Annotated in this window: 33 protein-coding genes; 13 read left to right on the top strand and 20 right to left on the bottom strand. The window is 43.6% G+C overall.

Going from position 1 to position 42287, the window contains the following annotated elements; all coding sequences use genetic code 11:
- The first annotated feature begins 410 nt into the window (after window positions 1-410).
- The 8 genes from mazG to ACO1R6_RS18645 all read left to right on the top strand — a co-directional run bounded on the left by mazG (window position 411) and on the right by ACO1R6_RS18645 (window position 7714).
- Window positions 411-1223: a nucleoside triphosphate pyrophosphohydrolase gene (mazG, locus tag ACO1R6_RS18680; RefSeq protein ID WP_486266583.1), complete on the top strand. Its 813-nt coding sequence runs from the start codon at window positions 411-413 to the stop codon at window positions 1221-1223.
- Between the two features lie 496 nt (window positions 1224-1719).
- Window positions 1720-2610: a MotA/TolQ/ExbB proton channel family protein gene (locus tag ACO1R6_RS18675; protein ID WP_486266582.1), complete on the top strand. Its 891-nt coding sequence runs from the start codon at window positions 1720-1722 to the stop codon at window positions 2608-2610.
- A 32-nt stretch (window positions 2611-2642) separates the two neighbouring features.
- On the top strand, window positions 2643-3248 hold the full coding sequence (locus ACO1R6_RS18670) for an ExbD/TolR family protein (RefSeq protein ID WP_486266581.1): 606 nt from the start codon (window positions 2643-2645) through the stop codon (window positions 3246-3248).
- 11 nt (window positions 3249-3259) lie between these two features.
- A complete protein-coding gene (locus tag ACO1R6_RS18665; protein WP_486266580.1) occupies window positions 3260-3790 on the top strand; it encodes an ExbD/TolR family protein in 531 nt (176 codons plus the stop codon).
- Window positions 3791-3792: 2 nt separating this feature from the next.
- Complete coding sequence (locus ACO1R6_RS18660; RefSeq protein WP_486266579.1) at window positions 3793-4608, top strand: energy transducer TonB; 816 nt, start codon at window positions 3793-3795, stop codon at window positions 4606-4608.
- Between the two features lie 135 nt (window positions 4609-4743).
- On the top strand, window positions 4744-4995 hold the full coding sequence (locus ACO1R6_RS18655; protein WP_486266578.1) for a hypothetical protein: 252 nt from the start codon (window positions 4744-4746) through the stop codon (window positions 4993-4995).
- Window positions 4996-5143: 148 nt separating this feature from the next.
- Window positions 5144-6073 carry a PstS family phosphate ABC transporter substrate-binding protein gene (locus ACO1R6_RS18650; protein ID WP_486266577.1) on the top strand — a complete coding sequence of 310 codons (930 nt, stop codon included), beginning with the start codon at window positions 5144-5146 and terminating at the stop codon, window positions 6071-6073.
- A 39-nt stretch (window positions 6074-6112) separates the two neighbouring features.
- The gene (locus ACO1R6_RS18645; protein ID WP_486266576.1) at window positions 6113-7714 is read left to right on the top strand and encodes a tetratricopeptide repeat protein; all 1602 of its coding nucleotides are present in this window, start codon (window positions 6113-6115) and stop codon (window positions 7712-7714) included.
- Window positions 7715-7772: 58 nt separating this feature from the next.
- On the opposite strand, the gene ACO1R6_RS18640 is transcribed toward ACO1R6_RS18645, so the two are convergent.
- The 17 genes from ACO1R6_RS18640 to ACO1R6_RS18560 all read right to left on the bottom strand — a co-directional run bounded on the left by ACO1R6_RS18640 (window position 7773) and on the right by ACO1R6_RS18560 (window position 32198).
- Window positions 7773-8804, bottom strand: coding sequence for an RluA family pseudouridine synthase (locus ACO1R6_RS18640; protein WP_486266574.1), 1032 nt, complete (start codon window positions 8802-8804; stop codon window positions 7773-7775).
- A 446-nt stretch (window positions 8805-9250) separates the two neighbouring features.
- Window positions 9251-9910: an OmpH/Skp family outer membrane protein gene (locus tag ACO1R6_RS18635; protein WP_486266573.1), complete on the bottom strand. Its 660-nt coding sequence runs from the start codon at window positions 9908-9910 to the stop codon at window positions 9251-9253.
- 23 nt (window positions 9911-9933) lie between these two features.
- Entirely contained in the window at window positions 9934-10629 is a 696-nt protein-coding gene (locus tag ACO1R6_RS18630; protein ID WP_486266572.1) for an OmpH/Skp family outer membrane protein, read from the bottom strand.
- A 127-nt stretch (window positions 10630-10756) separates the two neighbouring features.
- Window positions 10757-13264: an outer membrane protein assembly factor BamA gene (gene bamA / locus ACO1R6_RS18625; RefSeq protein ID WP_486266571.1), complete on the bottom strand. Its 2508-nt coding sequence runs from the start codon at window positions 13262-13264 to the stop codon at window positions 10757-10759.
- Window positions 13265-13270: 6 nt separating this feature from the next.
- Window positions 13271-14014 (bottom strand): undecaprenyl pyrophosphate synthase, encoded by a 744-nt coding sequence (gene uppS / locus ACO1R6_RS18620; RefSeq protein ID WP_486266570.1) that lies wholly within the window; start codon window positions 14012-14014, stop codon window positions 13271-13273.
- 160 nt (window positions 14015-14174) lie between these two features.
- Window positions 14175-14945 (bottom strand): type IX secretion system protein PorG, encoded by a 771-nt coding sequence (porG, locus tag ACO1R6_RS18615; protein ID WP_486266569.1) that lies wholly within the window; start codon window positions 14943-14945, stop codon window positions 14175-14177.
- A 55-nt stretch (window positions 14946-15000) separates the two neighbouring features.
- Complete coding sequence (locus ACO1R6_RS18610) at window positions 15001-15966, bottom strand: DUF6089 family protein (protein ID WP_486266568.1); 966 nt, start codon at window positions 15964-15966, stop codon at window positions 15001-15003.
- A gap of 118 nt (window positions 15967-16084) precedes the next feature.
- A complete protein-coding gene (locus ACO1R6_RS18605; protein WP_486266567.1) occupies window positions 16085-16966 on the bottom strand; it encodes an NAD kinase in 882 nt (293 codons plus the stop codon).
- A 164-nt stretch (window positions 16967-17130) separates the two neighbouring features.
- Complete coding sequence (locus tag ACO1R6_RS18600; RefSeq protein WP_486266566.1) at window positions 17131-17796, bottom strand: CBS domain-containing protein; 666 nt, start codon at window positions 17794-17796, stop codon at window positions 17131-17133.
- 237 nt (window positions 17797-18033) lie between these two features.
- The gene (locus ACO1R6_RS18595; protein ID WP_486266565.1) at window positions 18034-18825 is read right to left on the bottom strand and encodes an alpha/beta fold hydrolase; all 792 of its coding nucleotides are present in this window, start codon (window positions 18823-18825) and stop codon (window positions 18034-18036) included.
- A gap of 39 nt (window positions 18826-18864) precedes the next feature.
- Window positions 18865-19437 carry an anthranilate synthase component II gene (locus tag ACO1R6_RS18590; protein ID WP_486266564.1) on the bottom strand — a complete coding sequence of 191 codons (573 nt, stop codon included), beginning with the start codon at window positions 19435-19437 and terminating at the stop codon, window positions 18865-18867.
- A gap of 230 nt (window positions 19438-19667) precedes the next feature.
- The gene (locus tag ACO1R6_RS18585) at window positions 19668-20186 is read right to left on the bottom strand and encodes a CvpA family protein (RefSeq protein ID WP_486266563.1); all 519 of its coding nucleotides are present in this window, start codon (window positions 20184-20186) and stop codon (window positions 19668-19670) included.
- A gap of 4 nt (window positions 20187-20190) precedes the next feature.
- On the bottom strand, window positions 20191-20652 hold the full coding sequence (locus tag ACO1R6_RS18580; RefSeq protein ID WP_486266562.1) for a GatB/YqeY domain-containing protein: 462 nt from the start codon (window positions 20650-20652) through the stop codon (window positions 20191-20193).
- Window positions 20653-20942: 290 nt separating this feature from the next.
- Entirely contained in the window at window positions 20943-27188 is a 6246-nt protein-coding gene (locus tag ACO1R6_RS18575; protein ID WP_486266561.1) for a T9SS type A sorting domain-containing protein, read from the bottom strand.
- 225 nt (window positions 27189-27413) lie between these two features.
- Complete coding sequence (locus tag ACO1R6_RS18570; RefSeq protein ID WP_486266560.1) at window positions 27414-28880, bottom strand: tetratricopeptide repeat protein; 1467 nt, start codon at window positions 28878-28880, stop codon at window positions 27414-27416.
- Between the two features lie 981 nt (window positions 28881-29861).
- On the bottom strand, window positions 29862-30164 hold the full coding sequence (locus tag ACO1R6_RS18565) for a VOC family protein (RefSeq protein ID WP_486266559.1): 303 nt from the start codon (window positions 30162-30164) through the stop codon (window positions 29862-29864).
- Between the two features lie 126 nt (window positions 30165-30290).
- Window positions 30291-32198 (bottom strand): tetratricopeptide repeat protein, encoded by a 1908-nt coding sequence (locus ACO1R6_RS18560; protein ID WP_486266558.1) that lies wholly within the window; start codon window positions 32196-32198, stop codon window positions 30291-30293.
- 561 nt (window positions 32199-32759) lie between these two features.
- Between ACO1R6_RS18560 and ACO1R6_RS18555 the strand changes: the two genes are divergently transcribed.
- The 5 genes from ACO1R6_RS18555 to ACO1R6_RS18535 all read left to right on the top strand — a co-directional run bounded on the left by ACO1R6_RS18555 (window position 32760) and on the right by ACO1R6_RS18535 (window position 37503).
- A complete protein-coding gene (locus tag ACO1R6_RS18555) occupies window positions 32760-33473 on the top strand; it encodes a pyridoxine 5'-phosphate synthase (protein ID WP_486266557.1) in 714 nt (237 codons plus the stop codon).
- A 389-nt stretch (window positions 33474-33862) separates the two neighbouring features.
- Window positions 33863-34450, top strand: coding sequence for a PH domain-containing protein (locus ACO1R6_RS18550; RefSeq protein WP_486266555.1), 588 nt, complete (start codon window positions 33863-33865; stop codon window positions 34448-34450).
- 9 nt (window positions 34451-34459) lie between these two features.
- Window positions 34460-35224: an alpha/beta fold hydrolase gene (locus ACO1R6_RS18545; RefSeq protein ID WP_486266554.1), complete on the top strand. Its 765-nt coding sequence runs from the start codon at window positions 34460-34462 to the stop codon at window positions 35222-35224.
- Between the two features lie 81 nt (window positions 35225-35305).
- A complete protein-coding gene (locus ACO1R6_RS18540) occupies window positions 35306-36724 on the top strand; it encodes an aldehyde dehydrogenase (RefSeq protein WP_486266552.1) in 1419 nt (472 codons plus the stop codon).
- 62 nt (window positions 36725-36786) lie between these two features.
- Window positions 36787-37503 (top strand): SAM-dependent methyltransferase, encoded by a 717-nt coding sequence (locus ACO1R6_RS18535; RefSeq protein WP_486266551.1) that lies wholly within the window; start codon window positions 36787-36789, stop codon window positions 37501-37503.
- A gap of 359 nt (window positions 37504-37862) precedes the next feature.
- Here the strand turns inward: ACO1R6_RS18535 and feoB are convergent, their stop codons facing one another.
- From feoB to ACO1R6_RS18520, 3 genes are all read right to left on the bottom strand, one after another.
- On the bottom strand, window positions 37863-40016 hold the full coding sequence (gene feoB, locus ACO1R6_RS18530; protein ID WP_486266549.1) for a ferrous iron transport protein B: 2154 nt from the start codon (window positions 40014-40016) through the stop codon (window positions 37863-37865).
- Between the two features lie 6 nt (window positions 40017-40022).
- The gene (locus ACO1R6_RS18525; protein ID WP_486266548.1) at window positions 40023-40253 is read right to left on the bottom strand and encodes a FeoA family protein; all 231 of its coding nucleotides are present in this window, start codon (window positions 40251-40253) and stop codon (window positions 40023-40025) included.
- A gap of 181 nt (window positions 40254-40434) precedes the next feature.
- On the bottom strand, window positions 40435-42287 hold a 1853-nt coding region (locus ACO1R6_RS18520; protein WP_486266547.1), incomplete at its 5' end, for a cation:proton antiporter domain-containing protein.

Genomic DNA, 42287 nt, shown 5'->3' with positions numbered 1-42287 from the left:
TTGCCCGTGGTTTGCAGCACCCATGTGCCGTAAGCCGCCGCAAACTTTACTACGTCTACCGGCGTTAAACCTTCACCGGCTACGCCGCCTATCGTCCCCCGTATCCCGGATATCGTCTTGATTAACGTCACTTCTCTTCTTCTTTTTTGTGCAAAAGTACTTAATAGTATATTAAGAAATAAAATAAAGTTTCCGCTTTGCCCCACAAAGGCACCTTGCTGCAACGGATTAGTTAATGTTTCTAAATGATTTATCTACTTCACTCCTATTTTTTATAAAAAAGTTTAAAAAACTTTTATGGAATATCCGGGATGCTGCATCTTAAATAATATAAATTGCATAGCTGCAGCGGCTTCTTACGTTAAAGAACCGGTTAGAAACCGTTTTAGCAAAACATGTAATTTATACAAATGGAAAACTCGGCCGAAGAGAAAAGATTAACCAGAGAAAAACAGTTGCAGGCCTTTAACCGGCTTTTGGATGTTATGGACGACCTGCGGGAAAAATGCCCCTGGGACCGGAAACAAACCATCAGCAGCCTGCGGCATTTAACCATTGAAGAAACCTACGAGCTTTCGGATGCCATTATGCGCAACGATATGCAGGACCTGAAAAAAGAAATAGGCGATGTTATGTTGCACCTGGTGTTTTACGCCAAAATTGCTTCCGAAACAAACACGTTTAACCTGACCGAGGTTTTAAATACTTTGTGCGATAAACTGGTATTTAGACACCCACATATTTACGGCGATGTAACTGCTAACACAGAAGAGGAGGTAAAACAAAATTGGGAAAAACTTAAAATAAAAGAAGGCAATAAATCGGTACTGGGCGGTGTTCCGGTTTCGTTGCCCGCACTGGTAAAAGCCATGCGTATTCAGGAAAAAGCCCGCGGGGCCGGTTTTGATTGGGAAGAAAAAAATCAAGTTTGGGAAAAAGTACAGGAAGAGCTGCAGGAATTTAGTCAGGAACTTAACCCAACCGATTTAACGCCCATCGATCCGGAAAAAGCTACCGGCGAATTTGGCGATTTATTATTCTCGCTGATCAATTTTGCCCGGTTTGTAAATATTAACCCCGAAGAAGCACTAGAGAAAACAAATTTAAAGTTTATAAAGCGTTTCCAGTTTATGGAGCAGGAATCGGCTAAGGACGGTAAACGTTTAGATGCCATGACGCTGGAGGAAATGGATGTATATTGGGAAAAAGCCAAACAATATTAAATTAAAAAACTACGTTTGGCCTATATCAAAACACATCCTGAAAGCAGCAAATTCGTAGATGTAGCAGCAATTTATTTACAGAAACAAAATTTTGTTTTGCCTAAGCGCTTAAAAACGAAACAAAGCTTATAAATTTTGTAAATTTTTCTACTAAATACCGAATTAATTCCTAAAAAAACTGTAGTTTTATTAACGCAACCTTAATTATATCCAGGATAAATTGGATATTGAATTAATAAGCGAACCCTTGTGTTTTGTGGGATACGCGATTTTGTTTAGGTTTGTAGGAAGAAGAAAGCAGGAAAATAGATTTAAAAGTATATTTATCCGGCAAACTGCTTTGATTTTTCATTCTGTTTTACATATTTGCATTAGCAATAGTAAAATTATAATTCAAACTAAGATTGGTTTAAACATATTAAATTAAATTTATTGGTTAATATTTAAAATTTTAAAACCCAAAACACAAACAACTAAACTTTAAATTACAACAACAATGGAAAAAAAGAATGCAGTAAGTACAAATGCTCCAAGACCAGCAACTAACGCGCCGGAAAAATCAGAAGGTAAGGTAGGTGGTATTTTTGCCAGTATTGTTATTCCAGTAGCAATTTTGGTATCAATTGCAATTTACATGTTTATATTAGGTAACCCTGCCAACTTTGAAGGCAATAATCCAGACAATCACCCGCTACCGGGCAATTACCTGGGCGTAGTTTATAAAGGTGGATTTATTGTACCTATGTTAATATCATTAAACTTAATGGTATTAGTTTTTGCTATTGAGCGTTTCTTAACTATTAGCAAAGCCAAAGGCAACAAAGGTATTGAGCAATTTGTACGTACTATTCGCCAACGCTTAAATCAAAAAGACATCAATGGTGCTATTGCTGCCTGCGATGCGCAAAAAGGCTCAGTAGCCAACGTGGTTCGCTCAGGATTAGGCAAATACCGAGAAATGGAACTGGACCGCGAATTGCCAAAAGATCAAAAAATCCTGGCTATTCAAAAAGAGATTGAAGAATCTACAGCCCTGGAATTACCGATGTTAGAAAAGAACCTGGTAATTATTTCTACTATTGCTTCTATCTCTACCCTGGTTGGTTTGATTGGTACAGTACTTGGTATGATTAAAGCGTTCGCGGCTCTTGCAACAGCTGGTTCTCCAGATGCGGTTGCCCTTGCAAACGGTATCTCTGAAGCTTTGATTAATACCGCTCTTGGTATTACTGGTTCTACCATTGCCATTATTGCTTACAACTACTTTACCAGCAAAATTGATGCCCTTACTTACAGCATCGACGAAGCCGGTTTCAGTATCATTCAAACATTTGCCGCTGAACATGATAATGCCGGTAATACCGCGCACCGTCCGGCTAGTGTTTAATTTTTAAACAGAAATTTAAAAAATTAACGTAAATGCCAAAAGTTAAACCACATAGAGCTAAACCTTCCCTGGACATGACGCCCATGGTAGATTTGGCCTTCCTGCTGGTAACTTTCTTCATGCTAATTTCAAAATTTGCGCCTGAAGAAGTTGTAGTGGTAGATACGCCATCTTCTACTTCCGATATCAAATTACCCGAGTCTGATATACTAACCATTAGTATTGATAAAACCGGTCGCGTTTTTTACGGAGTAGAAGGGCAACATACCAAGCGGGAATTAATTGATAAAATGGCCGCGAAATATAACATTGCCTTTACCGAAACTGAAAAGGCAAAATTCGCAAACATGCCCAGCTTTGGCGTACCTATTTCTAACCTGAAATCGTTATTAAACATGAACGATAGTCAGTTGAAAAGTGTAAACCAACCGGGTGTACCGGCCGACTCCCTTAACAATGAATTAGGCGATTGGATTCTAAACACGCGCTTATCTAACCCTAAAGTTAGGATAGCCATAAAAGGTGATAATGATGCCGATGTACCTACCATTAAAAAGGTAATAAAAACGCTACAAGACAGAAAGGTAAACCGGTTTAACCTGATTACCGATATGGAAGCTAAACCTAGACTTAATTAAGTAGTAAGAAAATGGCAGAAATACAAGAAAAAGGTGGCGGAGGTGGTAAAGGTGGGAAGAAAAGGGCCAAGAAGCAATCAACCAAAATCGACATGACGCCGATGGTGGATTTGGGCTTCCTGCTCCTGACTTTCTTTATCCTAACTACTACCTTCGCTAAGCCCCAGACCATGGAGATCAGTATGCCGGTAAAACCTAAAAACCAGGATGAACAATCGGAACTGAAAGCTTCTAACGCGCTCACCTTGTTGTTAGATGAAAGCGACAAGATCTATTGGTACGCCGGTTTACCGGATGAGCCAACTGCACCTGGTGTTCAATCCACGGATTATTCAGCAAACGGTGTCCGGAAAATATTACTGGATAGAAAAAATAATAAAGATCTGGTAGTTTTAATTAAACCGATGGAGAAGGCCCGTTACAAAAACCTGGTAGATATGCTGGACGAAATGAACATTACGGAGTCTAACAAATATGCGATTGTAGATGTAGACCCTCGTGATGAAAAATTAGTTGAAAAGGCAAAAGCAGAAGGGAAGTAAAAATGGAAAGTAAACTTAATTATGCAACAGCGTCGCTAAACGATATTGTTTTCGAGACGCGTAACAAAAGCTACGGAGCTTATTTTCTGCGGAAAATTTACAACAAGCACGTAACTATTGCTACTTTAATAGCCATTGCGCTTTTCATTCTCTTTATAAGTGCTCCTTTAATTGCCAACCTATTGGGCGGCGATAAAGAAGAAGTAGTTGTGCAAGAAGAAAGAATAGTAGAATTGACTGAGCCACCGGCCTTAGAAAATAAGCCGCCACCACCGCCGCCACCAGATTTACCACCACCGCCACCACCAGTGGTATCAACGGTTAAATTTACGCCGCCGGTAATTAAGAAAGATGAAGAAGTTCGGAAAGAAGAGAAAATTCCGGATCAGAAAGAACTCGAAGATGTGGTAATTTCTACTAAAACCGTAGAAGGTAATACCAACAAGGAAGAAATTCTGACTGTAGTTGAAGCTCCGAGCGAAGTAGGCGAAGTAGTAGAAGATAAAATCTTTACTTTCGTGGAGCAACAGCCTTCTTTCCCAGGGGGAGAAAGTGAACTAAACAAGTTTATCAAGAAAAACCTGAAATACCCACCAGCCGCTTTACGTAACGGTTTAGAAGGCTTAGTAGTAGTTCAGTTTGTGGTAAACCGCGAAGGTGAAATTTCCGACGTACAAGTTGTTAAAAAACTTGGCGGCGGTACCGACGAAGAAGCCGCCCGGGTAGTTAAACTTATGCCTAAGTTTACACCGGCTAAACAAAATGGCCGCCCCGTTAGCTTCCGGTATACCTTACCAGTTCGGTTTGGTTTACAATAATAAAATCTCACAAAAGCAAAAAACCGAAGCTTTACGCTTCGGTTTTTTGCTTTTTAGCCCTACACTCTTCTAAAAAAGTTAAATATAAACTATGAAATAATTCGTTTTTTGCATCCTTATATAAATAGATAGCTCATGCATGAACCTTTGGAGAAAACACCCGAAACAACCTTACAAAAATTCTTGAAATATTTTGGTCTATTTATGACATTGGTTTACCCGGCTTTCGGACTATATCTAATATTTTCGTCGCCGGAACAATTAGCCCTAGATTCGCAGATAAAATTAATATTGGGTATTACCCTTATATTGTACGGAGCTTTCCGGTTTTATCGTACGTACCAGCGCCATTTTAAAAATAAACAATCGGCAAGCCGGTTTGATTAAGGACTAAGTAGAACCTATAATATTGACTAAAGCATTCGCTTTTATCGTATAATAACATTATTAATCCAGACTTATCTTTAAAACACTTTGTAATTATAGATAAGCTATCATAAACACCTGAAACAGTAATAATAAAATGAAAGATTACTTGCTCAAATTGCTAGGGGTAGTGTTGGTTTGTGCCGGAATAGCTGCCTGTAACCGCTCAGGCAAAATAGACGACACGCCTACTTCGGGTAATTTAAAAATAAGTGTAGACGAATCGTTTGCCCCTATCATTGATTCGCATGTTTATACCTTCCAGAAACTGTATAAATATGCCAAAGTAAAGGCACAGTACAAATCGGAAGGCGAAGTAGTAAAAGACCTGGTAAACGATAGTGCCCGGGTAATTATATTATCGCGCCTGTTAACCCCCACTGAAAATAAATTTTTTGAAAAAATTAAAATAACACCCCGTGTAACAAAAGTAGCCGTAGATGGCGTAGCATTTATTATAAACCCTGAAAATACCGATACTTTACTAGCTGTTTCGCAGCTAAGTGATATATTTACCGGAAAAGTAACTTCCTGGAAACAAGTTAATGCAAAATCAAAGTTAAACGATATAACAATAGTTTTTGATAACAACAATTCCAGTACGGCTCGTTACGTTATAGATTCTATAAATAAAAAGCAACCTTTGCCCCCAAAAGCATTTGCTTCTAATTCGAACCCAGCGATGATAGATTACGTAGCAAAAAATCCGAATGCGATTGGGGTACTGGGCGTAAATTGGATAAGTGATTTTGATGATTCGGTAGCCATTGGGTTTCTGAAAAAAATAAAAGTAGTTGCGGTGGGGCGTCAAATGAACCTGGCTGCTCCCGACCAATATTATCAACCGTTTCAAGGTTACCTGGCGCAGGGAGCTTATCCGCTGCGCCGGAACTTATATGTAATAAGCAGAGAAGCACGAGCTGGAATTGGCACTGGTTTTGCATCTTTTGTTGCAGGCGACAAAGGACAACGAATATTTTTGAAATCAGGCTTGTTACCAGCAACTATGCCAATAAGATTGGTAAATGTTACCGAATAATTTATTATTTTTAACAAACAACTAAATAACCTTAAACCAATGATCAAAAACTGGAAGTATGTTTTGGGAATTGTATCTTCTTTTACGGTTACGAGCGCGTTTTCGCAATCGTTAAAAGATGCACAGCAGGCAACAGATCTTGAACGTTATAGAAGTGCTATCAATACTTTACAAACTTTAAACAAGTCTAATGCCAGCGAAGAAGCTGCCTTATCTTTAGCCGATGCTTATATAAAAATTGGCAAACCAGATTCAGCAGCTGTCTATCTAACCCAGGCTGCAGCTAATACAAAATCGGCTGTAGGTTTAGTAGCTGCCGGTAAAGCTGCTCTCTTAAAAGGAAATACCAGCGGCGCCGAAGAACAATTTGAAGCTGCTATAAAAGCCTCAAAAAAGAAAGATCCTAATATTTATATGCTCATTGGCCAGGCTTATGCAGATGCTAATGTAAAAGATCCGGCAAAAGCCATTGAATATTTGAACCGGGCCAATGAATTAACCAAAAACAACAACGCCGAGGCTTATATTATTCTGGGCGATGTAAACCAACTTAACCCAAATGGTGGGGGTGCTGCCATGACTGCCTACGACCGCGCCGTACAAATCGACGCAAAAAATGCCAAAGCTCATTTTAAACGTGGTCAGTTATTTGTACGCTCCCGGAACTTCAACGAGGCACAATCTGCGTTACAAGCCGCTTTAGCCGCTAATCCTAACTATGCTCCGGCTTACCGGGAGTTAGGCGAAATGTATTACTTTGCCGGTAAATACGACCAAGCCCTGGAAAACTACCGCAAGTATACCTCCATGGCCGAAAACACGCCTGATACTAAGGCTAAATACGCTTCGTTTGTATTCTTAACCAAAGATTACGCCGGTACTATTAAAGAGGCTCAGGAAGTTCTAAAAAGCGATCCTAATAATGCGACCATGAATCGCTTATTAGCTTATTCATTATACGAAACCAAAAAAGATCAGGAAGCTTTAACGGCAATGGAAAACTACTTTAAAGTAGCCGACCAATCTAAAATTTTAGCATCGGATTATGCATACTACGGCCGTATTTTAGCTGCTAATGGTAAAGGCGAATTAGCGCAACAAAATTTTGATAAAGCGCTGCAGATGGATCCAACCAATGTGGAATTGATGGATGATCAGGCTTCATTTTACGTAAAGCAAAAGGCTTACGACAAAGCTATCCCGCTTTACAATAAAATTTTAGAGAACAATCCTAAAAATGCGAATATTACCAGAATTTATTTAGCGAATGCTTACTTCGAAAATAAAGAATACGATAAAGCCGACCCGCTGTATGAAATGGTATTAAAATCTAACCCTACTTATATACCGGCCCTGGTGCAACGTGCCGAAATTATCGATGCCAAAGACACTGATAAATCTGGTGATGCCAAAGCAGCCTACGAAGAAGTAATAAAAGTTATCAACCAAGACCCCGCTAAACAGCAATCTTACAAAGGCACTTTGGTTGCTATCAATTATAAATTAGGTTTTTACGCTTACCAAGGCAAAGACTATAATAATGCCAGTAAATACTGGAACGAGGTATTGCGTTTAGATCCAGGAAACAAAGAAGCGTCTGCAGCCCTTAAGAATATTAATGCAATTAAGGCAAGAAGATAATTGATAGTAACTCCAATAAAAAAGCCTGCTTAACATTAAGCAGGCTTTTTTATTGGAGTTAATTTTCATCTGCAAATAACGCCCATTTAGCTAATACGTTTACAAAATCGGGTGGTAACTCAGAATCGAACTGCATATAACTATGCGTTACCGGGTGTTTAAACCCTAAAGATTTCGCGTGTAAGGCTTGCCGGGGCATAATGTCCAAAGCATTATTTACAAATGCTTTAAAAGAGCCCGTCCGGTTACCGTAATTTATTTGGGTACCACCATAAGTTTCATCACCAAATAATGGATGACCCAAAAATTTCATGTGTGCCCGAATTTGGTGCGTACGGCCCGTTTCCAGGTTACATTGTACCAACGATACATATTTGAAAGTCTTCAACACTTTATAATGGGTAACCGCATGCTTGCCCTGCTCACCGTTTGGGTAAACCGTCATAACTTTCCGGTCTTTTAGGCTCCGCCCCACGTGGCCCACAATGGTACCCGTTTCGTTTTTAGGCACTCCCCAAATTAAAGCATAATAGGTACGCTCAATGCTATGATCATAAAATTGGCGGGCCAGATAAGCCATAGCTAAATCGGTTTTGGCAATAACCAATAATCCGGAGGTATCTTTATCGATGCGGTGCACCAGGCCCGGACGCCCCTCACCGTTACGGGCTGTAGGCAAATTCTGTAAATAATAAGTAAGTCCATTTACCAGAGTGCCGGTCCAGTTACTATAAGCGGGGTGCACTACCATACCCGCGGGTTTATTTACCAGCAACAGTTCCGCATCTTCGTAAATAATATTTAAAGGTATATTCTCCGGAACAATATCGGTATCGCGCGGCGGATCGGGCAGCGTAATGGTAATAATATCCTGCGGCTTAACTTTATAACTTACCTTAGCCGGCCTGGCATTTACTTGCACCGACTCTGCTCTGATTGCTTCCTGCAGCTTATTGCGCGTAACATTGGGTAAGCGATCCATTAAAAATTTATCGAGCCGCAGTAGCGCTTGCCCTTTATCTACCACAATGCGGTAATGCTCATAAAGCTCATCCGAATCCGGATTACTTTCGATAATATCTAAATCCATTAAATAGAAATATGCATTCTGCCAAAAAGCATTGGCCTGCCTTTTGGTAATTTGAGTAAAATAATTTCAACAAATAAATTCTAATACTTACCTCTTATTAAAACAAAGAGTAAATTTATTTAAACCATTCTTTTTTAAAATACGCTTTAACAGTTGTATAGCTTCTTCAGGTATAATAATGAAGAGAGGCTTACCTAAACCCTAAATAAGCTCTTGTTTAGGGTTGAAGTAATAACAGCCTCGGTTTAACCCAAAGCCTTAAACACCACCCATGGCTCATTAACTGGCTTTTGTATTGCTAAACGATTCATATATCTCAACTAGAATGAAATAATGGATCCGTAATATTATAGGCAGAATTAAACCAACAGCGGAAATAATAAAAGAAAATAAAAAACGCCGAAGTAAATAAATACCCCGGCGTTTCAATCTTTAAACTAAAATTATTATTTCTTTTTCTTGGTAGAAGCAGGAGCTGGTGTAGTAGCTTTTGGCGCTGTAGTATTGTTAGCAGGAGCAGTACTGCTGGCATTGTTAGCAGAATTGGCCGCTGCAGAACCTTTGGCTGGCGGGGTTACGCCCATCTTTTTCAACACTAAATCAGAAATATTGCCATCTTCAGGAGCATGCAACAAAATGGCATTGGTACCATAACCGGCATCGGAGTTAAACACGTAGGTATAACCGTTTTCTTTGGCTACTTCATCAATAGCACCTTGCATTTTTTTATAAGCCGGCTCCAGCAAAGATTGTTGTTTTTTCTGTAAAGATACTTCGGCATTCTTCTGAAACTCTTCAATAGAAGAACGCAGGTTCATTAATTCTTTCTCTTTATCCGCCCGTACTACATCTGTCATGGTACCGGCAGCTTTCTGGTAAGTTTCGCCCTTAGTCTCAAATTCTTTGTATTTGGCTTGTAGTTGAGATTCTAATTGGGTACTGTAGGCTTTCAGGTCAGATTCGATACGTTTGGCTTCGGGCATTAAAGCCAGGATATACTCCACATTAGTATATCCAATTTTAAGATTAGCAGCAGTTTGTGCGTGAGACACAAAGCTAATTGCTACCATAAATACTGCTGCCACTAAAAATTTAAACTTGTTCATTCTTTTAATAAATTATGTTTGTGTTACTTTTTTTTCGATTGTGTTTTATTAGGTTGTGTTTTATTGGTTGCTGGTTTCTTTGTTACCGGTGCTGATTGGTTATTCTCATCGCCGCCCATATCTGATGGAGTTTGCGCCGCTGGTGTATCACTGGGGTTTACAACTGGCCGGTCTGTAGCCGGGGCATTTTTATCCGGCGATGCCAGTCCTAACGCTTCCAACACGTATTCGGTATAATCGTGGGTCGGATTCATGTATAATAAAACCAAACCATCAGATTTACCAAAAACAAACTGCAATTGTCGCTGTTTGGCTACTTTTTCAATGGCATCCGATAATTCGTCCAGTACGGGCCTGACCAGTTCCTGCCTTTTCCGGAACAATTGGCCTTCGTAACCAAATATTTTATTTTGATATTCTTTTGCTTCTTTTTCCTTTGCGGCAATTTCGTATTGGCGCTTCTTCTTCATTTCTTCGGTCAGAAGCACCTCTTCGGCCTGGTAATTTTTTGTTAATTTATCTACTTCTTTAAACCGGGTTTCAATGTCTTTCTGCCAGTTTTCGGCAAGCTTATCTACTTCTTTTTGCGCTGCAGTATATGCCGGCATTTTACTCATGATAAACTCCGAATCTACGTAGCCAAATTTTTGGGCATAAGTAGCTTGGCCGGTAAAGAAAGCAAATAAAATTAAAAATAATATTTTTTTCACTTTATTCATTTACTGCTATAGCATTAAAGCAAGTATTTAGCCAAATCAGTTCCTTTTCCTTAAAAATTTTATCTGTAACGCTATTTTTTTTCTTTAAAGGCATAAAGTAAAAATATTATTACAAATGAACAGGCTATTATCTTAACTGCTGCCCAATCATAAAGTGGAACTGACCTTTTTTCTCGGCTCCCGGATACTGATCAAAAGGTATACCATAATCAAACCCTAGTAAACCAAATGCCGACATAAAGATGCGTACCCCTACCCCAGCTGACCGGTAAAGTTTAAATGGATTATAATCGCGGTAGTTACCAAAGTTATTACCCCCTTCGGCAAACCCCAGTACAAACACCGTTGCGGCCGGGTTTGGCGATACCAGATAACGCATTTCAGCAACGTACTTGGTAAAGGCAATACCGCCTTGCTGAGTAGGCGATACAACCTGGTCTTCGTAACCCCGTAAGCCTACAAATTCTGTACCTACAATAAAGTTACCAACACCTAAACCAGAACCACCTAATTTAAAGCGTTCAAAAGGCCCTACCTCAATATCTTTGTTAAAAGTACTCAGGAAACCATAGTGCGCCCGGGTATTAAATACCAACTTGCCATTAGGTGAAAGCGGTGTAAACCACGAGGCATCAAACATCCACTTCTGGAACTCAATCCATTTGTTTTGCTCAAACTTATCGGAAAGCTGCGAATACGGCGGGGTTATGTTAAGGCTTAAACTAATTTGGGAACCGCGCCGCGGGAAAGTTAACTGGTCTAAGCTGCTGCGCGATAAAGTATTAATAAACGAAATACTGTTGGCGCTTGCCCGGTTAGTATTGGGGTCGGAGTTACCAAAGCCGTAGTAGTTTACAAAATCGCCGCTGGTAATATATTGGTTATAGCTAAGCGAGTGCGATAAAGAGAAGTTATTATCTGGTTTACGCAAACGTCGCCCTAAACTTACATTAGCACCATTAATCATAATAGAACCGCGTTCCCGCGTACCGGTACCCCCTACTAAGCTCCGCGAAATGGTTTTATTTACGCCTACGCTAAAAGAATTCCGGCGCCGGCCACCTAGCCAAGGTTCGGTAAACGATAAGGAATAAGATTGGTAACTTAAACCATTGGCCTGAATATTAAGAGCTAACCGCTGACCATCGCCGCTGGGGATGGGCCGCCAGTTCCGGAAATCGGTAGCTTTACGGGCAGAGAAGTTATTCAGGACCAAACCTACTGTACCTACAATACCGTAGTAACCACCCCAACCACCCGATAGGGTAATCTGGTCGTTTGGTTTTTCGGAAACAGTATATTTAATATCTACGGTACCATCGGCCTCATTTGGGATGGGATTCATACCAATAGTCTCCGGATCAAAATAGCCCAGGGTTGCAATTTCTTTCTGCGACTGAATTAAATTGGTACGGCTAAATTTTTGGCCTGGGATGGTATATAATTCGCGCAGAACTACGTGGTCGCTGGTTTTGGTATTACCCGATACGGTTACATCTTTAATTCTGGCCTGGGCACCCTCGTAAATACGCATTTCAATATCAATAGAGTCGCCGTCTACGGCCACTTCAATAGGGTCTACCTTAAAAAACAGGTAACCATCATCCATGTACAACGACGATATATCCATACCACCGGCCGGGTCGTACTGTAAGCGCTTATCCAGGCGTTCTTTGCTGTAGGTATCGCCTTTTTCAATGCCTAATACATTGGCTAGCTGTTTCTCGTCGTAAACGTAATTACCACGCCAGGTAATATTCCGGAAAAAATATTTACGTCCTTCGTCTACCCGGATGGTAATGCCTAAGCGGTCTTCAGATACGTTGTAAATCGAGTCCGAAATAATTTCGGCATCGCGGTAACCTTGCGAGTTGTAATATGCCAAAAGACTTTGTTTATCTTCCTCAAACTTGGTGGGCTGAAACTTAGAGGCGGTAAGGAGCTTATAAAATTTCTTCTCTTTGGTACCTTTTAATTTGCCTTTTAGTTTCTTATCGGCTATGGCTTCGTTCCCAACAATGTTAATATGATCAATTTTTACTTTATCGCCGCGGTCTACATTGATATTTAAAACTACACTGTTGGCCAGTACCGAATCGGGCCGCGGCACAATGTTTACTTTCACGTTCATAAAACCTTTTTCAAGGTAATATTTACGCACAGCATTTTTTGTAGTATTTAAAACCGCATCGTTTACTATCCGGCCCCGGATTAAGCTAATTTTTTTGGTGAGTTCGTCTTGCTGGCCTTTTTTTATGCCATTAAACGCAAAACGCGACAACCGTGGCCGCTCCGTAATATAAAAGTCCAGGAATATTTGGTCGCCTTCTATTTTGGTAACCGATACTTCGGCCCCACCCACAATACCCTGGTCCCAGAGCTTGTTCAGGGCTTTACCTAAATCTTCACCCGGAATAGTAACCGGATCGCCAACTTTAAGACCAGTAATAGAAGAAAGGGTATTGGGATCGAGGAATTTAGCACCACTAAAAGTAATACCGCCCACCCGGTATCGCTTAGGGTTGGCAAAATCCATAGGAACGTCAGTACCGGGGGTATTTAATTTAACTTGTGCTCCTGCCGTGAGCACTGTTGCTGATATCGAGATAAACAGCAACAAAACTTTTTTAATCATTAAACGTTATTTCGTTAGTTGTTCGCTTATTTTACCAAATCTTCGTTCGCGGCGCTGGTACGAGAGCAAGGCCTCGTAAAAATGTTGCTTCCGGAAATCGGGCCATAATAAGTCAATAATATAAAGTTCTGAGTAGGCTAACTGCCACAGTAAAAAATTACTGATGCGCATTTCGCCGCTGGTACGTATTAATAACTCCGGGTCGGGTATATTCTCCGTTGATAAATAATTGCCAATTAAATCCTCCCGAATATCTTCGGGCAATAATTTACCGGTGGCTACATCCTGCGCAATGGCTTTAACGGCTTGGGTAATATCCCAGCGGCCACTATAACTTAAGGCCAGTACCAAAGTCATCCGGCTATTGTTTTCGGTAAGTGCCATTGCTTCCAGTAACTCTTCGCGGCAGGCTTTAGGCAAGGCATTTACATCGCCGATAGCTTTTAAACGAATATTATTTTTTGTTAGTGTCGCCGTCTCCTTGCGGATAGTAGAAACCAATAATTGCATCAGCGCATTTACCTCGTACTGCGGCCGCGACCAGTTTTCGGTGGAAAAAGCATACAAAGTCAGGTACTGAATACCCAATTCTGCCGCCGCTTCTACCGTGTCGCGCACAGCGGTAATTGCGTTCTGATGACCAAATATCCGAAGCCCGCCCTTTTTCTTTGCCCACCTACCGTTACCATCCATAATAACGGCAACATGCTTCGGCAAATTGTTCAAATCAATATTTTCCTGAAGGTTCATTCAAAAGAAATTTCAGCGCAAGTTAACAAAATCTACCCAATTTTCAGCGCTCTTCCATAGGTTTTGTTCTATTTAATAGCCCGATTTTTAATATTTTAGCTTTTTACAGGAGTAGTTACGATTGCTTTAAACCTTATTATGACCTCTAAACCCGCTATTATTAGCGCAGCAGGTTTTTATTGCCTTTGTAAACATCGGGGCAAATAAGTTTATAAAATGTATAAGAAATACTGATGCCATTGTAAAAATACCAATCGTTATCGTACGGATTGGTATAGGGCAAAACGTCGGGGGGATTAGATTCGTAGTTTTTGTTTTTGAGGTAATCTACTTTGTCGCCGCCTTTAAATAGAGTTTTACGCGCAGCAGCTTCCAGACCCAGGTTCCAATGACGCGATAAAGCGTATTTTAAGCCAATACCCATTGGAATAGAAAGCACAAAGCCATTCTCGAAGGGTTTTATTACATTATCCTGTAGCACTACTTTGTTGTTGTAGTTGGCTACCGCCGCTCCCATAAAAAAATAAGGCGTCCAGCGGATGTGCCGCTTCTGATCATAGTAATTCAGGAAGTTGTAATCGAAACCCAGGGCCAGTTCGGCCAAATTGGTAATCATGTCGGCCCGGCGGAACTGATTCAGGGGGCGCTTTACGTCTTCGTCGTGGGCCCGCATTAAGCCCAAAGTTAAACCGGCCCGCAACACCAGGGGCTGCGAAACATCTTTTTTATAAAAAATGGTAACGGCTGGCCGATTATTTAAAAAGCGGTAATTGGGCGAAATCTCACCTTTGTAGCTGGTACCCCCAATACCTAAACCCAACTCACTGGTTTTGTAGTTCTGGGATTGTGCTACCGCATTTAACGAAAAAAAAACACTCCCTATTTGCATAGAACAAATAAGGAGTGACTTTACAAAAGATTTTATAATCATGCTATAACTTATATACCTGATAATAGCGGTTGGCCAGCCATAGCCGAATAGACCATTACCTGAATTTCGGGCCGCGGGTTCTGGTAGGCAAAATGTAGTTCAGGTGTAAACCCGTTACAATATACCAGTCATCGTCGGTAACATCGCCCCGCTGATCGCCTTTGGTACCAAAGCCCGGCACGTGCGGGTACTGGGCACCTAACTGCGGATCAGGTTCCGTACTAAAACCAGAAGCAGCACTACGGTCAGCTAATATAGCGGCTCTACGGCCGTTTTCGCCGTTAGCTAATAAATCGGCTTTAGAAGCGTAGGCACCGCTTACATCATCTAAATAATCGAAGAACGTTTTACGCCAACCAATTTCAAAGCTTAAATCCCACTGCCGATCCAGTTTATACCGGAAACCAATACCCAACGGCACGGCAACCTGTACTTTGTGGTAAGGCTTGGGATAACCCTGCCCACCTACCTGCTGCCCTTCGGTACCCAAAGGCTGTAACTCGTAGTAACCAGACGGTAAATCGGTGCTGCCTTCGTAGTAAGTTTTTGGATTATGATGGAATAAAGCAATACCAATAAAAGCATACGGTGTAAAATCAGGACGGCGGGTATACGCGCCCCGGTTCTCGTATAAATCAAAAACGGCAGTTCCGCTTAATTCTTTTATATCGTTCCGGAAATTTAAATTTCTTTTATACCGCGGTATGTTGTCTTCTTCGTTTTGCGAAGCACTTTTACGGTCGTCGCCGGTTATACGGCCCCAGGCCAAATTACCCCGAAACGTTACCCGGGGAAACATGCGGTAAGAATACTCGATACCAATATTAGGCCTAGTAGACTTAAACCGGAAACTGGTAAAATCTGCTTCCGGCACAATATCCCCGAAGTAGTTCATAGCATTTAGGTTAACCCCAATACTGGCGTACCTTCTTCTTTTGGTAAAACGCTGCGCCTCGGCATCGGTAGAAACCAGCGAGCATAAAATTACGCCCAGAACAAAAATAGAGACAAAATTCTTCATATGTATCCGGCTTTTTAATAACCTAATTGGCAATATTTATTTAGATTTTACCGTTTGGCGCTAAATTAACAACAAAATGCAATATTAAAAAAACAAAATCAGATATTCTATTTATGCTTTACTCGATATTTCGTTTATCGAGGCCCCAATTTAATTTATTACGCAAGGTATGCAGAAAATTTACCTGGGCAATTTTTACCAATTTCGCATTAAAATTCTCACGCCGTACCGCTATCTGAATAGAGGCATCTACGGGTTTAGAACGCGAATCGAGCGAAACCAAAAAATTATTGCTTCGGCCTTCTACTTCAAACGAAACCACACTTTTATCGGAAATTACCAAAGGCCTTACATTTAAATTATGTGGGCATACGGGAGAAATTACAAAATTGTTTGTTTGGGGGTGCATCACCGGCCCGCCGCAACTAAGCGAGTAACCCGTTGAACCCGTAGGGGTAGATACAATTAAACCATCGGCCCAATAAGAATTTAAATATTCTCCATCTAAGTAGGTGTGCACCACAATCATGGTCGAGGAGTCGGTTTTAAGAATAGAGAACTCGTTTAACCCAAAATTAATGCCGTCAAATACTTCCTGGTCGGTATCGGCCCGGATTAATGAGCGATCTTCGATGGTGTAATGGCCTTTAAAAAGCGCCTCTACTGCCGTAGGAATCTGATCGTAAGATACGGTGGCTAGAAAACCTAAGCGGCCGGTGTTTATACCTAAAATCGGGATTTGCGCGGCGCCTACGTAGGTAAGGGCATCGAGCAAAGTACCGTCGCCGCCAATACTTAACATAAAATTAATCCCCGCCAGCGAATCGCCCCGCCGGAAAGAAGTTACGCCCGCCGGCAGTTTAATAAAATTGCGCAGATAAATATTAAAGTACTCGCCCACCATAATTTCGGTATGCCGCGCACTCAGTTCATCAAACAAGCTTTGGATGTAGGGTATTAATTTTTCGGTAAAGGGTTTTCCTAGTATTGCTATTTTCATAAGCACAGGCAGCCAATGCCGCAACTCATTTCATTAATTTTCTGCGGCTTACCGGTAACCGGATTGCCAAAGGTACCTTTATTTATAATAAAGAAACGAACAAAGTAGCCGCTGCTGTAAAATAATAGGTATAGGCGTTCTGGCAGGTTTAAATGGCAGATTAATTAAATATTTAAATATTTCATGAGCAAATCCAGCCGGTCCTGATCGTCTTTTATCTCGGCCGCATCCTGAAACTGGGCCACAATGCGGTAATCGAAACGCTCAAAAGTGGCAATAATGCGGTTTAGGTCGGTGCGGTTAATTTTAAGCGTAACTTTTATTTTGTGGGGATCTATTTCGTCGGGCGATACGTAAGCACTTAATATTTTGGCATTGTTTTCTTCTACGTGGCGGCTTATTTCGGTTAACGAATAATCGCGCTCATTCATGCTCAGCACCAAAATACCACCTTGCCCCTGCAAAGCCGACATTTGCCCGAAAGCCGCAATGGTATCGTTTACCGTTATTACGCCTAAAAACTCCTGGTGCTCATCCAACACCGGCACTACCTGTATTTTGTTCCGGATGGCTAATTCCATTACGTTATAAAAGTGCTGGTAGTGCATGGCGTACACCTGGCTGTAACCTAACTCCAAGGTATCGAGGGTTATCCCATAAAGGTTTTTCTCAATAATATCGTCTTCGGTGATCATGCCCATATACTGCCGGTTTTTTACCACCGGCAACTGATTTACCCGAAACTCTTCCATCCAACGCACGGCCTTCTCAACCGAGTCGGAAATCTTGAGTGGGGGAATCATTTGGTTTATGAGCTCTTCGGCAATCATGCAATATTTTTTTCTTTCGGGTTGGTTATTATCTAACTAACAGGAAAATCGAACATCTATTTTAATAATAGTAATAAATTCCGGAATATATTACTTCAGGGTTAATTTCTGCCTTTTTACCAGGCCTATTACTTAAACCGTAAAACCCCGGAGTTGTTACATTTTATTATGCACAACTTACCAGAAAATAACACCCCCCCGGGTTATTTTACCTAATATAAAAGAATTTAGAGGTGCTTACAACCAGGCGGTTTTTTCCGGCTGCTTTATTTCTTTTTTCAGGAAGTTACTCAGTATACTATTAAATCGCTCGGGTTGTTCCATCATGGGCGCATGGCCGCACTCATCAATAAAATGGAGTTCGGAATTTTTGACCAGCCGGTTAAATTCATGCGCCACGTGCGGCGGCGTTATGGTATCGTTTAAACCCCAGATAAGCAAGGTAGGCACCTGTATGCGGGTAATGTCTTTGGCCATGTTGTGGCGTTGCGCCGATTTGGCAATAGTAACAATCCGCATGCATTTAGAATTACTATTGGTAATGCTAAATACCTCGTCGATGAGGTCTTTGGTAGCGGTAGCCGGGTCGTAAAAGGTATATTCTACGCGTTCTTTCAGGTATTCGTAATTACCCCGTTTCGGGAAAGAACCGCCCATAGAATCTTCGAACAAGCCAGAACTACCGGTTAACACCAACCGTTTTACCTGCTCCGGATTATCTAAAGTATATACCAGGGCTACGTGGCCGCCTAAAGAATTACCTAATAAAGTTAAATTGGTGAGGCCTTTAAACTTAACAAAACCTTGCACAAAGTCTACCAGGCCGGGTACGCTGGCCCGGTGCAGGGGCATCTCGTAAATGGGCATAAGCGGAATAACTACCCGGTATTCTTTTGAAAAAGCATTTACCACGCCGCCCCAATTACTCAGGGCCCCAAATAAACCGTGCAATAGTAAAAGCACTTCGCCCTCACCTTCATCAATAAAACTGTATTCGCCTTCTTCTTTAATTTCTATGTCTAATTCCATGCTTACGCGCTAGTTGGTCAGAGTTTTAAAATATACCTTTTATTTACCCAGAATACCTATTACCTGGGCCCAGTTACGCAACATATCCAGGCCATACGTAGTTAAGGCTGCTTCCGGATGAAACTGTAAGGCATATAAAGGTAATGATACGTGCCGGAAAGCCATCAGTTCCTGTTCGGCGGTGTAAGCCAAAGGCACCAGTACCGGGCTGGGTTCTTTTAACACCAGCGAATGGTATCTTACCACCGGCATCTGGCCGGGCAAATTATTAAACAAGGCATCGGGCCGGCAAATTATCTGTGATATTTTACCGTGCATGGGCCGGATGCTTTTTTCTAAGGTAGCCCCAAAAAATTCGCCTAAAGCCTGGTGCCCCAGGCAAATACCCAACATGGGCTTGGTTTGGCAATATTTTTCTATAACCGCCAGCAAGTTACCAGCCTGCTGCGGGGTACCGGGTCCCGGCGACAAAACAATGGCCTCAAACGCGAGCTGTTCAATTTCGGTTAGCGGCACGTCGTTCCGGATTACGTGAGCCGTTATACCCAACCGGCCAAAATAATCCAGCAGGTTATAGGTATAAGAATCGAAATTATCTAACAGCAATATCACCGGGTATGCTTTTAGTAATCAGTTTTTTAAATAGCATTTGCTTTGCCAACCCATAGCGTAGCCTATGGCCTCTATCTATAGGTATTTAAGCATAGGATATGTACTAACCAAACCCGCTTAAATTCTTGGGGTAAACTTAATATCTGCTTTTAGGACTTCCGTTTTGGCTGATTAAATTTAATAATTAAAAAATATTGCCCAATTACTCGTTTACGTTTAACCAGACCTGTTCAAAATATATCTTTTAAAGTTGCCAAAACACCTTTAACAAAAGGCAAAAGCCAGCTCATTACTTCTAGGGCAAACGGTGTAGCTTTTATTACCACGGGGTACACCACCGATTCTTTAAGTGTAGTATTAGACACGGCCACGCCCGCCAAGCCCGACACGTATAAAAGCAAGCTTAACGCCAGGCATATTTTTAACCCGCCCAACAAGCCACCCAATAAATTATCGAATATTCCCAGCGGGGTTAAATCCAATGCTTTTTTGCAAATACCGCCTAAAAACCGGGCTCCCAGAATTACCCCGAAAAATATCAGCAGAAAAGATATAAACGGCAGCAAACCGTAGGCATTGCCAATATATTGCTGCACTACCGGTATAACCGTAGTTAATAATTTTAAGCCCAGAATAAACCCCAGTACCAAAGCCAGCAAAGACACAAATTCCTGTAACAGCCCTTTCCGGAAACCCTGGAAAATACCGTAGGCTAAAGGCAAAGCCAAAAATATATCAAAAGCCGACAAGGTATTAAGCGTTGGTATTATTTAGTAAACGGCTTACCACCGCCGATATGGCTTTGCCATCGGCCTGACCACTTAATTCGCGCGCCGCAACACCCATTACTTTGCCTAAATCAGAAGGCCCTTGCGCACCTACCCGCTGAATTATTTCTACAATTTTTTCTACGAGGTCGCCTTCCGATAATTGCTGCGGCAGGTATTCTTCTATTACGGCCAGCTCGGCGCGTTCTACTTCTTCCAGGTCGCTGCGGAATTGCTTGGCGTAAACCTCGGCCGACTCGCGACGTTGCTTGGCCGCTTTGTTTAATAATTTAAGTTCAGCTTCGGGGGTTAAGGTTTCTTGCGCGCCTTTTTCGGTTTCGGCCAGTAATATTAAAGATTTAATGCTGCGCAAAGCCGTCAGGCGGGTTTTGTCTTTGGCCAGCATGGCTTTTTTAATATCGGCTTCTATTCTTTCTTTTAAGCTCATAGTTTTTGGTTTGTAGTTCTTGCTTGTATTACTTACTCCTATTAATCTTTACTTAAGTAAATAAAATAAGCCTAACACAAAGTAACGGATTAATATAAAAGTTTGACAAGCGTTTACCCGCAAAAATAGTTATTTTATCTGGCCTGTCGGCAGGATTTTTTAATCTGGTTTATTTATAGCCCGGTGCCAAATTTATACCGCTATTAATCTACAACAATTTAGGAGATAAAAAAAGGGACTAATGGGCTTAGGCCGCATCAATCCCTTTTAAAAGAAAACCAAATTATGGTTTATTCTACCACTACCATTTTCAACGATTTTACAAAGTCACCGGCAATCATTTGGTAGGTATAGATACCGCTGGCCAGGGAGTTGGCCCGGAAAGTAACTTCGTGGTTACCGGCTGGCCGCACCTCATCTACCAGAACTTTTACCACGGCTCCTAATTGGTTATAGATTACTACTTTTACCGTTTGTTTTTCGGGTAAGCTGTAGCCAATGGTTGTTTCCCGCTGGAACGGATTGGGGTAGTTCTGTACCAGGTTGTAACCCGCAATAGAGGTGCCAGAACGGAGTTCGAACGGTTTTTGTACGCTACCCACTATCTGGTCGGGGGTAAATACCAGGCTGCTGGTTTGCAAACTAATATCCTGCGCGGTTTGCTTGTTAAGCGCTTTAAACGTTAGCAGCTTTCCGGCATCGGTTAAGTCACCGTGCAGGGTCAGGAAAGCACGGTAAGCATTTAAAGCAGGCAGATATTCCTGTTGCGCCACCCCGCGGCAGATGCCGTCGATGAATACCCCCAGCTGATAATTTTCATCGGCTGGCTCCTTTTCGTTCAGGTACATCAAGGCCGTTATGGTCATGTTGTACTCGTAGTTTTGCGTTTTTACCTCGTAGCTATTTGTACGGCCGTTTTGGGTTTGGCTCAGGGTGCCATTGCCAGCCAACTTTAATTTGTAGCCCATACCGGGATACATAAATTTCAGGCTGCCCACCCAAGTATTTTTATCGGCTTCGTACGTAGCAAAAGAGAGCGGGTTTTTAACAATAGCGCTGTTTTTATTTGTGAGCGAGGCCAAAGCTTCATTCACATCGCTGCTCTTACTGCGCGGGTAACCAATCCAGTTCCAGGTGCCCGTTAGGTTTAACGGCGCAATGGTAGCTAATTTATTACCTACCACCCGGAGGGTATCGGGGCCATGCGACAAGTACAATAAATAACCCGATTGGGTATTGAGGGTACTTAAAGAGCCTTTCCAGCCGTGTTTGGCAGTATACTCCGAGAACTGCGTTTGTGATTTAATGGTCATGGTTTTTGTTTCATCATCCGAAACCAAACTACGCAGCAAGGTATTTAAACTCATATCGTCGCTGGCTACATTCAACGAAATCCAGTTCCAGCCTTGGGTTAGCGGAATGGTTTGGAGCATGCCTTTCATGTGCAAAATATAAGGCGCACGGGCCGTACCCAAAGTACCATCCGGTACAAAGTAAGTCGTTTCCTGGGCCCCATATTCTATGCCGGTAAGGGCATTCCACATCCGGAAGTTTAAGGTTTCCTGGCGCAAATTAGGTTCGTTGCTATACACGGTAATAAAGGCAGCGTAAACATTTAGATTAGGCACGTACTCAATGCGGGCATTACCCCGGGGTTGGCCGTTTACAAACACCCCAATTACATCACGGGCATCGGTAGAGAGAGGTGCGTTGGCATTGGTCAGGCTATATTGCGCCACAATATTCATACTGTACTGGTAATTAGCCGGATTAACCGCCCAAGCCGGCGGAATACCCAGCAACTCATATTTAACTGGCAATTCCAGTACTTTATCATCTACCTTAGCGGTAATAGTGCCGGTATAAACGCCTGGTAATAAATCGGCTTTTGGCTTAAAGCTTAGCTTATAGGCATTTTCGGGCAACATGGCGCCGGTAGTTGTAACCGGGGTTAGCCAGGTAGGATGCGCCGTAATCGTAAACGTTTTGGTTATTTTGGTGGCATTCTTCAGGTCGGCGCGTAAATTTTCTACTTGGCCGTATTGGGCCGAAGCAATCAACTCGGCCGGATCCCAGAATACCGGCGCGGCATTTACTTTAAAACTCCAGATTACCGGGTATTTCTGCACGTTTTTGCTCAAATCCTGCAGGTCGCTTACGGTGGCCGTTAGCTCAACGCCTTCTAAGGTATTAATCAGCGCGGCCGGATTGGTTTGGATGATTAATTTATTTCCGGAAATTTGCGGTGTAACCGGAATATTCGCCCCGGTGTCTTTCCGCACCAGGGTAATAACCGGTGTTGAAATATTGGGGTCGTAATGGGCTAAATCGCCGTAGATGGGCTTATCAAAAGTCACGCTGATTTCTTCGCCTTTTTTCAGGTAACCGTCGGCCGGCGTGGGTGTACCAAAAGGTGCAATAGAACTCCGATCGATGATGCCGCTTTGGACACTGGAGGTGGTAGTACCGTTTTCGCCGCAGGAAACCACGGCCCGCAAATCGTACTCGCCATCAGCCAAATTGGTCACATTCCACTGAAAATCAATAAAAGGTTGTTCAAAAGCGCCGGCCGATTTTAAGTAGGTAACTACCCGGGACCAGCCTTCGCCTTTGCGGCGGTATTCCAGACTTACCGATTCGAGCGTTGGGTTGTTTTTATCGTATCCGGTAAGCGCCACATTCAGCCTGTTGCTGCTGCTTTTGGTTATTTTCCAGCCGTCACCGGGTAGCGATAGGGCTACGTTGCTGCACTGGCTCTGGAAATACACGTTTATCAGCTCCGAAGTAGAAGCGCCGCTACCTACTTCCTGACAGGTGGGGTACATGAGTAACTGAATGCCTTCGTACACCGAGGCCAACGGGCCGCGCTCAATGGTTAAGGTAGCATTAAGCACCTGGTTATACTCGAGCCAGAAAGTAGCCGGATCGCTGTTGATAATCTGGCCGCCCAGCTTCACAATGGCGCCATCGGGGTTGGTGGTACTAATTACTTTAACCTGGTATTCGCGGGCTTCGCGGCTTTCGCTTTGATTGGTTAAGGCAGCCCGGAATACGGCGGGAGTATTTAGGGGCACATTGCTAACTGTCGGCGGAAAAACCTGGATGCGCGACATGTCGCGGGCCTGGGTACCGGGCTCGTGCGGGCAGCTGGTAGTTCCGGATTTAATCCGGAAAGCGGGTACGCCTTTGGCTTTATCCTTTAAAATATCTACACTAATAAAATCACCTTTGTCATCGTCTTCTAAATGATAACTTACGGTCTGGGTAGTGGTATTATCAGAACCCGAAGTGTTGGTAGTAGACCACCGGAAACTGGCGGTAACCCCAAACTGGCTATCGAACCAGGCCCCCGATTCATTGTCGATTTTAGCACCAATAGACAAATCCAGGTTTACAAACTGGTTGTATTCGTAAGATTCAGAAGAGGTGGTATCGACGGTAGAAGTATTGGTATAGGCTGCTCCGGCGCTGAAAGAAATATTCTCTTTAAACTCGGCATCCTGGTTCCGGTTCTTTTCGTTCTTTTCCAGAATATTTTTCCAGGCAATTAGGGCATAAATATTCCGGTTAGCTTCTTCGGTGTCGCCGGCAGTAATAGCCGCATCGCGCAAACTTTCCAGAAGCGGAATTAAAGTTTCTTTTATGTGCCGCTCGGTATAAATAAACGTGGTGGCGAAATCAGTCATGGCCATAGAAGCGGTGGTTTTGATATTGGCTTCGCAATTATTTTTATCAAATGTCAGCTCATCGGCAAATGAAAACTCCTGGTTAAAAGCAGCGCCAATATACACATCGCCCAGGTTGCCCACGTAATCAAACTCCGGCGAAGTAGAATAATCTTCGGTAAAAGTAATGGTGGTATACATGCCGGAACGATTAAAATTATCGCGGCCGGCTACGGCTTTAAAGTCGATGGTGGTACCGGCTCCGTTCGACGAAAACGGGGTTAATACTTTGGCGCCAATGAGAAGGTTGGCATAAGCGCCGGCCTCGCCGCCTACCAGCACCTCCGAAGTCTGGAATTGCGTAAAGCTAGTACCTTTAGAAATGGTCATGTAGCTCTTATCGCCTGGTGGATCGTGCAAAACCAACATGGGCAAATCTGGGGAACGGGTTACAAACGAGGGGGCTCCTACTTTAGAACCGGTTACCATAAACCAGTCTTCTTTAACCACCGGATCTAAAAAGCCAATATCGGCTTTCAGGTAAAAAAGTTTCTGGTGGTTACGGATGGTACTCACGGCAATTTCGGGGTTACCTGCCACTAAATCGTAATATACATAACCATGCTCATTAATATCCAACGTAATGGGCTGCGGCTCATCACCCACAAAATCGTAAAGGGTTACTTTACCGGAATTAATGGGGCAACCCGGAATGCCGTTAGCGCTTTGCTCGGCAAAATAAATGGCCATCCGGTACTTCATACCTTGTTCCATTAACCGGATTTGATTAGGTCCGGAGCAGGCACTATCAATACCAGCCGCCGCATAATCTATCTTTACAACTATCGGTGCCCGATAAATAAATTCGGCAATGGGGGAAATTTCAGCTTTGGTAGTTGTAACATTGTAAGTAGTATCGGTGCGAGCGGGCGTTGTTACCACCTTACCATTAGGTAAAGTTTCAGTTTTTGCCGGTATTTGGGTAACTACCGCTACCGAGTCTTTGGTGGTTAAGGTATCGCGTACCGTTAAATTAACTTTTACTACTTTGTTCGCAAACTGGTACATAATATTGGAGTTAGTGCCCCCATTACCAGTATTAATGCTCTTTACCCGCACCTCATACGCCCGGGCCGGCAGGTTAGCAATAGTAAGTACGCCCGTAGAACCCACCGTATGGTTTACCTGATAACAAATTACGCCGCCATCGTTGTTGGTTAGTTCCACTACGGCCGATTGCGCAATCGACCGCTCACAGCCACCCTGTACCACAATTTTTAACACATCGGTTTGGGTATCCTGGAAATTTAAATCTGAAATATCGCCGGTTACATTTTGAGTAGCTACGGTGGTAAAAGTGTGGTGCAGGTATTTGGGTTTAAAAGTATAGTTACCTTCTTCCTGCAAGGCTACTTTGTAATTCCCCTGCGCATCCGTTCGGATGCCCCGGTCTTCGTTGTTAATCAGAATGGTTACATCTTTTATACCGCAGGAGCTGGGCCAAGTAACTTTACCCTGTACCGTAAACACGGTTTCGTCGGTAAAATCTACCCCGGCTACAACCGGTGTATTCAGGTCTAGTTTCCGGACAATGGTAGGTTTGGTAAATACGTGGGTACCTTTGGAGGCCGTAACATTAAATTCGCCTTCGGTATAATAATAAATACCTTTTATTTCATAATAGCCGGTCTCGTCGGTGGTAGTGGTATAAGAGGCGTACGTAACGGCACCGGCTGGGGTAATGGTGCTTTTTTGCGCAACCGTAACGGTAACGCCCGATACGCCCGCGCCAAACTTAGATTTTATGGTTCCTCTTATAACGCCATTTGCTGCCCGGTAGCCATCACCGCGCGAAGGTTTGTATTCTGTTCCGGAAGCGATCGGGTAGATGTAATAATTGTATTTAAAGCCCGGAATTGCTTCGAAATCGTTGTAAGAAGTAGCATTTTTATTTAGAATTTCCAGTTCTTCGAGGTTAGCGATATTTACCGGGTTGCCGGGCTCTACCCCGGGTTTGGAGCGCATTATTTTTACGTTCTCGGCAAATGCCGAAAGGTTTTGCCAGGTAATATTAACGCGATTGGCATAAGCCCCTTGCGATACCGTTACGCCGGCCGATTTGGTGGAACCGGTAGCAGTAGTACTTAAGGTCGATTCGTGGGTTCCCCAGTCGGTGGTGTAAGAAGTTACGCGGTAGGTATGGGTTTCGCCGGGGCTCACATTGGTATCGCGCCAGGTCATGTCGCTGCCGTTGGCATTAAGGGTAGCCACCGGTGTAGTGCCATTATCGCGGTAAATTCTATATTTTAATCTTCTTTCTTGTACCGTACCGTAGTTCCAGTTACCGGTATAATTTACCACATGGTTTACCACATCTGGTATATGCGATCCTTTTTTCCAGCTTACATCAATATATTCGTAAGCGGCACCACTGGTAGCGGTTACATTGGTTGGCCGGTAAATAGGATCAGTAGTATAAGAGTAGGGGCCATTGTTAAAAATCACATCGTCGCCGCAGCCGGCAGAATAATCGGCTACTACCCAAAACGGACTAATGGTGCGGTTGGGCCCAATGGGATAATAAACCGAACCGCTGGTAGCCGTACCAATTTCCTGCTGCCAATATTTAAGATGGTCGGGCTCACTGTTCCCATTGGCACCTCCAATTACCTCAAACCAATGGTAACAATCGCCCCGCCAGCCGGTAAAACTAATACGATGGTGGTAATCACTTCTTTCACTGGTATGGCGGGTAATGGTATGCTGGGCCGATGCCCAAAAAGGAGTTAGGCAAAGCGCCCAGAGTAATATTACCCAGTAGCGTGCGTTTTTGCCCGGCATGGTACGGGGTGGCGGGTACAAATTTCTCATAAGTAGTTTTTAGTGGTTAGAAATTGATTAAAGGGTAAAAACATTTTTATCTAAAGCATTATAAAATCATGTGGGCAGGGCAATATCTGGACAGCGCTGAGGCAAGCCGCTGTAGTTTAGGTTACACTCAAGCGCACCGGTAGATATGAGGGTAAGTTTTAAAGCCGATTTTCCAGAGAGAAAAGCAGTTGCTGTGGGTTTTGATATTCCCGTAGAAAGGCCGTTTTATATTTTAACCTTGCGGCGGATGAGCAGGTATTCATACTGCAGTTGGTTAAACTGGGCGGCTGTTGCCCAATGCAACCGGGCCTGGGCTTTATCGCCTTGGGCTAACTGCGCGGTTCCGGCCAGGTACCAGGTGCGCGGGTCGTAGGGGTTGGCTTTGCTAAACGCCAGAATAGCTGTTTGGTATTGCTTTTCCTGCATAGCAACTAATCCGCGTAAACGCTGGGCATCCTGCTTCGCCAGTACATCTTCGTAAGCAACCGCCAGTTTTTGGTAAGCCGTAAGCTTTTGGCGGGCAACCGTAGCATTTTTATCAGCTAAGGCTATTTCAACTTCCCGGGCCAGAAAGCTTAGTCGGGCCGCATTTTTCCAGTTGGCAAAACCTGCGGCCTGTTCGGCCAGTTTCTGGGCCTGCTCGTACTGCGCCCAGGCCAAAGAAATATTATTTTGCGCCAGGTAAATATTGCCTACATGGTTATGGGCGGCAGCCTGCGCCCAGGCATCCGGGCTCTTCCGGGCCAAATCCAGGCTTTTCTTTGCTTCTATTAAAGCTTTATCATATTTACCTTCGTCTATATAAATAACACTTAAAGCAAATAGAGCCTGGCGGTGCCAATTCTCATCAGGGGCTAGCGCCAATAGTTTTTCGGAATATTCGCGGGCTTCGGCAGGCTTATTTTGCAACACATGAACCGTGCTCAACCCTATATACGCCGGGTAAAACTGTGGGTCGCGTTGCAAAGCGGCCGCAAAAGATTTGGTCGCCTCCGGGTAAAGGCCTTTTTTCAGGTATAAATTGCCCGCTGCCAGGTAACCTTGCGGTTCATCGGGTAGCAGTTGCTGGTATTTACGGATAGCTTCATCGGCAACCGGAAATTGCCCCGTATTTACCGCTATTTGACCCAGCCACAAGCTAAACGGCGGAAAGTCGGGGGCTATTTTTATTCCGGTTTTAAGAATCTCAGCGGCCGCGGTATAATCGACCTGGCTCAGGTAAAAATGGGCCTGCGCTAAATAAATTCGTTGGTCGTTCGGATATTTTTGCACTAACTTTTGGAGCAAAGCAACAGCTTGGGCTGGTTGCCCGTTGGCCCGGGCCTGCTCTATCTGTATAAGTAAGCGCTCGCCGGCCGAAGCTTTATCCTGCCAGGCAATAGCCTGTTTTAAATTTTTAACATAAGCCATACTGGGTTGCGGCGATACCTGGGCCAGGTATAAATAAGCTATGGCACAACTGGAATCGTTGGCTAAGGCTTTGGTAAAATAGTACCGGGCTTGGTCCAGGTGCTGGTTTTCGGCTAAATCGCGACCGGCGATTAAAGCCGCGCGGGCAGTGCCCGAAGCCGTTGTGACAGGAATGCTCTGGCTTAAGCCCGGAACAGCACCCACCCCAAATAATAAGCTACTTACCCCTAACCAAAGCAGCAGCCGGGCATTATCACGTACAGATGAGTAAATTTTTATCATATTGCCGTATTTATAAATGTTTTAATCCTTTAAAAACCAATAATTACCCGCTACCCAATGCGGTGGCAGATACGCCACCGCTGGTATAATATTTCTGTTAAAAAACTGTGCTTGTACCGCTGACCATGTTGTAGAAGTAGGCCGGAAGGTGAATATTATTCCGAAAAAAACGTAAAAAAAGGGGTGGACATTTAGGGTGACAATTTATAAGAATCAAATAATCAATAACTTACAAAACAATCTTTCATTAAGCGTTGGCCATGCCATACTGCCGACGGACCTTAATAGCCAGCAAAAAGCTTAACCTAAAGACGGTGGGCAGAAGACCAATTTGGCTCGGAGAATATTGTAGCGGTTAATATTTGCCGTACTCGGGTGTAAAAAGGCTATTATCAGGACACACCCCTTGCAAGCCAGCCCTATACAGAATTCAAAGAATGCCAGAATCTTGGTTGCAGAAGAATTTTCTGTTTAAGGAGTAAAACAGGTAATTAGCCTATACGGTAAGTTGCCGGTATGACTTTCTATTCCGAAGATAGCCTGCGAGAGTAGACGAAAAGAAATTGAAATTTTATAGCAAATCAGCCATTGTATCTCTGTGTCCCGATTGCAGGTGTAAAAAGGAGAGCTTACCGGCAGGTATTTTTTGTAGGCTGATCGAGAGGTTGGAAAAGATTTATGGTAAAGGCTGGTAATTGCCGCCTTATTTTTTTCATCTAGTGCTTCGTCAAATTAAAAATTAAGAATTATGACTTGGGGTAATAAGCGTTCTTTAACATTTTGCCCCATCTATTTCTAAAAATTAATTTGGCGAAACCCTAGTTTTATACCTATTGTGGTGCTTTTGTTGCTTTGAATAAATTATTCGTCCGTTTCAAAGCCCGGGTTCCAGACAATTTCCCATAAGTGTTGGTCCAGATCCTGAAAATAACCGGCATAACCGCCGTAAAATGTATCTTGGGCGGGTTTAACAATTTTTGCTCAGGCCTTTTTTGCCTGTTCCATTACTGCATCTACTTCTTTTTTGCTCGCTACATTATGCCCAATGGTAAAATCGGTAGCAGCGGGTTTTGCTTGCGTTAAATTGGTATCGTGCGAAATACTTTTTCTGGGCCATAAAGCCAATCTTACCCCTTGCTGCAACTCAAAAAAGGCAACCGCGCCGTAGGCAAACTCTTTCCCAATAATGCCTTTTGTCGGCAAGCCCAGGCCATCTCTGTAAAATTCAACGGCTTTTTCTAAATCATCTACCCCTAGAGTTAATACGGTAAGCCTGGGTTGCATACTTTTTGCTTTCTTAATAATATTGGGTGTACTTCAGGTAATTTTATAAAATACAACCTTTAATATATTTAAGGCAATCCATTTTGCCGGTACGGCCGTTTCCCTATTGCTTTTCTTTTGCCCAACTTACGCTAAGCTTGTAAAATATTCGGCCAGATCTCTTTCCGAATCGCAGGCCAGTTTTTTGCGCAGCCGGTGGCGGGCTTTTTTTACGCTTTCAATTTCTACACCCAGCGCGCCAGCCATTTCGCGGGTAGTTAGCCCCAACCGGAATAATGCGGCCAACCGGGTATCGTTGGCCGACAAAGTAGGATATTTGGTTTTGAGGTTAGTAAAAAAAGAAGGATAAACTGTTTGAAATAATTCTTTAAAATGTTGCCAGTCTTCTTCCCGAAGTACTTTTAAACTCGAAAGCTCGGTTTTACTGGCCGTTAGCGTAGCTGTATTTTCCGTTGCCACCAAGGTTAGCTGCTCCTGCAATTGTAAAACGGCTTCGTTGCTCTGAATTAATTCGCGGGTATATTTTTCCAGCTTGTCTTTCAGGTGGGCATGCTCCAGGGTGGCGTGCTCCAGCTTAAGTTGCTGCATGGCATTTTCTTTTTCTTTTAACAACAGTTTTTTACGCTGCAATAAAATAAACAAAGCCGCCCCTATTACCACCAGCAGCGCCATACCGGCTAAATAAAAATTACGCTGCTGTTGTATTTTTTTTTCGGCTTCCAAACGGTTAATAGCCAGTTGCTTTTTATGGGTATCGTAGGCCACTTCGGCCATAACTACCGCCTTGGCTTTTTCTTCGTTCAGCAGACTGTCGGCTACCAACTGGTGTTGGGCTAATGTGCTGTAAGCTTGCTGGTAATTACCACTGGTCGAAAGCAAACGGGCATGTAACGCTAAAGCTTGTTTTTTGCCCGACAAAGTGCCGTAATGCTTAGCGTAGGTTAAGGCTTTTTCCGAAAAGGCAACTGCTTCCCGCAGCTTTCCGTTGGCCTGCGCAATGGCTGCCAGTTGGGTATAACTGTGCATTAGCCCTTGGTTCTCGCCGATAGCTAACTTTATTTGCTGCGAACGCACTGCCAACGTTTGGCTAAGCGCCAGCTGTTTGCGGGCTAAGGCAATCTGGGCCAAATCGTGGTAAGCAATGGCTTCGTTCCGGCGCTCTTCTAAAGCCTGACTTACCGTAACAGCTTCCTGTAAACAACGCCAGGCCGGGCCATACTGTAAGGTGTCGCCGGCATCGCCCAGCTCAGTATAAACCAGACCTAAATTTATTAAGGCAGTTACTATTTGTTTATTATTCTCGATTTTACGGGCCATTGCCAACGATTTCTGCAAAACAGGTAAAGCCTTGGCTAAATCATTCATTTCCCGGTACAAAAAACCCAGGTTAGATAAGTTAAGACATACCCTACGCTGGTCGGCAGCTTTCTCGTTTAAGGCCAGGGCTTTTAGCAGGTTTTCGGTAGCTTTAGGGAAATCGCCAATATTTTTATACACCAACGAAATATTATTATAAATGCCGGAAGACGGCGAGGCTTCCGGAACTTGCTGCAAAAGCCGGAGCGCCAAATTATATTTATTTAGCGCCTGGGCGTAGGCTTGCTGCTTAAAATCTACCTGCCCCAAAGCATTTAGCCTGTCCGATTCCCCCTTTAAATCTTTTATTTTTTTGCTGATGTTTAAAGCCTGATTAAAATAGATTTTGGCCGAATCCAGAGCAGAACGATCGTAGTAAACGTAGCCAATATTTTCTAATGCCTTGGCTTCTTCTGTTGGTTTATGTAAGTGCCGGGCAATGGTTAAAGCCCGCCGTCCGTACCTTAGCGCCTCACTGGGTTGGGTAAAAGATAAATCAAAAGATAATTGCAGGGAGCGCTGTAAAACCTGGGGCTGTAAAGAATCGGCAGGCACCGCTGTACCGGGTAAAACCTGGGCACAAACCACGCCACCCAAAGCGGTATGCAAAACAAAGGCAAAGCATAATCCGGTTATTATTTTAGTTATCCGGAACCGGAGGAAAAGTGGCTTCTGCATACGTAGTGGCAATAAAAGGCTAACTAACTACTAATCAAATACATTTTTTTTAAAATTAAAATATCGCATAAAAATTTTCCTATATTAAAAAACAATATCAACCTGCAACGCTCTGGTAATGGTAAAATAACTGATAAACCTAAACCTGTAAGCTGGCCTTCAGATACGCTCAAGAAGATCATTTTTAACCAACCCGGCCTATTTCTTAACTAAATACCTGCTTTGTAAATCAGCTTTACATTCAGACAGGTTATACAGTAGCAGGGTTTAAGGTAACTTTGCCAGTGGTAACTGCGCAAGAAAAACTGTTTTACTTAATGCCCAATTTTGGCCAGATGTAAAGGTTGACTACAGGTTAACGCAAAATGCCAGTATAAACCGCAGGTTTAACTTCGTTTATTGCCTTTTTATTATTTATTTGCCAACAGGCAAACGTAGGTTGTTGGCCTGGCTACCGGCATTTAATTTAATTAACGCGTTTCGGCGCATTAAGCAGTTAAAAATATGGGAGCAGCATATTTAACCTACCTGGCCCGCAAAGATTAAATAATACGTTTATTCATGACCAAGTTAAGTGTAAACATAAACAAAATTGCTACCCTCCGGAATGCCCGCGGCGGCAACCGGCCCGATGTGGTACAGGCCGCACTGGATTGCGAACGTTTTGGTGCCCAGGGTATAACTGTACACCCGCGCCCCGATGAGCGCCACATTCGGTACCAGGATGTACTGGATTTAAAACCACTGGTAAAAACGGAATTTAATATTGAGGGGAATCCCACCCCGGAATTTCTGGCCCTGGTAAAGAAAGTAAAACCCGAGCAGGTAACCCTGGTACCCGATGCCCCCGAGGCCATTACCTCCAATGCCGGCTGGGATACGATTAAGCACCAGGCTTATTTAAAAGGAATTATCTCGGACTTAAAAGCCTTGGGCATCCGCGTTTCGATATTTGTAGACCCGGTAATAGAAATGGTAGAAGGCGCAGCCCTAACCGGCACCGACCGCATAGAGCTTTATACCGAAGCCTACGCCAAAGGCTATTTGCAAGACCCCACGGCTGCTGTGGCACCTTACGCCGCCGCCGCCACACGGGCTGTGGCCCTGGGCTTAGGCATTAATGCCGGCCACGACCTGGATTTAGAAAACCTGAAGTATTTAAAACAAAATATACCGGGCTTGCTCGAGGTTTCTATTGGCCACGCCCTTATTTGCGATGCTTTGTATTATGGCTTAGAAAATACCATTCAGCTTTATTTGCGGCAGTTGGTTTAGGTAGTAGCCTTTGGTAAAGAGCGTTGTAATTGGTTATTAAATAAGTCAGAGCTGGCTTTTATGAATAACTACCTGCGGGTAAATGTTTAGGAAACAGGTCCTCCGGACAAGAACCTGGTGGCCGCCAGCCTAAAATTTGTATATTTTGGCTCAGGTTTTAGTTCGGAATATTATTCTTATATCTAAGACCAATATTCCGAACTAAAACCTAAGCAACAGGCGTTTACATCCGGATGTGGGCGTTTTTTAAGGCAAATGCCCGCCCATACTAAAAATATTTGCCGGTAAAATATTACCGGCATAAACACCTGCCTGGGGTATATTTTAACCCCTGGTTAGGCCGTAGCGCTAAATCCAAACAAACATTAACAAACTATACTTTATTTATCTTGCTGCCGATATACATAAAATTACTAAAGACCCTCGCCTTTGTAGCCGCTTTTTTGTATGCTTTGCGGTTTTTAATCAGCTTCTTATCTAAAGAACGCAGCGTTTATGTACCTGACCCCAGCCGGCATTTTTTTATGCTTTTCTGGGCTTTGCTCTGCCTGATGGTAGCGGCACCTTTGTTGGTTACCTACATTGTTTCGCCTCGTCAGTCGCCGTTAGAAGCCTCTTTGCTTTTAACCTTGGGCGTGGTGCTGGCGTCTTTTTCGTTACCGGTTTTTGCCTTGCACATCCAATACTTTTTCAACGATTTCCAGAAGCTGGTAGAACTCGACAAGAAAAACGAAACGTTTAAAATTTACGACGTCCGGAAAAAGCTCTTTTACCGTAAAGAAGATATTGTGCGGGTAACGCGGGTACAGTGCCGGTCGGGGCGTTTTTTCTGGAGCAACTACGAGTACATTACTTTCGAAATAAAAAACGGCAGCCTGATAACGCTTACCTCGCTGTTAATGCCCCTGGATAAACTTACCCGGTTTATTAATCAAAACCGCATTCAGGTGCAGCATAAATCAATCTGCTTTATTTAATCTCAGCTTATGAAATTACACTTCCGGGAAATGGGCGCGGGCTCGCCCCTCATTATTTTACACGGGTTATTTGGCTTATCTGATAACTGGCAAACCCTGGCTAAATATTTAGCCCAGAAATATAAAATATACCTGGTAGACTTACGTAACCACGGCCGCTCGCCGCACAGTCCCGATTTTAATCAAAGCCTGATGGCCCAGGATATTCTGGAACTAATGCAGGATGAACAGCTGGACCAAGCTGCTATTATGGGACATTCTATGGGCGGCAAAGTGGCCATGTACTTTGCCCTGGCGCACCCCGATAAAGTATCTAAATTAATTGTAGTAGATATTGCCCCTAAATATTACCGGCCACACCACCAGGATATTCTGGCGGCCCTGAATGCCGTAAACCTGGCGCAGGTTAAATCGCGCACCGAAGTAGACGAAGCCCTGGCCCAATATATTCAGGAAGAAGATGTACGGCTTTTTTTAGCGAAAAACCTGTACCGGCAAGAAGATAATTCTTTTGCCTGGCGCATGAATATTCCGGTTATTCAGGCCCACATAGACGAAGTAGGCAAAGAAATAACCGCCGAAGAACCATTTTTAAAACCAACCCTGTTTATACGAGGCGGCAACTCGCGGTATATTAAACCCGATGAAGACATGCCTTTGATTGAGAAATTTTTTCCGGTGGCCCAACTCCAAACCATTCCCAATACCGGCCACTGGGTACACGCCGAAGCACCGCAGGAATTTTACAACCAGGTAGTTCATTTTTTAGACTAGTTCCAGTAGTGCTTTTGTTGGCGTAATATTTACAACCCCAGCTCTAAAGTGTGGTGTTAAGCTAAAATATTTTCTTTTCGTATGAAGAGAAAGGACTTAACCCGCTTTATAATGGAAGAATCTGCCATAAAGTTAGCCGCTGTAATCCAGCACCAGAAAGAATATTTTGCCAGCGGCAGTACCCGGCCGTTGGGTTTCCGGGTACAAATGCTCCAGCGGTTCATGCAGGCCATTCAGGAAGAAGAAGACCAAATTACAAAAGCTTTGGCCGCCGACTTTGGGAAGCCGGCTTTTGAAACCTACGCTACCGAAATTGGTATTTTGCTTTCTGAGATTAGGTTTACCCTCCGTAACCTGAAAAAATGGATAAAACCTAAACGGGTAAAGGGTAGCTTATTTAATTTTCCGTCGCGCGATTATATATATCCTGAGCCTTATGGCGTCTCCTTGGTTATCGGGGCCTGGAATTATCCGTTTCAGCTTACCTTGTCGCCGGTAATCGGGTCTATCGCGGCGGGGGGCTGCGCTATCTTAAAACCATCGGAGTTAACCCCGGCTACTAGCGAAATAACGGCTAAACTTATACAAAAGCATTTTCCGCCAGAATACCTGGCAGTAATACAGGGCGGGCCCGAAACCAGCCAGGCGCTGTTGGAACTGCCTTTCGATAAAATATTTTTTACCGGCAGCATTCCGGTGGGCAAAATTGTAGCCATAGCCGCAGCCAAACAACTAATTCCGGTTACGCTGGAGCTAGGCGGCAAGAGCCCGTGTATTGTTGACCAAACCGCCGATTTAAAGCTTGCTGCCCGCCGTATTGTGTGGGGTAAATTCCTGAATGCCGGCCAAACCTGCGTTGCCCCCGATTACCTGCTGGTCCAGGAAAATATACTACCGGCTTTTCTCGCGCAACTGGCCCAAACCATTACCCAATTTTATGGCCCTAACCCAGCCCAAAGTCCCGATTTTGCCCGCATTATTAACCAGCGGCATTTTACCCGGCTCAGTAACCTGCTGCCAGGCGCTACGGTTTATACGGGCGGCCAAACCGATGCCGAGAAATTATACATAGCTCCTACTCTGATTACAGAGGTAAACTGGCACCACCCTATTATGCAGGAAGAAATATTTGGTCCGCTGCTGCCCGTATTGCCATTCCGTACGTTAAGCGAAGCCATTGCCCAGGTAAATGCCCAGCCTAAACCGTTGGCGCTCTATTTTTTCTCGCGTAATAAAAAGGCCCAGGCTACGGTGTTGGCGCAAACCTCGTCGGGAGGAGCCTGCCTGAACGAAACCGTATCGCATTTGGCCAATCCGCACTTGCCTTTTGGTGGCGTGGGGGCCAGCGGCCAGGGCAATTACCACGGCAAAGCCAGTTTCAATGCTTTTTCGCACCATAAAAGCGTACTCAAAAAACCATTTCGCCCCGATTTGCCCTTGCGCTACCCACCCTACGAGGGTAAATTAAGTTGGGTAAAAAATGCATTTCGCTGGATATAGCCCCGGCAAGTTGTAATTTTATCCCGAAACTGATTTACCTACTTCCAGGCCGCTATTCTAATATGACCACTAAAAATTCAGGCACGCTTTATTTAATTCCGACTGTTTTAGCCGAAGATACGGCCCACACCGTTATACCACCCGAAGTGGTTTCGGCGGTGAGTGGCCTTTCTTATTTTATTGTGGAGAATGCCCGTACGGCCCGCCGCTACATTAAAACCGTAGCCCCGACCAAGGTAATTGAAGAATTGCAAATTGTAGTAATCGATAAAGATTCGTCGGAAGCGGAAGTTAGAAAAGCATTGCAGCCTTTGCAGAACGGGATAAGCGCCGGTATTATTTCGGAAGCGGGCTGCCCCGGCGTAGCCGATCCGGGAGCCGAAGTAGTAAAGTTTGCGCACCGGCAGGGCATACAAGTAAAACCCCTGGTGGGCCCATCGGCTATTTTGCTATCGCTTATGGCTTCGGGTTTTAACGGCCAATCGTTTGCGTTTCACGGGTATTTGCCCATCGAAAAAAAAGACCGCATTCAGGCCATCCGCACCCTCGAAAAAGATATGCTGCAACGCGACCAAACGCAAATATTCATGGAAACGCCTTACCGCAACAACCAACTCCTCCAGGATGTAACCCAACACCTCACCCCCACTTACCGCCTCTGCGTGGCTGCCAATATTACCGCCTCCAACGAGTTTATCAAAACCGATACCATTGCCAACTGGAAGAAGAATTTACCGGATTTGCACAAGCAACCGGCGGTGTTTTTGTTGTATAAGTGAGACTATTTTTATAATTTAAAAGGCTGCTATTATTCTATAGCAGAGGCGATTATTCAGAAGGTTCTAACGTGGATATTATTGTGACTTGTAAAAGAGGTATTGGTTAGTTTCTTTTGACCTTAAAGGTTTCTTGGAATCTGTTTTGGGCAGGAAAGTAGACTTGGTAACGGAAAATTCATTAAGAAAGCAATGGCAGGAAAGTATTCTTAGCCAGGTAAAATATTTATGAAAAAAGAGGAGGTTCCAGGAATATCTGGCAGATATGATAGATACACGCGCCAGTATATTGGTAATAGCAAACCGGTAAGAAATCAATCAAAATCTTACCGGCCTACCGAAACAGTTAAAATTGACTTTGTTTACTTAAAAAGCTGGTAAACAATATACGAGCTAACGTAAGCCAGGCCGCTCATGTAAATTAACTGCATAATGGGCCACTTCCAGCTTTTGGTTTCGCGGTACACCACGGCCAGCGTGCTCATACATTGCATGGCAAACACGTAGAATATCAGCAGCGAGAAAGAACGGGCCGGCGTAAAAAACGGCTGACCGGTAGCATCTTTTTCGGCGGATAGTTTTTCTTTAATGGTGCTGATGTTTTCGGAATCGCCTACACTGTAAATAGTAGAAATGGTACCCACAAACACTTCGCGGGCGGCAAAGGAAGTAAGCAAAGCAATGCCAATTTTCCAGTCGAAGCCCAGCGGCCGGATAGCCGGCTCAATGGCCCGGCCAAACAAGCCGGCGTAAGAGGCCTCCAGTTGGTGCGACGATATTAAATTATTTACTTCTTCTTCAGATAAATTTTGGCTAACCGCACGCTGCCGTACCTGCTGCTCGGCTGTTTCCATGGCATTACCGGGGCCGTACGATGCCATAACCCATAATATTACCGAAATAGCCACAATTACTTTACCAGCTTCAAATACAAAGGCTTTTACTTTTTCGATAATGGTAAGGCCTACATTTCGCCAGCGGGGCATTTTGTACACCGGAAACTCCATAATAAAGTAGCTGCGCTCTTTGGCCTTTAAAATCAGTTTCATGACCAATGCCGAGAATATAGCCGCCAGGAAACCGAGTAAATACAAGCCCATGAGTACAATGCCCTGCAAATTCAGGAAGCCAAGGTAATATTTTTCGGGTACTACCAGCGCAATCAGTACGGTATAAACCGGAATACGGGCCGAACAGCTCATGAGCGGCGTTACAAAAATCGTAATCATCCGGTCTTTCCAGTTATCGATGTTGCGGGCCGCCATAACAGCTGGCACGGCACAGGCTACGCCCGAAATAAGCGGCACAATGCTTTTACCGTTCAGGCCAAACTTACGCATGATTTTATCCATCATAAACGTAACGCGGGCCATGTAGCCAGTCTCTTCCAGCACCGCTATAAAGGCAAAAAGCAAGGCAATTTGCGGAATAAAGATTAATACGCCACCCAAACCAGCAATTACGCCTTCGGTGAGCAAATCAACCAACGGACCGCTAAACTGACTTTGGATAAACTGGTTTAAGGATGCTACACCCAAATCAATTAAATCCATGGGGTACGTGGCCCAGGCAAAAATGGCCTGAAACATCATAAACAGAACCCCAAAAAATATTAAATAGCCCCAGACTTTGTGGGTTAAAACCTGGTCGAGCTTGTTGCTGAATTTTTCGTTCGATTCGGCGCGGGTTACTTTTACCGAATCCAGGAGCAGTTCATTTATTACCGTATATCGTTCTATGGTTTCGCTGGCCTGCAGCGTATTAGAATTAAAGCCGTATTGCTCGCGCAGCTCTTCAATATAACTTTTATCTGATTCGCTCAGGAACGATAATTTTTTATACTGGTGCGCGTAGTGCAGGGCCAGATAATCGTTTTTCAGCTCAAAATAATACCGGATTTGCCGCACCAGTACCATCAGCTCTTCGGGTATCTGGTAAAAAGTTTTAACTGGCTTTTCCAGCTGTTGCGATACCAATATTTTTAAGGCCGTAATACCTACACCATTGCGGGCATTCATAGGCACCACCGGCACGCCTAAATCGCGTTGCAGTTGCTCTACGTTAATTTTTATGCCGTGCGTTTCGGCCACATCGGTCATATTCAGGCCCAAAACGGCCGGAATGCCCAAATCGGCCAATTGGGTATACAGCAATAAATTCCGTTTCAGGTTAGAGGCGTCTACCGTAATAATTAAAACATCGGGATATAAAGCCGATTTTTTGTTATACAGTAAATCAATAATTACTTTCTCGTCGAGCGATTTGGGGTACAGACTATACGTACCGGGCAAGTCTATTATCTGGACTTTGTGCTGCGGCGTGAGGTGGCTGATACCGGTTTTTTTATCGACGGTAACGCCGGGGAAGTTACCCACCTTTTGGTTAAGGCCGGTAAGCTGGTTAAATAAAGAGGATTTGCCCGAGTTTGGGTTGCCAATAAGGGCTATTTTGGAGATCGCATTTTTGGCAGGAGTTTTTACTACCGTTGCTGCTGTCGTTCCTATCACTTCTGCCATAGACTACTATTTGAGCATAATGGTTGCTGCTTCGTCTAAACGCAAAGAAAGGGTATAATCGTTTACAATAATGGTTACCGGGTCGCCCAGAGGGGCTTTGCTGTTCATTTTAACTTCTGTGCCGGGTATACAACCCATTTCCAGCAGTTTCAACGACATTTCCTGATCCTGCAGACAGCAAATGGTACCTTTTTCTCCTATTTTAAGATCCCGGACACTACGTTGTTGTTTCTGCACCTTATGCTTATTTAGACTTGTTATAAACAACTGCAAGTTACAAGGTGTTCCGTTTTATTCCAAAATATGTTTTTGATTTTATAAGGGTTAATGGCTCTACTAATTTATATTTTGGTCCCGAAACTTTTCTCTGACTTAATTAAGCATAGCTACGGCAGAAAAAACCAAACAATTAAACTGGCTAAGTTTTCCTCTTTTCGTTTCTTTCGTCGTTGGCCAGGAAAATATTTCGCATGTAATTTCCCGCTTTGTCTATAAACTCGGCATTTTCTTCCAGCGGACCCAAATTGACGTTAGGCGCTCCTTCTAGTTGCTCCGGAAACAAAATAATATAGCTGTTTTGCTTAAAATATTTAGTTAAATAATGTGGTAATTTTTCGGTTTCGGGATGATAAGATAAATGCCCTTTGCGCGACGAAATAATAATAAATAAATCGTCTTGCTTTACTTCGCGGCTAAAGATCAAAAACTCTTCCCAGTTCTGGAAAGGTTCAAACGTAATATTTAGCGGCGATTTATCGCTTTCGTTCAGGCGCTGCAATATTTTTACGGTAAGGGGTTCGGCATAAATAAACAACGGCAAACCGGTACCCCGCGAAATAGTTTGGATGCGCTCGAACCAATGTTTAAAGCCTTGTTCGTATTCGGCTTTGGGAGGCACCGCCACCAGAATGCGCTTAAGGGTATTTATAGGTTGAGCAGCTTTGTAAATAAAAACGGTTTCGGAAATGCGGGAAAGGATTCTTTCGGTTACGCGGCCAAAAAAGCCATCGGCGGCATGTGCCTGCCGGTGCAAACCAATTATTAAGTCGGTAATATTATGTTCTTTAATGGTATAAATAATGCCGTTGCTAATATTTAAGTCGAAGCGGTTGATGGGTACCACGGTGTTGTCGGTAGCGGCGGCATGTTTTATCACATTATCCATCATTTTTTTACCCAGCGTCTGGCTGTTACCCGCAGCGTCGCGCTCGTCTCTTACGTGCAAAGCATAAATAGGCGCTTTACTTTTGTGCGGTTTTATCAGCAAAGCTAGGTCGGTTAAGTCGGTTACGGTATCGGGGTAAGCCAGCGAAATAAGGATTTTTTCGTCGGGCTCGTCGCCGGCAGCACTGTTGTGGCTGTTTTCTTCTAAAGCAATGCGTTGCGATGTTTTTTCTACCACAAAAGAGCTAATGGTACAGGTAACCAGAATCATTAAAATGGTACCATTTAAAACATCTTCGTTTAACAACCGAATAGGTTCACCGGTCAGGGTTTCGCCTAATATTACGTTGTAACCTACCAACACCACAGCCAGCGTGGCCCCTACCCGCGCATTGCTCAGCCCAAAAATCATTTGCCTTTCGTCGGGTGATAGTTTAAAACTTTTTTGGGTGAGCCAGGCTGCTATAAACTTACTTATAACCGCTAGCACAATCATTACCCCGGCTACTTTTAAGGCGCCTAGCCCTTTAAAGAGCACACTAAAATCAACCAGCATGCCTACCCCAATTAAAAAGAAAGGAATAAACAGGGCATTACCTACAAAGTCGATCCGGTTCATCAATGGCGAGGCATGCGGTATAAAACGGTTGATGGCCAGCCCCGACAAAAAGGCCCCGATAATAGCTTCCAAGCCGGCTACTTCGGCCAGAAACGAGCCCAGAAAAACAATGGCCAACACAAATATGTACTGCGAAATATTATCGTCGAACTTTTTGAAAAACCACCGCGCAATCAGCGGAAATACCAAAAACACAATGGCCGCAAATATTACCGACGAAACCGCCAGCCTGATCCAGAAAGCACTGCTGATATCGCCTTTGTACATACCCACAATGGCGGCCAGCACCAACAGGGCCAGAATATCAGTAATAATGGTACCGCCAATGGTTAACGTTACCGCTCTAATGCGATTTATACCATAACGACCGGTAATGGGATAGGCCACCAACGTATGCGAAGCAAACATTCTGGCCAGCAACACCGACGAGGGTAAATTAAAATTAAGAATATAATAAACTGCCACGGTACCAATAACCATGGGTACCA

The organism is Adhaeribacter sp. (genome assembly GCF_057359045.1).
The sequence above is the reverse complement of the archived record's forward strand: the minus strand, read 5'-3'. Positions and strand labels throughout refer to the sequence as shown.

Excerpts from the sequence above, each read along its gene's own strand:
- mazG (WP_486266583.1), top strand. The coding sequence starts at position 411 with ATGGAAAACTCGGCCGAAGAGAAAAGATTAACCAGAGAAAAACAGTTG.
- ACO1R6_RS18675 (WP_486266582.1), top strand. The coding sequence starts at position 1,720 with ATGGAAAAAAAGAATGCAGTAAGTACAAATGCTCCAAGACCAGCAACT.
- ACO1R6_RS18670 (WP_486266581.1), top strand. The coding sequence starts at position 2,643 with ATGCCAAAAGTTAAACCACATAGAGCTAAACCTTCCCTGGACATGACG.
- ACO1R6_RS18665 (WP_486266580.1), top strand. The coding sequence starts at position 3,260 with ATGGCAGAAATACAAGAAAAAGGTGGCGGAGGTGGTAAAGGTGGGAAG.
- ACO1R6_RS18660 (WP_486266579.1), top strand. The coding sequence starts at position 3,793 with ATGGAAAGTAAACTTAATTATGCAACAGCGTCGCTAAACGATATTGTT.
- ACO1R6_RS18655 (WP_486266578.1), top strand. The coding sequence starts at position 4,744 with ATGCATGAACCTTTGGAGAAAACACCCGAAACAACCTTACAAAAATTC.
- ACO1R6_RS18645 (WP_486266576.1), top strand. The coding sequence starts at position 6,113 with ATGATCAAAAACTGGAAGTATGTTTTGGGAATTGTATCTTCTTTTACG.
- ACO1R6_RS18640 (WP_486266574.1), bottom strand. The coding sequence starts at position 8,804 with ATGGATTTAGATATTATCGAAAGTAATCCGGATTCGGATGAGCTTTAT.
- ACO1R6_RS18635 (WP_486266573.1), bottom strand. The coding sequence starts at position 9,910 with ATGAACAAGTTTAAATTTTTAGTGGCAGCAGTATTTATGGTAGCAATT.
- ACO1R6_RS18630 (WP_486266572.1), bottom strand. The coding sequence starts at position 10,629 with ATGAATAAAGTGAAAAAAATATTATTTTTAATTTTATTTGCTTTCTTT.
- bamA (WP_486266571.1), bottom strand. The coding sequence starts at position 13,264 with ATGATTAAAAAAGTTTTGTTGCTGTTTATCTCGATATCAGCAACAGTG.
- uppS (WP_486266570.1), bottom strand. The coding sequence starts at position 14,014 with ATGAACCTTCAGGAAAATATTGATTTGAACAATTTGCCGAAGCATGTT.
- porG (WP_486266569.1), bottom strand. The coding sequence starts at position 14,945 with ATGATTATAAAATCTTTTGTAAAGTCACTCCTTATTTGTTCTATGCAA.
- ACO1R6_RS18610 (WP_486266568.1), bottom strand. The coding sequence starts at position 15,966 with ATGAAGAATTTTGTCTCTATTTTTGTTCTGGGCGTAATTTTATGCTCG.
- ACO1R6_RS18605 (WP_486266567.1), bottom strand. The coding sequence starts at position 16,966 with ATGAAAATAGCAATACTAGGAAAACCCTTTACCGAAAAATTAATACCC.
- ACO1R6_RS18600 (WP_486266566.1), bottom strand. The coding sequence starts at position 17,796 with ATGATTGCCGAAGAGCTCATAAACCAAATGATTCCCCCACTCAAGATT.
- ACO1R6_RS18595 (WP_486266565.1), bottom strand. The coding sequence starts at position 18,825 with ATGGAATTAGACATAGAAATTAAAGAAGAAGGCGAATACAGTTTTATT.
- ACO1R6_RS18580 (WP_486266562.1), bottom strand. The coding sequence starts at position 20,652 with ATGAGCTTAAAAGAAAGAATAGAAGCCGATATTAAAAAAGCCATGCTG.
- ACO1R6_RS18575 (WP_486266561.1), bottom strand. The coding sequence starts at position 27,188 with ATGAGAAATTTGTACCCGCCACCCCGTACCATGCCGGGCAAAAACGCA.
- ACO1R6_RS18570 (WP_486266560.1), bottom strand. The coding sequence starts at position 28,880 with ATGATAAAAATTTACTCATCTGTACGTGATAATGCCCGGCTGCTGCTT.
- ACO1R6_RS18565 (WP_486266559.1), bottom strand. The coding sequence starts at position 30,164 with ATGCAACCCAGGCTTACCGTATTAACTCTAGGGGTAGATGATTTAGAA.
- ACO1R6_RS18560 (WP_486266558.1), bottom strand. The coding sequence starts at position 32,198 with ATGCAGAAGCCACTTTTCCTCCGGTTCCGGATAACTAAAATAATAACC.
- ACO1R6_RS18555 (WP_486266557.1), top strand. The coding sequence starts at position 32,760 with ATGACCAAGTTAAGTGTAAACATAAACAAAATTGCTACCCTCCGGAAT.
- ACO1R6_RS18545 (WP_486266554.1), top strand. The coding sequence starts at position 34,460 with ATGAAATTACACTTCCGGGAAATGGGCGCGGGCTCGCCCCTCATTATT.
- ACO1R6_RS18540 (WP_486266552.1), top strand. The coding sequence starts at position 35,306 with ATGAAGAGAAAGGACTTAACCCGCTTTATAATGGAAGAATCTGCCATA.
- ACO1R6_RS18535 (WP_486266551.1), top strand. The coding sequence starts at position 36,787 with ATGACCACTAAAAATTCAGGCACGCTTTATTTAATTCCGACTGTTTTA.
- feoB (WP_486266549.1), bottom strand. The coding sequence starts at position 40,016 with ATGGCAGAAGTGATAGGAACGACAGCAGCAACGGTAGTAAAAACTCCT.